Source organism: Arthrobacter sp. P1_B4 (assembly GCF_056406555.1).
Window position 1 is genome coordinate 1 of sequence record NZ_JBFTZW010000022.1, and the last position, 44,461, is coordinate 44,461.

The window sequence follows — 44,461 nt, forward strand, 5'->3', positions numbered from 1 at the left end:
AACGTACACAGCCTTGCTCGAGAGCATGACGGCCGAGGTCACCGCGGCCAGGTGCGGCAGGAGTTGCCGGGCGTCGGCGTCGGTGTAGCACACCGCGTCCACGAGGAGATCGGCACCACCGTCCATCACCCCGGCCAGTGCGGCGTCGTCACGACGTTCGGCGGCGATAAATCGGGCACCGGCGGCGGCCAGGTCAGCCGGCATCTTGGTCCGGTCCCGGCCCGTCATGTCCACGGCCCAGCCGGCACGGATCAGCCGCCACGCAATCGCGCGGCCGAGAACGCCAGTGCCTCCAAGGATCACAGCCCGTTTCATTTGTCCGACTCTAACGGACGGGTACTTTTGCGGGCGCACCGCCAAAGTAGGGTACTTCCTCAGTCGACGTTCAGCGTGGCACCTGCCCGGCTAAATATCGGAGCGGACCATCCGTATTTCAGGTGGTTCCTCCCACTAGGGCCGGCCCGCAGAAGGCCACGCCGGTAGGGAGGCGACGCCGTCACCAGCCGCCGCGCGTCGGCGTATGTCCCTTTCGGGCATCGTCGGGCATTGCCATTTCGGCCCGCAGGCCTAGGAGCCGGATCGGACGGTCTGCTTCGATTCCGGCTGCGAGGTCCAACGCCTGCGCGAGGATTTCGTCCCGGTCGAATGTCTCGGGAAGCTTCCTCGCGTGGGTCTTGGTGACGAACGGCGCGTACCGGACCTTGAGCGTCAGCCCAATCACGGGGCGACCCTCGGCCACAACATCCTCCAGGACGCGCGCTGTCAACTCCCTCACGGCGTCGTCGACCTGGGCGGGTTCGGTCAGGTCGCGCTGGAACGTCGTCTCCCTGCTATGGCCGCGGGCAACCCACGGGGTGTCGTCCACGACGCTGGCGCCGTCCCCGCGTCCGAGCTCCGCGTACCAAGGTCCCATCCTGGGGCCGAACTCCGGGACCAGGTCCTGGGGGTCGGACGCGGCTAACTCGGCCACTGTGTTGATGCCGAGTTTGGCCAGCCTGCCCGACACCTTGGTTCCGACGCCCCAGAGCTCCTTGGTGGGCCGACTGCCCATGACGTCGAGCCAGTTCGCGGCAGTGAGACGGAAGACGCCGGCCGGCTTGCCGAAACCGGTGGCTACCTTGGCTCGTACCAGGGTGTCGCCGATCCCCACGCTGCAGTGCAGCTGCGTTCGCTCCAGGACAGCGGCCTGCACCTGCCGGGCGTAGGCTTCCGGATTCTCTGTCTCGGTGCCTACGAAAGCTTCATCCCACCCGAGGACCTGCACGGTGGCGCCGGGCTGCGCGCGCAGGGTAGCCATGACCGTTTCAGACGCCGCGAGGTAAGCCTCCTGATCGACGGGCAGGATCACAGCGTCGGGCACTTTCCGGGCGGCAATGCGTAAGGGCATTCCGGAACCCACGCCAAACGCCCTCGCTTCGTAGGACGCCGTCGACACCACGGCGCGTTCCGTGGGGTCGCCCCGACCGCCGACAATGATCGGCTTGCCAGCAAGCTCCGGCCGCCGGAGCACTTCGACCGCCGCGATGAACTGGTCGAGATCGACGTGCAGCACCCAAGGGATTCCGCTCACGGCACCAGTGTGCCCTAAACATCCCTTGCAAGCATCGGCTCTCCACCAAGCCTGGCCGGACTCGCCGTGGTCGACGTGYCCCCCGTGCCCGGCGCTGCTGCGTACCGAAATGCTTGGAGACCGGGTGCGGACAGCGTTGGGCGCTAAACCGACGATCTGGAAAGCGTCGAACTCCTGGCGCTGACGCCCTACGCAGACCTCCCCGCAGCGGCGGGGAAACGTCTCCGCCTCCGCGATGGGCAGGCCAATGCACTGATACGCCTGGTGCTGCGTCCCCTCGCCCGGACCACGTCTGTGCAAGGAACCACAAGCGGACGCCATTAGGTATCAACTTTGTATCGGCCTCATATCGTTCCCGTTGCAGTTCCGGCGCCAGGGCCCAAACCCGGCTGCCGCGCCGCGCCCGTGTGCCATGCTGGAATCCGGCTGTCCCGGGATCGCCGGACCGGCCTCCGGCCGGTGAGCGATCGGGCGGCCGTCAGCGGCCGGCTACGGCTACAAACGGATCATCACCGCGGAACGCGGGGCGTAAGACGAAGGGACAGCGGCATCAGGAAGCGTGGAGTTCAGCAGCCATCGGCGGGGCGCGTCCGCCGCGTCGCGCTGGCGTTGGCGCTGCCTGCCGTGCTCGTCCTGTCCGGCTGTGTGGCGACGCCGCAGAGCGGCATCACAAATTCCAGCAGCCCATCTGAGCTCATTCCCGCCCCGGCGTCGGGCGCCCCCACCACGAGCGCACCGCTCGAGACTGCCCAGACGTCGAACAAGGCTCCGGTGTATTGGATCGGCCGGGCCAATGACAACGCATTTCTCTACCGCGAGTTCCGCGACGTTCCGGATCAGGACAATCCCGTCACCCGCGCCCTGCGGGTCATGATGTCGCAGAAGCCCTTGGACCCGGATTTTTTCACGCCCTGGCAAAATCCGAAGAAGCTGGCGACGTCGATTTCCGGCAAGAACGTCATCACGGTGGATGTCTCCGCTGATGCCTTCAACAGCAACGTGGATGCGGCCATGGCCGAGCGCGCCATCCAGCAGCTCGTCTACACGGCGACAGCTGCCGCGGCCAGCGCCGGCCTCATCGATGCCGGACAGCAGGTCCAGGTGGTTGTGCTGGTGGACGGTCACACCGACTACGTCGCCTTCAACCATGTCCGCCTGGGCGAGCCGACGTCCCGCAGCGCCGGGATGGTGGCACCAGTGTGGATCATTGATCCGCAGGAGGGCACGTCCGTGGCCGACGGTTCGGTCAAGATCAGTGGCCGCAGCACCGTCCAGGGCGGGAAGCTCCGCTGGGCGATCCTCAAGGTTGACGGCGACGGCGACAACGCCAAGACCGCGTATCTTAACGGCAGCGCGACGGCCTCCGCCGATGCAGCCCGGCCCGGGCTGTTCACCTTGTCCGTGAACCTCGGCCCGGGCAATTACGAGGTCCGGGTGTCCCAGGTGGACGCATCCGACAGCGCCAAGGAAGTATTCCAGGACACCCGCGGGTTTACGGTCAAATAGCCGTCACCTCAACAAGGCATCACGTCACCTGCGGCGACGGCTGCCGCAGGTCACCAGCGGCCGAGGATGTCGCTGGCCAGCACGGTGGCGGCGGGCCCGGCCGTGGACGAACGCAGCACATGGTGCCCCAAAAGGGCCGTAACTGCGCCGGCGCCGCAAAGCCGGGTCACCTCCCGCGGGCTGATGCCGCCTTCCGGACCCACGATCAGCAGGACCTCACGGGATCCGGCAGCGTCTGCCACAACCTCGCCGGGACCAACACTTTCCAGCCAGGCCTCGAGTACCTGCCGCAGCGGGCGCACGGCGTCTTCATGCAGGATAACGGCGAGGTCTGCCGCCGCTACCGCCGTCTGCAGCCCGGCGCCGTCGACGGCGGCCCGGACCTCGGGAATCCATGCCCGGCGCGCCTGCTTGGCAGCTGCTGTCACCACCGACTGCCACTTGGCATGCGCCTTCGCGGCCCGCTCCGCCTTCCACCGCACAATGGACCGCTCGGCCTGCCAGGGAATGACGGCGTCGATGCCCAACTCGGTCGCGGTCTCGGCCGCCAGTTCATCGCGGTCGCCCTTGGCAAGGGCCTGGACCAGGACCAGCCGTGTTCCGGGCCGTAGTTCCTCAGCCAGGCCCACGCATTCGACGGTCAGCTCCCCAGCAGCGACGGCTGTCACGGTGCCGGTCAGGCGCTTGCCGGCGCCGTCCGCGATGTCGACGGCTTCGCCGACGCCGATCCGTTTGACTGTGACGGCGTGGCGGGCCTCGGTGCCCCCGAGGACGAAGGCCGAGCCGGGGACCTGCTGGTCCAGGGTGCCTGGGGCGGTGAAGAAGACCGGGTTGCTCACCGCTACAGGTTACCGAGCCGGTCCCGCAGTTTGGCGAAGACGCCGCCGCTGGCCGCGAGCTTTCCTTCCGTGAGGTGCTCGCCGCGGTGCTTGGCCAGCTGACGGAGAAGTTCTTCCTGGACGTGATCGAGCTTGACCGGTGTTTCCACCTGCAGGTGCACCTTCAGATCACCGCGGCCGTGGCCGCGCAGGTGCGTGACGCCGAGACCGCGAAGGGTGATGATCTCGCCGGACTGGGTGCCGGCCTTGACATCGATCTCCTGCTGTCCGTCGAAGGTGTCGAGGGATATTTCGGTGCCGAGCGCGGCCGCCGTCATGGGAATGTTGAGGCTCGCGTGGAGGTCATCGCCCTCGCGCACGTAAGTGGCGTCGTTGTTGACCCGGATCTCCACGTACAGGTCCCCGGCGGGGCCGCCGGCGGGGCCTGCCTCGCCCTGGCCGGACAGCTGGATGCGGGTGCCGGTGGCCACGCCGGCCGGGACCTTGACGGTGAGGGAGCGGCGGCTGCGGATCCGGCCCTGGCCGCTGCATTCGTTGCACGGGTCCTTGATGACGGTGCCGAAGCCCTCGCAAGACCCGCAGGGGGCGGACGTCATGACCTGGCCCAGGATGGACCGCACGGCGCGCTGGACCTGACCGCTGCCGCCACAGATGTCGCAGCGGACCGGGTGGGTGCCTTCCCGGCAGCAGGACCCCTCGCAGGTGGGGCAGATGACGGCCGTGTCGACCTCGAGCTTTTTGTTCACGCCGAACACCGCATCGCGGAGGTCGATCCGGACGCTGATCAGCGCGTCCTGGCCGCGGCGGACCCGGGACGACGGGCCGCCCTGGCCGCCACCGGCGCCGAAGAAGGTCTCGAAGATGTCCTGGAAGGCGAAGCCCTGGCCCGAGTAGCTGCCGCCGCCGAACCCGTTGTCGGTACCGTTCTCGTTGCCCGTGGTGTCATAGACCCGGCGCTTCTGCGGATCGGAGAGGACCTCGTAGGCGTGCGTGACGGCCTTGAACCTGTCCGAGGCGTCCTCCCCGGGGTTCACGTCCGGGTGCAGGGTCCGGGCCAGTTTCCGGTAGGCCTTCTTGATCTCCTCCCCCGATGCGTCGCGGGAGACTCCAAGAACGTCGTAGTGGCTGCTCAAAGTGTGTATCTCTTCCTTGTTGTACTGCCTGTGGGGCACTGCCTGTGGGGCAAGAAGTCGTATTCGGTCCCGGGCCTGTCAGGGGCCCAGGATCCTCGAAAGGTAGCGGGCCACCGCTCGGACGGCGGCCATGGTGGTGGGATAGTCCATCCGGGTGGGCCCAAGCACGCCGACCTTGGCCGTGGCGTCCGGCCCGTAGGCGGTGGCCACGACCGAGGCCTCGGCGAGACCGTCGTAGGGGTTTTCCCGGCCGATGCTGACGGTCACACCGCGCGGGTCTTCGGCCATTTCGCTGAGCAGGCGGAGCATGACCACCTGTTCCTCGAGGGCCTCCAGCACGGGGCCGATGCTGAGCGGGAAGTCCACATTGGAGCGGGCCAGGTTGGCGGTGCCGGCCATGACCATGCGCTCTTCACGGCTGCTCGTGGCCAGGGCCTCAAGGCCGCGGGCCAGCGCCTGGGCTGCTCCGCGCCGCGCGGGCGGGCCGCCGGCAACGACGGCGGGCAGCAGCTGCGGCATCAGGCTCAGCGGTGTACCGGACAGGCTGGCCAGAAAGCTGGTCCGCAATTCCGCCAGCGCGTCGTCGGGAATGTCCTGCCCGACGTCGATCACGCGCTGCTCCACTTTGCCCGTGTCCGCGATCAGGACCGCCAGCACTTTCCGGGGCGCCAGCAGCACGAACTCGATGTGCCGCACCCGGGCGCGGCTGCGCAGCGGATACTGCACGACGGCGACCTGGTTGGTCAGGTGCGAGAGGAGCCTCACGGTCCGGTCAAGGATGTCGTCGAGGTCCTCGGATCCTTCCAGCAGCGCCTGGATGGCCCGGCGCTCGGCCGGCGACAACGGCTTCACCGCTGAGATCTGGTCGACGAACAGCCGGTAGCCCTTGTCGGTGGGGATCCGGCCGGCGCTCGTGTGCGGTGCCGTGATCAGGCCCTCGTCTTCCAGCGCCGCCATGTCATTTCGGATCGTGGCGCTCGAGACGCCGAGATGGTGCCGTTCAACGAGCGCTTTGGAACCAACGGGCTCACGCGAATGGACGTAGTCCTCCACGATGGCGCGCAGCACTTCGAGTTTGCGCGGTTCGCTCACGCTCCACCTCCTGTCGACTGTCCCGCAGCCGGTGCCACTCCCCTCGCCCGTCCGGGTCCACAAATGGTGCACGGACGGCCCGCCACAGGACAAGGGTTAGCACTCGACATGCCTAAGTGCTAACCAGTCTAATATGAGTCGCCGCGTTGTTAGCATTGGATTCGCTCCAGGCGTGGCCCGCGGGAACGCGATTCCCGTCACGCCGGCGCCGAGACCGTGGCAGCCGCTGCCGTTGCCGCGTCGTCGCGGTCCGGTTCCGGCCCCCGGAGAGTTCCACCGACCGCCCGTACATTCCGAGTGCAAAGTTAGCGTGTAGAGATGTCGTACCAGAACTGGGGACCCCAGGACCTGTCCGCCCCCGCCAAGACCCAGTTGCCGGAAGTCCCGGTGGAACGCGGGATGGTCCTCGAGGAGGTCCAGTCCGGTTGGGTGGGCGCCGTCACCCGGGTGGAGAAGTCCGGCGGCATGCACGTGGTGGCGCTGGAGGACCGGCGGGGCAAGTCGCGGTCCTTCCGCCTCGGCTTCGGCTTCCTCTTGGACGGCCAGCCCATCCGCCTGATGCCGCCGGCCCCGAAGAAGACGGCACCGGCCGCCGGGGCCGGCCGTACGGCGTCGGGCTCGGTGCGGGTGGCGGGGCAGCGCGCACAGGTGGCCAAGGCCAGCCGCATCTGGGTGGAAGGAAAGCACGACGCCGAGCTGGTGGAGAAAGTGTGGGGCGATGACCTCCGGGTGGAGGGCATCGTCGTCGAGCCCCTGCACGGCATTGACGACCTCGCGGCCGCCGTGGCGGACTTCGGCCCGGGCCCTGGCCGGCGCCTCGGCGTGCTGGTAGACCACCTCGTGGCCGACTCCAAGGAGTCGCGGATCGCCGACGCCGTCATGGCCTCACCGGGCGCCGCCGGCAACGTCCTGATTGTGGGGCACCCTTACGTGGACGTGTGGCAGGCCATCCGGCCCGCGGTCCTGGGGATCGAGCAGTGGCCCGTGATCCCCCGCGGCACGGACTGGAAGACCGGGATCCTGATGGCTTTCGGCTGGCCCCACTCCACAAAGGAGGACATCGGCCTCGGCTGGCAGAAACTTCTGGGGGCTGTCCGCAGCTACGCTGATCTGGAGGCGTCGTTGCTCGGCCGCGTGGAAGAGGTCATTGACTTCCTCACCGTGCCCTAGTCCGCCGCGGCGGCCGCCCCTGATCTCCATTTCCGGGCCCGAGCAAGTATTCTTGAAACGGCGGCCGCGCTTCTAGTGCGGTCCCGGCTATTTCAGGCACAACCCAGGCAGCAACGCATCACCGCAATCCGAAGGGCTACACCGTGGCAGATAACGCACGCGAACACACGGGCAATCAGGCTGGCCATGGCCAGCCCCCGTACCATGGCGTTCCGGCAAACGCGCTGCCGCTGACGGCCAGCGAGGACCGCCAGTGGGCCACGCTCGCGCACTTTGGCGGCATCCTGGGCTGCGTGCCGTCGCTGCTGATCTACCTCATCTTCAAGGACCGCGGCCCGTTCACGGCACAGGAATCCAAGGAAGCCCTCAATTTCACGCTGCCGCCGACGCTCGCCGCGGTGCTGGCCAATTTACTGGTCTTCATCCCGGTGGTGGGCAACCTCTTCGCCGTGCTCGCCACGGTGATCTGGATCGCCGTGACGTGCTTCTCGGTGGCGGCCGGCATCCACGTCAACCGCGGCCAGCCGCACCGTTACGAGTTCAACCTGCGCTGGATCAAATAGCCGGCCCGGACCCAAGCAAGAGAGCCGGCCGCCGCCCGTCAGGGGCAGCGGCCGGCTCTCTTTTGTGCGGCAGGGTGTTGTGGCCGCTGATGCGGCAGCCAACTAGTGGAGGCTTTGCCCGGCAGACTAGTCCGGCAGGATCCTGCGGACGACGGCGTCAGCCAGCAGCCGGCCCTTAAGCGTGAGAATGAGGCGGCCTTTGAAAGCCGCTGCGGGGTCCACGAGGCCGTCCGCGATCAGCCCTGCGACAGCGTGCCTGCCGGTGTCCCCCAGGCCGCCGAGGCTTGGGATGTCGAGTCCGGAATTGAGCCGGGCCTCGAGCATGACCCGTTCCACGTTGCGGGTCTCGGAGTCCAGCGTTTCGCGTCCGGCGGCGGGTGAAGCGCCGGCGCCGAGGCGGTTGGCGTAGGCGGTGGGGTGCTTGACGTTCCACCAGCGGACGCCGCCCACATGCGAGTGTGCCCCCGGCCCGATGCCCCACCAGTCGTCCCCGCGCCAGTAGGCGAGGTTGTGCCGGCAGGCCTGTTCGGGGGTGCGGGACCAGTTGCTGACCTCGTACCAGTTGAGCCCGGAGGCGGACATCAGTTCGTCGGCGAGTTCGTACTTGGCGGCGTGGTCGTCGTCGTCGATTTCCGGCACTTCGCCACGGCGGATCTGCGCGGCAAGCTTGGTGCCGTCTTCAACGATCAGGGCATAGGCGCTGATGTGGTCGGGGGCGTAGGACAGTGCGGTCTCGAGCGAGTAGCGCCAGTCCTCCAGCGACTCCCCCGGCGTCCCGTATATGAGGTCGAGGCTGACCGAGAGCCCGGCATTACGCGCCCACTGCACCACCTCGGGCACCCGGCTGGGCGTGTGGGTGCGGTCCAGGACCTTCAGGACGTGCGGCACGGCCGACTGCATGCCGAACGAAACGCGGGTGAACCCGGCGTCGGCCAGCAACTGCAGGGATGCGGGCGTGACGGAATCGGGGTTCGCCTCGGTGGTCACCTCGGCGCCGGGCTGCAGTCCCCAGGCGTCGATCGCGGCGGTGAGGATGCGCGCCAGGTCCTCCGCCGGCAGCAGCGTGGGCGTGCCGCCGCCGAAGAAGACCGTGCTGAGGGGACGGCCGGGCAGGCCGCTGCCCTTCAGGGCCGCGGCGGCGAACTCCACTTCCGCGATCGCTGTGGCGGCGTAGGCGTCCTGGGAGGCCCCGCCGCCCAGCTCGGTGGCGGTGTAGGTGTTGAAATCGCAGTACCCGCAGCGGACCGCGCAGAACGGGATGTGCACGTACAGCCCAAAAGCGCGCTGATCGGCGCCCTCGCCCGCCTGTGCGGGCAGCAGCCCGTCTGCCGGCGCCGGATCGCCGAGGGGAAGAACGCTAGGCACGGGCCCGGCCTGCCGATACTGCACCAACAGTCATTACCTGCACCGTTACTTCTTGGCCTTGTCCTTGGACTCGTCCGTTGTCAGCGCGGCGATGAAAGCCTCCTGCGGCACCTCGACGCGGCCCACCATCTTCATGCGCTTCTTGCCTTCCTTCTGCTTTTCCAGCAGCTTGCGCTTTCGGGTGATGTCACCGCCGTAGCACTTGGCAAGGACGTCCTTGCGGATGGCGCGGATGCTTTCGCGGGCGATGATCCTGGAGCCGATGGCGGCCTGGATGGGCACCTCAAACTGCTGGCGCGGGATGAGTTCACGCAGCTTGCCGGTCATCATCACGCCGTAGGCGTAGGCCTTGTCGCGGTGGGTGATGGCGGAGAACGCATCAACCTGTTCGCCCTGGAGCATGATGTCCACCTTGACCAGGTCGGCCACCTGCTCGCCGTCGGCCTTCCAGTCCAGTGACCCGTAGCCGCGGGTCTTGGATTTGAGGATGTCGAAGAAATCGAAGACGATTTCGGCCAGCGGCAGGCGGTAGCGGATTTCCACCCGGTCCTCGGAGAGGTAGTCCATGCCGCCCATGACGCCGCGGCGGCTCTGGCACAGCTCCATGATGGCGCCGACAAACTCGTTCGGCGCAAGGATGGTGGCGGACACCATCGGCTCACGGACCTCAGCGATCTTGCCGGTGGGGTATTCGCTGGGGTTGGTGACGTGGACGACCTTCTTGTCCTCCAGCGTGACCTCGTATTCCACGTTGGGCGCGGTGGAAATGAGGTCCAGGTTGTATTCGCGTTCGAGCCGCTCGCGGGTGATTTCCAGGTGCAGCAGGCCCAGGAATCCCACGCGGAAGCCGAAGCCCAGCGCGGCGGACGTTTCGGGCTCGTACACCAGTGCGGCGTCGTTGAGCATCAGCTTCTCCAGCGCATCGCGGAGCACCGGATAGTCCGTGCCGTCGAGCGGATACAGGCCGGAGAAGACCATCGGCTTGGCGTCCGCGTAGCCGGGGAGGGACTCCGTGGCGGGCTTGGCCAGGTTGGTGACGGTGTCGCCCACCTTGGACAGGCGGACGTCCTTCACACCGGTGATGAGGTAGCCGACCTCGCCGACGCCAAGGCCCTTGGAGGGGGTGGGTTCCGGGGAGCTCACACCAATCTCAAGGAGCTCGTGCGTGGCACGGGTGGACATCATCTGGATGCGTTCACGCGGGTGCAGCATGCCGTCGACGACGCGGACGTAGGTGACCACACCGCGGTAGGTGTCGTAGACCGAGTCGAAGATCATGGCCCGGGCGGGGGCGTTCGGGTCGCCCACCGGTGCCGGCAGGTCGCGGACGATCTTGTCCAGCAGGACCTCGACGCCCATGCCGGTCTTGCCGGAGACGCGGAGCACGTCGTCGGGGTCGCCGCCGATCAGGTTGGCGAGTTCCGCCGCGTATTTCTCGGGCTGGGCTGCCGGGAGGTCGATCTTGTTCAGGACCGGGATGATGGTGAGGTTGTTTTCCATCGCCAGGTAGAGGTTGGCGAGGGTCTGGGCCTCGATGCCCTGGGCCGCGTCCACCAGCAGGATCGCGCCTTCGCAGGCCGCGAGCGAGCGGGAGACCTCGTACGTGAAGTCGACGTGCCCGGGGGTGTCGATCATGTTCAGCGCGTAGCTGGTGCCGTCGAGTTCCCAGGGCATGCGGACGGCCTGGGATTTGATGGTGATGCCGCGTTCGCGCTCAATGTCCATGCGGTCCAGGTACTGGGCCTTCATGTCACGGGACTGGACAACACCGGTGAACTGGAGCATCCGGTCGGCCAGTGTGGATTTGCCGTGGTCAATGTGCGCAATGATGCAGAAGTTCCGGATGATGGCCGGATCTGTTGCGGCGGGCACCGGGGCGGTGCGGGCCATGGGAGACACGCAGGGTCCTTACTGTTGGCATTACTGTTGGCTTTTCCACGGCTCGGTGCGGATGCTCGTATGCCATCCTGCGACGTGGCGCATTTCTGTCCCTATAGTCTCCCACGTCCGGGCCAGTGGCAGTGCATCCCTGCGTTGCGTTGCGCGCTGCCCTGGGTCCGGTGGACTCTCGGCGGGATTCCGCCCGCCGATCTGGCCTCGATTCGGCTGCGGTTGGCCCCCCGGATCTGGCTGCGTGCTGCGCCGTTCCTGGGACCGCCCCCGCCTCGCCGCCGGCCGACTGTCGGCCACCCTCTGCCCCACGTCTCCCCCCGTTTCCCTGCCCCTTTCCCCGCGGGGGTTGCCGGTATGGTTTCCCCATGGCTTGGAACTTACGATCGATCAGCGTTGCGGTCCGCGATGCCCTGCGCTTCCTGGATAAACTTGGCGGCTCTGCACCGGGAACCACCCGTGAGCCGGCGGCAAAACCTGCCCGAAAGCCTGCGGCGAAGCGGCGGCCGGGCCAGGCGCGTCCCGGTACCCCGGCCCGCTCCACAGGCGGCACCCCGGCCGCCGGACTGACCGGGACATATCCCGGCGACTTCCGGGGGCGGGCCGCCGTCCGCTATGCCCCCGCACCCAACGGCCTGCCCGAGCCCGGCGAAATCGTCTGGACCTGGGTGCCCTACGAAGAGGACTACTCCCAGGGCAAGGACCGTCCGGTGCTGTTGGTGGGCGCCAGCGGCAGGTATTTGTTGGGCCTGATGCTGACGAGCAAGGACCACGACGGCGACTCCCGCCGGTCGGATGACTACGTGGACATCGGCACGGGACCCTGGGACCGTCAGTGGCGGCCCAGCGAAGCGAAGCTGGACCGGGTTCTGCAGATCAACGCGAAGGACATCCGGCGCGAAGGAGCGATCCTGGACGCAGGCCGCTTTAACCTCATCGCGGCCGCGCTGCGGCAGCGGCACGGCTGGAGCTGACCCGGCGGACACCGTGCGCGGCGGCGGATTGCCACCCGCACTCGTGCCTGCACGTTGATCTCTGCTATTATTTACAGCTGTGTGTCCGTGCAGGTCGACGGCCACAGATGGTTGGTCGCCATAGGTATCCCCACGCCGCTCAGTCAATGGCCAATCTGAAAGCCCTCTAGACCATTTTCCGCATTGAAAAAGAGAGTTCACACGTGGCTAATATCAAGTCCCAGAAGAAGCGCATCCTGACCAACGAAAAGGCTCGCCTGCGCAACAACGCAGTCAAGTCTGAGCTGAAGACGGCCATCCGCGCCGTCAACACCGCCGTTGAGTCCACCGACAAGGATGCTGCGGCTGTTGCACTGCTTTCTGCCAGCCGCAAGCTGGACAAGGCCGTCAGCAAGGGCGTTCTCCACAAGAACAACGCTGCAAACCGCAAGTCGGCCATCTCCAAGAAGGTCAACGCGCTCTAAGGTTTCCAGTTCACTTGAACTGATGATTGTGGCCGGCACCCCATGGGTGCCGGCCACATCCAGTTAAACCGGTTCCGCAATGGGCCGACTCCGGACCCGTTCTGGTACGACTCCGGTACGCCGCAGGCTGCCCGCAGCCGGGTCCGCGCCGGCAGGGCCGACACGCCGCACCTGGTCCGGCCGGACCCGCAGGGCCGACACGCCGGGCCCCTGGGTTCGAACGCGGGTGTCAGGAACTCCTGGCCGAGGTGGCAATCACCGTTACCGCATGTTCCACGGCATAGACAGGATCCCGGGAGAGGCCCTTGACCTGGGCGTCGGCCTCGGCGGTGACCTGGATGGAGCGGACCAGCCCCTCGGGCGTCCAGCGCCGGACTTCCCGCTGGGCCTGTTCGACGAGCCAAGGCTGCATACCTAGTTGCTTGGCGATCTGCGCGGACGACCCCTGCGCGCCGGCCACCTTGGCCAGGGAGCGCAACTTCGACGCCAGGGCAGCCACGATCGGCACCGGGTCCGCGCCGGTGGCCAGGGCGTGGCGAAGTGTGGAGAGGGCCAGCGGGCCGTTGCCGGCCATCGCGGCGTCGGCGACCTTGAAACCTGTTGCCTCGACCCGGCCGCCGTAGTACTTGTCCACCATGGCCGCGTCCACGCCGGTGGTGGCGTCAGCGATCAGCTGGCTGCAGGCGGCGGCGAGTTCCGCGAGCTGCGCGCCAACGGCATTAACGAGGGCGTGCACGGCGTCGGGGTCGATACGACGGGAGGCCGCCCGGAACTCGGCCGTGACGAAGGCGATCTTCTCGGCGTCTTTCTTGAGCGGCTGGCAGTCAACAACGGGCCAGCCCGCGGCCTTGATGGCGTCCAGCAGCTTCTTGCCGCGGACTCCCCCGCCGTGGCGGAGCACCAGGAAGGCCTCCGGTTCCGGCTGGACCACATACTTCAGGGCATCGGCGAGGAAGGCATCGTTCATCGCCTCGAGCCCGTCAACCTCGATGAGCTTTTGTTCGCCGAACAGCGAAGGGCTGACGTTCATGGCCAGGGACCCGGCCGTGTAGCTGCCGGCATTGAGCCGCGTAATTTCGACGTCGGGCGCCACCGCGCGGACCTGCGCGCGGATACGGTCCATGGCCCGGGCACCTATGTAGTCTTCCGGACCGCCCACCAGGACGACGGCAGCAGGTGTCACGTCACGCCAGGTGGCGGTGTTCGACGCCGAGGTCCTGGGCCGTTGGGTCTGGGCAGCAGCCACTCGTGATTCCTCCCGGAAGTTGGTTTGCGGACTCTAAGCGTCCCACGCCCGGACCGGTGCTCCAAGCCGCGGCCGACGGGCCGCCGGGCGCCTGACCGTGTCGCCGCGTGCGACCRTCCATCGAGGACGGCGACTACCCGCGAGTGTGCCGCGAGGACGCCACGGGCGACCGCGGCAGAGTGCAGGCCGAGCCACGCCGCCGCCAGCACAGCCGCGGAAAAGATTCCCATGGTGGCTGCACCGAAGACTCCTTCCGGCCATGGCAAGGCGGCGCCCGGGAGTGCCGCGAACAGCCGGGCGACCCCCGCCACCGCGCCTGCGAAGACAGCAGCTGCGGCCATGAGGAGGCCCGCGGCGGCCGGGAGAGCGGGCAGGAGCACCACGGCGGCCGTGCCGAGGAGCGTAACTGGCGCCACGAGCGCTGCAGCGGCCACATTCGCGGGCAGCGTGTAGGCGCCGAACTGCGGCTGCAACAACACGATCGCCGGGGCGCAAAAGAGCTGGGCGGACAGGGGTACGGCGACACCGGCTGCCGCCCAGCGCGGCACCGAAGGTGGCAGCCAGTCCATGATGCGGCGTCCGGCGACCACGATTCCCAGCGTGGCCAGGACCGAGAGCAGGAATCCGAAGCTGGCAGCCAGGACCGGCTGCGCCAGCAGCAGGCCGATGACGGCAACACAGAGCAGGCTGAGTCCGCGCCCCGCCCGGCCAAGAGCTACGGAAGCGAGGCCGATGCTGCCCATGAGGGCGGCCCGCAGCACACTCGGATCCGGTCCCACCATGAGGACGAACAGCGCCAGCCCCGCGAGACTGGCCGCGGCGGCTGCCGCGCGCGGAAGGCGGAGCGTGCGGGCGGCGAGCAGCAGCGTCCCGAGGATCAGGCTGCAGTTGGCCCCGCTGACGGCGGTCAGGTGCGTCATCCCGACGGTCTTCATGGCGGCTTCCAGCTCGGGGTCCAGGGCGCTGGTGTCGCCGGTGACCATGCCGGGCAGCAGGCCGCCGGCGTCGCCCCCGAACCGTGCCGCCGCGGCGGTGAAGGCGAGGCGAAGCTCCCCGGGGCCGTGCTGCCAGGGCCCTGGTCCCCGCAACAGGGTTGGGGCCGACGTCGCTGACAGGAGTCCTGCCTCCGGCTCCCCTGGCGCGGAGGGACGGAGTTTGCCCGTGGCGCGCAGGAGCTGGCCCGGAACGGCGTCTCCCCACGTGGCCCCGCCCATGACGACGAACCGCGCGTCCCCGGCGACCCTGTGGCCGCCGAAGGTCATCGCCGTCAGGATCACGGGAACTGCCCAGCGGTCCGGCAGGCCACCGGCACCGGGAATCCTGAGCCGCCGCGGGGCGCCTGCAATCTCCAGTTCCGCGACGACGGCCGCGCGGGCGGCCACAGCTTCAGCGATGGCGCCGTCGTGCCGCCGGGAGGCCTCGACGGCGGCGTGCGAGCCTGCCGCGAGGGACAGCAACAGCGCCACGGCCACCGTGGCGCGAATGCTGCGCGGAACCGTCTGCCCGGCACTGCGGCCGCGCCCGGCGCCACACCGCCCACTCCTGGCGCCCCGCTCCCTCGACGGGCGGAGCCCAGAACGGCCGAGGATGACGCGACCGGCCACGACGAGCATGCCTCCGGCCGCCGCCAGCGCCGTGCAGAGACCGGCCAGCCCTGCAGGGGACAGCCAGTTTCCGGCAACGACGGTCCCCCAGACAAGGAGTGCCGGGAGCACCAGGCGAAGGTCCGTCCGCCGTGTCCGCTCGATCGGGCGCTGACGCGCGGCGGTGTCGCGCGCGGGTTTGCCGGATCCGCGGATCCGGCCGGAGGCCACCGGGTCCCCGTGCTCGGCACGCGGCGGAGAATCGACAGCCGCATCGACGTAGCGCTGCCAGCGGCTCTGCGGGACCGCCACAGAACCCAGCGGGCCGGTCCGGCCCACGCCACGCCGTGCAGTGCCAGGCTGTGCAGCGCCGGGCTGTGCAGTGCAGGGCTTTTCGATCTCAGGATTTGCCACGTCAGATACCCACCAACGGGAGCAGGGCCTCAAGCAACTTCGGACCGATCCCGTCGACGGCGTCGAGCTCCTGCACTGACTTGAACCGCCCGTGCTGCTGGCGCCAATCCACGATCCGCTGCGCCAGCACCGGCCCGACGCGCGGGAGGGTCCCGAGTTCCTCGAGGCCGGCGGTGTTGAGGTTGACCTTCCCGCTCCCGCCGACTGGCCCCGTGCCGCCCGTACCGGAACCGGGCGCAGGTGAGCCGTCCGTGGGCGCATCGGCCTGACCGGGTTCGCCGCGAATGGGCACCAGGACCTTCTGCCCATCCTCCAGCACGGCGGCCAGGTTGAGCCGGTCCGGATCCCCGAGAACCGTGGGTCCGCCCGCCGCTGCAATTGCCTCATGCAGCCGGCTTCCCGCCGGCAGTTGAACCACCCCCGGGGTGGCCACGGCACCGGCAACGTGGACCTCGATGCTTTCCGGCTCCGCGGTGGCATCATCTCCCGGCGGGGCGGTTGACCCGCCATCCGCCGGATCGGGTGCTTCCTCGGCGGCGGGGGCGGAGTCGCTCAGAGCCACCACCTGCGCGCCGCCGGTCCCGGCCTGCCACCAGAAGCAGCCGCCCAGGACCACGGCAAGGACGCCCAGCAGGGCAGCAGCCTTAACCCCTGTCCTGGCCCGAAATCGCAAAGCCAGCGCCTGTCTCCCTGCCCGGCGGTACCCGCGGCTTTCATCAGCATGGTGTGAAGTGCCGCCACCTACGCGCCGTCCAGCAGCGGGTACCGCATCAGCTGCCCGGACCGGGACAGGGCTGCCTGGCGCCGGAACCTGCAACTCCAGCAGCCCCGTTGAGTCGCCTGGTCCCCGGCCCGGATCCGGGGATTCGCCCGGATCCGCGGCATCTTCCGCACCCCGGGCAGCCCAGCGCGTCGCTGCCAGGCGTTCACGGGCAACCCTGACGCCTGTGGCGGATTCAGTTCCCGGGTTGCGGCGCGGCATGGAACGACTCTAGGCAGTCCTCACCCCCCGCTGATACCGGAGACCGGGCGTATGTGGAAATACCTGAGTAATACGCGTAGATCCGCGGCATCAGGCAAGTATTCCCTACGCTGGTGCCCGCCCGGACCCGGTGGTAACGTCTGCATCCAATCGAGAAGACTTTGCCGGCTGGGGGCAACCCTGATCGCCTGGATGTAAATATCAGGCGTCGAAAGCTGGTGTGCAATGAAGTGGTTGTTTGGGCCCGCGGCGGTGCTGGCGCTTGGCGGCACCATGCTGCCAGCCCCGCCGGTCGTGGCAGACACAACGCAAGCCACCTCAACCCAGGTGGTCAAGTTTTCTCTGGAAAGCAGTTTCTGCCCCCAGTACGGTCTGTACGGCATAGCGCATGTTTCGGTCGACGGCACGGCGGGAATGACTGCCGACCAGAATTTCATCTGGACCACCCAAACGGCCGCCACCTCGATCCACGCAGTTCCGCCGCAGGGCGCCGTCGCCAATGTCACGATTGTCTACCACTGCAACGTGCAGGTGCTCTGGTGGCTGGAGCCCGGAAGTGCCCGCAGGGTGCAGGCCGCCCTGTGGGTCAACGGCTCAGGCCAGCAGCCCAGCTACACTATCGGGCCGAATCAGCCAGACCCCGGGCCAACGCCGCCGCCAACGACTCCGCCTCCAACGGCCCCGCCGGCCTCCCTAACGCCAACCACCCCACCAACGTCAGCGTCGCCACCCGCGCCCACGACGCCAACCGTCATACCGACCACCGTGCCAACGTCCGCGCCAGTCACCGTGCCGACGGTCCCGGAAACGCCCGCCTCGCCAACGTCCGCGCAAGTCACCGTGCCGACGGTCCCGGAAACGCCGGCCGCGCCATCGTCCGAGCCGTCCGCGCCAGTCACCGTGCCGACGGTCCCGGAAACACCCGCCCCGCCAACGTCCGAGCCGGCCGCCCCACCGACGGTCCCGGAAACGCCCGCCCCGCCAACGTCCGAGCCGGCCGCCCCACCGACGGTCCCGGAAACGCCCGCCCCGCCGACGTCCGAGCCGTCCGTCCCGCCAACCACCGCCCCACCAACCACCTTGCCAGAGACAACGCCAGAGACAACGCCAACGGAACCAGCCACACCCGCGCGTACAGCATCGCCCACACCCGGACGGACAACGCCCGTGCCTACCCCCTGAAACGCAGCTACAGTCGGGGGTTCACTTCTGATAGGTGATGTATGCCTCGTACTGCACGCGCCATTTATCCGCGGCCTTGGGATCCGGGACCGTGGTGGTGAGGAATTGAACGCTGGTCACTTGGCCTTTGAGGTATTTCAGCCACTTGGTCACCTCTTCGGCAACGTCGCGGTCTAACTGGGCTACGTGGTGCACCTGCATTGCCATGGCGGCCTCCGGGTTCGCTGGTTCTCTGGGTTCGGTGGAGTGACTTTACCGCCGCCGCCCGTTCACGGCCAGAGTCCAGCGCCCGCGCAGATAGAGCACATGGACCCGCCGCGCTAGTCGCCGGCTTCCGCCGCTTCGGCCGCCGCCCTGCCAGGGCGCGCTTCCCCGCCGTCCGGGCTGGCGACGTCCCCGGCGAAGGCATCGGGTTTCGCTGCTGCGGGTGTGCTGCCCTCCCCCACGATCACGGCGAGCACACCGAGCCCGGCGTGGGCCGCCAGGACTGCCGGGAGAGCGCTGATCTGGGCCGGCGGACATGCCGGCAATGCCACGGCCAGGCGCCGGGAAAGGTCTTCAGCCTCGGCCTGGTTGCCAAAGTGGTGCACAGCCAGCCGCGCCTGACCGGCAGGGCGGCCGGAGGCGTCCGCGGCCACGATTTCTTCCAGGCGTGCGATGGCCTTCGCCGCTGACCGGACTTTTTCCAGCGGGATGATCCGGCCGTCTTCCACCGCCAGGATGGGTTTGATGGAGAACATGGTCCCCCAGAGCGAGGCCGCCGCCCCGATCCGGCCGCCCCGGCGCAACTGTTCCAGGGTCGGGACATAGAAGTACACTTTGGTGCGGTCCAGCCGGTCCTGCGCGAAGGCCAAGACGTCGGCCGCGCTCCTGCCGTCGGCGGCCGCGACCACCGCGCCCTGCACGCCCATCCCCTGGGCCATTCCGACCGTCCGGGAGTCGAGGACCTCTACGGGTATGCCGACCCGTTGGGCTGCCAGGCGGGCGGCGTCGGCTGTCCCGGACAGCCCCGCGGAGATGTGAATGGAGACCACGGACTGGAAGCCACGCTCGCTGGCCTCCCGGTAGGCGTGTTCAAACTGCCCCGGTGACGGACGCGAAGTCTTGACGGGTTTGCCGCTGGCCAGGGCAACGGCGATGGTCTCCGCAATGTCGTCCTCACCCTCGCCGTAGATTTCGGCGCCGACCATCACGGGCATTGGGACCACGGTGAGCCGGCCGTCGGCAGCGAAAGCCCGGACCCAGTCCGCGGGCAGCGCGGCGGCAGAGTCCGTGACCACCGCAACCTGCACGACGGCGGCGGGAGCCGCTTCGGGGATGCTGTCCCGGGAACCCTGCCGCAGGCGAACAAGCCGCTCGCGCAGCCATGGCCAGCCTGACGGCTCGCGGTGTGGCACGGAGGACCTCCTGCTGTGGGGACGCGTGGACTTACTTCTCCGGCGGGGGCACTTGTGCCCGTCCCATTGTCTGCACCGGTTGTCTGCACTGGTTGTCTGCACTGGGCGCCGGGATCAGCCGGCGGCCAGTGCAGGCTGGTTCGTCCGGCTAGGCCGGGACGATGTTGACCAGTTTAGGCGCCCGCACGATCACCGTGCGAAGGCCACGGCCGTCGAGGGCGCGCTGGACATTATCCGATGCCAGCGCCAGTTCGCGCAGGTCCTCCTCGGAGATGTCCGGGGAAACCTCCAGCCGGTCCCGCACCTTGCCCTGCACCTGGACGACGGCAGTGACCGTGTCCTCCACGAGCAGTGCGTCGTCGTGCGTGGGCCAGCCTGCGTTGGCGACCGATGCAGGGTGCCCCAGGACGTTCCACAGATCCTCGGCGGTATACGGCGCAAACAGGCTCAAAATGACGGCTACGGCCTCCACGGCCTCGCGGACTGCTGGGTCCGCACCGCCGGCACCGCTGGCCGCATCTATGGTCTTGCGGGTGGCGTTGACCAGTTCCATCAGCTTCGCCACAACCACGTTGAACTTGTTGTTGTCCAACAGGGCCTGCGCATCGGCGATCGTGCGGTGGGTGACGGTGCGCAGCGCACGGTCTCCGGTGGCGGCATCGACGCCGGGTGCGCTTGTGACGTCCTGGCCGAGGCGCCAGGCCCGGGCCAGGAACTTCGCGGAGCCCGCCGGCGATACGTCCGCCCAGTCGACGTCGTCCTCCGGCGGGGAGGCGAAGATCATGGTCAGGCGGACGGCGTCCACGCCGAACTTGTCCAACTGCTCGCCGAGGTCGACGCCGTTGCCCAGGGACTTGCTCATGGCCTTGCCGCCGTTGAGCACCTGCCCCTGGTTCAGCAGTGCGCTGAACGGCTCGTCCGCCTCAATCATGCCGAGGTCGTGGATGACCTTGGTGAAGAACCGCGCATAGAGCAGGTGCAGGATGGCGTGCTCCACGCCGCCCACGTACTGACCAACCGGCATCCAGTCGTTGATCTTCTCCGGATCGAACGGACCGCCGGTGTACTGCGGAGAGACGAAGCGCAGGAAGTACCAGGAGGAATCCACGAAGGTGTCCATCGTGTCCGTGTCCCGCTTGGCCGGGCCCTGGCAATTGGGGCACTCGACATTGACCCAGCTTTCGACCGCGGCGAGCGGTGACGTGCCCTTCGGGGACAGGTCCTCGCCGCGCAGGTCCGCCGGCAGGGTCACGGGCAGCTGATCGTCCGGGACCGGGACCTCCCCGCAGGCCGGGCAGTGGATGATGGGGATCGGTGTGCCCCAGAACCGCTGCCGGCTGAGCAGCCAGTCACGCAGCCGGAAGTTCACGAACTTCTCGCCCGTGCCCAACTCGCGCAGGATTTCGATGGCCGCCGGGATGGCCTCGGCCTTCGGCAGCCCGTCGAGGCCGCCGGAGTTGATCAGGGTCCCCTCGCCGGTGGTGGCGATGCCCGTGGCAGCGGGGTCTTCCTCGCCCGTGTCCAGGACTGCCCGGACGGGCAGGTCAAAGGTCTTGGCGAAGTCGAGGTCGCGCTGGTCATGGGCCGGGACGGCCATGATGGCGCCTGTGCCATAGTCGGCCAGGACATAGTCGGCGGCCCAGACGGGCAGCTTTTCGCCGTTGAGCGGGTTGGTCGCGTAGCGCCCGGTGAAGACGCCGGTCTTTTCGCGCTCGGTGGACTGGCGCTCGATTTCGGAAAGCGCCTTGACCTGCTCCCGGTAGGCGTCCAGGGCGGCGGCGTGCTCGTCGGTGACCAGTTCGACGGCGAGCGGCGCGTCGGCGGCGACGACGAAGAACGTGGCGCCGTAGAGGGTGTCCGGGCGCGTCGTGAAGACTGTGACGTCCTTGGCGGCTTTGCCGCCGTCGGCTTCGATCACGAAGTTGACGTGGGCGCCCTCGGAACGGCCGATCCAGTTCTTCTGCATCGCGAGGACGCGTTCGGGCCAGTGCCCGCGCAGTTCGTCCATGTCATCGAGCAGCCGGTCGGCGTAGTCGGTGATCTTGAAGTACCACTGGTTCAGGGACTTCTTGGTCACGGGAGTGCCGCACCGCTCGCAGGCGCCGTTGACCACCTGTTCGTTGGCCAGCACGGTCTGGTCCTTGGGGCACCAGTTGACCGGCGAATTCTTGCGGTAGGCCAGTCCACGCTCGTAGAACCGCGTGAACAGCCACTGGGTCCAGCGGTAGTACTCCGGGTCCGAGGTGTGCAGCCGGCGGGACCAGTCCGCGGAGATTGCGTAGCGCTTGAACGACGCCGCCTGGGTGTCGATGTTGGCGTACGTCCACTCACTTGGGTGCGCGTTGCGTTTGATCGCCGCGTTTTCCGCGGGCAGGCCGAAGGAGTCCCAGCCGATCGGGTGCAGCACGTCGTAGCCCTGCTGGCGCAGGTAGCGCGCCACAACGTCGCCCATCGCGAACGCCTCGGCGTGGCCCATGTGAAGGTCACCGGACGGATACGGGAACATGTCCAGCACGTAGCGGCGTTCCTTTGAGCCGTCGTCGAGCGGCGTGAAGACCTTCAGGTCTTCCCAAACCTGCGGCCACTTGGCTTCCATTGCCGCGAAGCTGTAGGTACCTTCCTCAGGCCCCTCCGCCGCGGCTGCTGGCGATCCGGTCTGTGTTTCCGGCTGAACGCTCACTGCTGGCCTCTTCTGTTCTGTGCGGCCTGTTACCCAGGCCTGTCTACCTTCAGGCCTGCCTGCCGCCAGGCCTGTTCACCATCAAGTCTGCACTGTCACCGCCGGCTGCCCGGCCCTGACTCCATACTGTCCGTACGTGGTACTCCTGCTGTTACCTCGTGCGTTGCGGACCGGAATGTACCCCGGACACACAAAAGCCCCTCGACATGGAGGGGCCGCCGCTCGGCAATCCGGGGACTCTTCGGAATCGAGGTCTCGCCGGGATGCCGGGCGGCTAGCTAAGCAGGAGCACGGCGCGCATAGGACCACTTTAGCCCCTCGGGCTGGTTCGCGCTGAACCAACGGGCCGCTCGCGGCCCGGTAGTCGCAGTCGACTCGCGCTCCGGCGCCCTGCGCGGGCTGTTATGTCCGCAATTGTTACAAACGACATACCTATGGAATAGCGGTACTTACTGCCAATTGCCCGACGTATCTGGCACGTAACTACGACAGAAATTCGGGTAGCTCGGCGCGGAAGACAGGTAGAAAGACAACAAACACCCGGGTGGCCCGCCGCGGGCGCCCGGGCCCTTCCACGAAGTTTGTTTGGAGAGCGCATTGTGAGCCTCCAAGCTGGGAGAAACCCGTGAAAAGCCGGGACGCAGGCCTAAAATTTTGATCTTGCCAAACGATTCAAATGGGAACACTATTCGATAAAGATCAGCAAGAAATGGGATCTCTTGGGGGGATTCGCAAATGGTCTCGGGTTGAGGAGCCTGTCATGTATCACTTGCGCAATTCTTCCGTGCACTTGCCGAAATCCGCCGCCGCCCGCACCCGCGACGCCGGCTCCCTGGAACGGGGCTAGCCATGTTCGGCTGGATCACCCGTTTCAGTATGCAGTTCCGCATCCTGGTTCTCGCTGTGGCGGCCGGACTCATTGCCTTCGGGGTAGTGAATGTCCCCCACGTCGCCATCGACAGCATGCCCGAGTTCGCCCCGGCCCACGTCGAGATCCAGACCGAGGCCCTGGGCCTCTCAGCTGCCGAAGTTGAACAGCTCATCACTGCTCCGATGGAAGCCGACCTCCTTAACGGGGTGGCGTGGCTCGATGAAATCCGGTCCAAATCCGTTCCCGGCCTGTCCTCGATCGAGCTCGTGTTCGAGCCGGGCACCGACCTCCTGCGCGCGCGCCAGCTCGTGGCCGAACGCATGACCCAGGCCCACGCGCTGCCGAACGTCTCGGCGCCGCCGCTGATCATGCAGCCGTTGTCGTCCACCAGCCGCGTCCTTATGGTCCGGATGAGCTCCAAAGAGCTGTCCGGGATCGAAATGTCGGTCCTGGCCCGGTGGAAGATCAAGCCGCGGCTGATCGGCATTCCCGGGGTCGCCAACGTTTCCATTTGGGGACAGCGCGAGCAGCAGCTCCAGGTAGAGGTGACCCCCACGCAGCTGCGTGACAAGGGCATCACGCTCGAACAGGTCATCAAGACCACCGGCAACGCAGTCTGGGTGTCGCCGCTGAGCTTCCTTGAGGCGTCCACCCCCGGCACGGGCGGGTTCGTGGAGTCGCCGAGCCAACGCCTGGGCATCCAGCACGTGCTGCCCATCCGAACGCCGGAGGACCTGGCCAAGGTCAGTGTCGAAGACGCCGGATCTCCCATGCTCCTGGGTGACATTGCCCAGGTGAAGGAGGACCACCAGCCGCTGATCGGCGATGCCGTCGTCGGCCAGGATGCGGGCCTCCTGCTGGTCGTGGAGAAGTTCCCCGGAGCCAGCACGCTGCAGGTCACCAAGGACCTCGAGGCTGCGCTGAACGACATGCAGCCCGGGCTTTCCGGGATCCAGATGGACACATCCGTCTTCCGGCCCGCCTCGTTCCTGCAGGATGCCGTGGACGGACTCGGCCTGGCGCTGCTCGTGAGCCTCCTGATCGCCGTCCTGCTCTTCTGGGCCCTGTTCCGTTCCTGGCGGGTGGCCGTGATCGCCCTCGTGGCGATCAGCACCACCGTCATGGCGTCGGGAGTGGTGCTCTACTTGCTCGACTCCACACTGAACATCTCGATCCTCGCCGGCATCTTGCTGGGCGTGTCTGTGATTGTCGGAGACATTGTGGAGGATGTGCAGGCGCAGCGGCGCCGGCCGTTGCGGACCACCGAGACCGAGACAGATGCCACCATCAGGTTCCGCATGGTCCAGCTTGTCCGCAGCGTCCGCACACCGCTGTTCCACGGGTCCCTCATCATGGCCCTCGCGCTCGTACCGACGCTGTTCGTCACGGGAGTCGGCGGTGCGTTCTTCCAGCCCCTCTTCTGGTCCCTGGCGTTGGCGCTTGCCGTGTCAATGCTGGTGGGTTTGTCCGTGACACCGGTCCTGGCGTACCTCCTGCTTCCCGGTGAGAAAACCCGGCGGGCGGACTCGCCCGGTGTTGTCCGGGCCAGGTCCACCTACGACAGGGCACTCGAGGGGGCACGTTCCCGCCGCACCCTCGGCATTGTCGCTGTCGCCGTCGTTGGACTGCTGGGGCTCGCCGCGGCATCGCAGCTGGTCGGGAACCGGGCGGTCGTGCCGACGATTCCGGACCGGACACTCCTGGTGCAGTGGGACTCGATGGCAGGCACGTCCAACGACGAGGTGCGTCGGGTGGCGTCCAAAGCGTCCGACGAACTGCGGACCCTGCCGGGTGTCTCGGGAGTTGGCGGCCACATCGGCCGCGCCATTTCCTCCGACCAGGTTGTCGGGAACAGTTCCGCGGAACTCTGGGTGTCCATCACCCCGGACGCCGACTTCAGCGAAACGGAGCAGGCGGTCCGTGACGTCGTCCAGGGCTACCCCGGCATCGCCCACAACGTGGTGAACTACTCCCAGCAGCAGATCGGCCAGGAGCGCAGCAGCATGGATCCCGGATTCGCCGTCCGCGTCTACGGAACAGACTTGCCCGTCCTGCGCGAGAAGGCTGAAGAGGTCCGCCGGGCCATCGAAAAGGTCGACGGCGTGAAGAACCCGACGATCAACGCCAGCGCCATGACGCCCATCGTCGAAGTCGAGGTCAACCTCGAAGCGGCGCAGAAGGTCGGTATCAAACCCGGCGACGCACGCCGCGCCGCTGCCGCCCTGATGCAAGGCATCGTCGTCGGCAACCTCTTCGAACAGCAGAAGGTCTTCGAAGTGGTGGTGCGCGGCGCGGTGGACGTCCGGGATGACCTGACCAGCATCCGTGAGCTCCTGCTGGACACGCCCAGCGGCGGCCAGGTCCAGCTGGGCCAAATCGCCGACATCCGGCTCGTTCCCAATGAAGTCGTGATCCTGCACGATGACACCTCACGCCGGATCGACGTGGTGGCCGAGGTCAGCGGACGTCCGCTCGCGGATATCCAGCGCGACATCAACGCGGCGATCGAGCAGATCCAGTTCCCGCTGGAATACCACGCCGAAATCCCCATGAAGTACAGTGAACAGCTCGCCGGGGACGCCATGGTTCTGTGGATCGGCGCGGCTGCCCTCCTGGGAATCCTGCTCCTTCTCCAGACAGCGGTGCGGAGCTGGAAGCTGGCGCTTGCCATCTTCCTGTCCCTGCCGGCCGCGCTGGCCGGGGCCGCCGTGGCAGCTTGGATCGCGGGAGGCGCCATCAGTGTGCTGGCGCTCACGGCCTTTGCCGCGGTGCTGGCCGTTGCCGCCCGCAACGCGGCGCTGCTCTCCGCCCGGACGGATGAACTGTGGCGGGCCGCCCCGCACGAATCCCCTGACAAGGTCATCATGATGGCGGCCCGGGACCGGGTCTCACCCATTCTGAAGGCAGCCCTGATCACGGTGGCGATCCTGATCCCGCCGGGACTCTTCGGCGGCGCCGTCGGCGGGTCCTTCCTGGGCCCGATGGCCCTGATCATCGTCTGCGGACTCATCACGACAACTCTCATCGGGATCTTCGTACTCCCCCTGCTCGCACTCTGGTTCGGACCCGGTTCCGCCCCGGAAGAGTGGGCCGAAGTGTACGAGGCCGAAGTTCCCGTCCAGCCCGTTACGCAGGAAAAGGTGGAAGCAAAATGACCAGCCAACAGCCCTCGCGGCGCCTGCCCCTGGCGGCCGCTGTATGCGCAGCACTTCTGTTCGCGTTGCCCGCATGTGCCCAGACGACGGCGGCGGCCCCCGCCGCCGTTTCGGCCAACGAACCCGCCAAGGTGGAGAAGAATGCCGCAACGGGCATCGCGAAACTGACGTTGACGGAGAAGGGAATCGAGCGCCTCGACCTGAAGACCGACACCGTCAAGGCCGGAAAGGGTAAGGACGTCGTCGTGCCCTACTCAGCCCTGCTCTACGACGCGAGCGGAAAAACCTGGGTGTACACCAACCCGGCCCCGCGGGTCTACCAGCGGCAGCCGGTCACGGTAGCCAAGGTGGAGGACGGAGTGGTCACGGCCTCGGCCGGGCCCGCGGTCGGCACCGCAATCGTGACCGTCGGCGCGGCTGAACTCTTCGGCGCTGAATTCGATACGGCGCACTGACATGCGCCGGATTGTCGCTGCAAGCCTGAGGTTCCGGTCGATCATCATTGCGATGGCGGCCGCCCTCATGATCGTGGGCGGCGCGCAACTCAGCAGCGCTTCGGTGGATGTTTTCCCGGAGTTTGCACCGCCGCGTGTCGAGGTCCAGACGGCATGTCTGGGTCTCACTGCCTCCGAAGTCGAGGAACTCGTAACGGTTCCGATGGAGCAGGCCTTCAACGGCATAGACGGCCTGGACCAGATGCGGTCGAAGTCTGTGTCGCAGTTGTCCGCCATCGTGATGGAGTTCAAGCCGGGGACCGATCTGCTCACCGCCCGGCAGCTGGTGTCGGAGCGGATGGCAACGGTCATACCGACCCTGCCGACCTGGGCCGCGCCGCCGGTGATGCTCCAGCCGCTGTCCTCCACCAGCCGTGTCATGAAGATCGGACTCTCCTCCGAGACCCGCTCCCTGATCGAAATGTCCATGGTTTCCTACTGGAACATCCGGGCACACCTGCTGCGGGTGCCGGGCGTGGCGAACGTGGCGATCTGGGGCGAACGCCTCCAGATGCTCCAGGTCCAGGTTGATCCGACCAAACTGGCAGCCAACAACGTGACGCTGGAAAACGTCATGAACTCCACGTCCGACGCCTTGGACGCCGGCCTGCTCAAGTACTCCCCCGGTGCCTTGATCGGCACCGGAGGGGCGCTGGAAACACCCAGCCAGAGCATGTCCATCAGGCACGTACAACCCATCACGTCTCCGGCGGACCTTGCCCAGGTGCCACTGGAGGAACGCGAAGGACTGCCTCCCCTGAAGCTCGCCGACGTGGCAACCGTCGTGGAGGACCACCAGCAACTGATCGGTGACGCGGTCATCAATGGCGGCCCCGGACTGATGCTGATCGTCGAAAAGCTGCCGTGGGGCAACACCCTCGAAGTCACCCGCGGGGTCGAGGAAGCGCTCAAGGAACTGCAGCCCGGCCTGACCGGAATCGCAGTCGACACCACCCTGTTCCGGCCCGCCTCGTTCATCGAGGAATCGCTCGGCAACCTGAGCCTCGCGCTGCTGCTGGGCTGCTTCCTGGTGGTCCTGGTGCTGAGCGTCTTCCTGTTCCAATGGCGGACAGCCCTGGTGAGCGTGACGGCGATCCCGTTGTCGCTGATGGCAGCGGCCCTGGTGCTGTACTGGACCGGGGGCACGATTAATACGATGGTGCTTGCGGGGCTGGTGATTGCCGTCGGGGTCGTGGTGGACGATGCCATCATCGACGTCGAGAACATCGTCAGGCGGCTCCGGCACCACCGCGCCAGCGGCGGGACCGAAAGCACCGCCCGCGTGGTCGTCAACGCCTCTCTGGAAGTCCGCGGCCCCATCGTCTACGCCACACTGATTATCGTTGCCGCCACGGTGCCGATCTTCTTCCTGGACGGCCTGACGGGCGCCTTCTTCCGGCCCCTGGCGACCGCCTACACCCTGGCGGTGATGGCGTCCATGCTGGTGGCCCTCACGGTCACGCCGGCCATGGCGTACATCTTCCTGCGCAATGCCAAACTCGAAGACCGCGATCCGCCGGTGGTCCGGGTCCTCAAGCGCTGGTACGGCGCCGCCCTGCGTCCCATTGTGAAACGCCCGCTCCCGGGCTACCTCGCGGTGGCGGCACTCGGCGTCGTCGGAATCATAGCGGCCCCGCTCCTGGGCCAGTCACTGTTGCCCTCGTTCAAGGAACGTGACTTCCTCATGCACTGGGTCACGCAACCCGGCACCTCCAACGCCGAGGAAGTGCGCGTCAGCCAACTGGCCTGCCAGGAGCTGATGACCATTCCAGGCGTCAACAACTGCGGGTCCCACATCGGTCAGGCCTTCGCCGCCGATGAGGTGGTGGGAGTCAACTTTGGCGAGAACTGGATCAGCGTTGACCCCTCGGTCGACTACGACAAGACCCTGGCCTCCATCCAGCAGGTCGTGGACGGGTATCCCGGCATTCACCGGGACGTCCAGACCTACCTCAAGGAACGTGTCCGCGAGGTGCTCACCGGTACGGGCTACTCGATCGTGGTCCGCGTGTACGGCGATGACCTGGACACGCTGAAGAAGCAGGCGGACAAGGTCAAGACTGCCCTGGCCGGCATCGAGGGTGCCATCGGAGCCAAAGTCGCACTCCAGGTCAACGTTCCGCAGGTGGACGTCGAGGTGAACCTGGACGCCGCCAACCGCTACGGCCTGAAGCCCGGTGACGTCCGCCGTGCCGCAGCCACCCTGGTATCCGGCGAGGAGGTCGGCGACGTCTACCGGGACGGCAAGGCCTTTGACGTCCAGGTCTGGAGTCCTCCGGCGATCCGGACCAGCGTCACAAGCATCGAGAACCTGCCGCTGGACACTCCCAGCGGGCAGAAGATCCGGGTGGCCGATGTCGCCAAGATCACGGTAAAGCCCACTCCCAACGTCATTGAGCGTTCGGAAGGGTCCCGCCGCCTCGATGTCAGCGCCAACGTCAAGGAAGGCGATCTGGCCAAAGTCGTCGAAAAACTCGAATCCGATCTCAAGTCCGTGGAGTTCCCCACCGGATACAGCGCCGAGATTCTGGGCGAATACGCGGAGCGGCAGGCCGCCTCGCAGCGGCTTCTCCTCTTCGCGATGGGCGCCCTGGTTGTGGTGTTCCTCCTGCTCCAGGCGGCATTCCGGAGCTGGCGGCTTGCCGTTCTGGGCATCCTGACGCTGCCGGTGGCACTGGTGGGCGGGGTGATCGCCGCGCACATGAGCGGCGGAATCCTGTCCCTCGGGTCGCTGGTCGGGTTCCTGACAGTGATGGGCATCGCCGCCCGCAACGGCATCCTGCTCATCAACCACTGCCAGCACCTGGAGCAGTTCGAAGGCGTGCCGTTCGGCCGGGACCTGGTCCTGCGGGGCGCAGCCGAACGCCTGTCACCAATCCTGATGACCACGCTCGCCACCGCACTCGCCCTGGTCCCGCTGGTGGTGATGGGCAACCGCCCCGGCCATGAGATCGAGCACCCTATGGCCGTGGTGATCCTGGGTGGACTGGTGACATCGACACTGGTCAACCTGTTCATCGTTCCATCGCTCTACTTGCGGTTCGCCAAGAAGGGTCCGGCACGTCATGACCGTCAGCCCCGCGAGCCGGAACCTGTATCAGCCGTATAGCAAAAACTACCAACAATGAGAGGCCAGTCAGATGACTCCACTATCTAAGAGATTTACCGCTTACGGCTCCGCGGTCTTGCTGGTGGTGGCGTCGCTGACGGCGGCGACGGCGGCCGCGGCGACGGCAGTCACCGCGCCGGCGGTCGCCCGTTCCCAGGAACTGTGCGGCCCCGGCTCGGCGATCAAATTCAACCGCGGCGCCTTCCCGTCCAGGCCGGAGATTGACAACAAGTGGTTCCCCCTCGAACCCGGCATGCAGTACACCACCACCGGTAAAGTAGTCTCCCCGGACGGGACAACCACCCGCAAGGTTGTCAGCACGGTCACGGGGCTGACCAAGGTGATCGACGGGGTGAAGACCATCGCGATTTGGGACCGGGACTACTCCGACGGTGAGCTCGCGGAATCGGAACTTGCCTTCTTCGCCGAGACACGGAAGGGAGACGTGTGGCTCTTCGGCGAATATCCGGAGGAGTACGAGAACGGGAAGCTTGTGGGCGCGCCAAGTACGTTCATCAGCGGCATCGACAAGGCCCAGGCGGGCATCGCCATGCAGAGCCACCCGCGCCTGAAGACCCCCGCCTACCCCCAGGCCTACGCACCCAGCGTGGACTTCCTGGACTGCGGTGATGTGTTCGCGAAGGACCAACGCGTCTGCGTCGCCACTGGTTGCTACAGCGATGTGCTGGTCATCGATGAGTTCAACCCGCTGGACCCGCCAAGCGCCGGCCACCAGCGAAAGTTCTATTCCAAGCACACGGGTCTGATCAAGGTCACGGCCGTGGGCGGAGAGGACCAGGAGTTCCTGAATCTCGTCAAGATCAAGAAGCTCAGCCGCTCCGAACTGAAGAGCGTCAACGAGCAGGCACTGCAGATCGACCGCCGGGGCTACACGGTCAGCAAGGACGTCTACGCGAAGACGCCGCGCGCTGAGGTGGCACGTGGCTACGACGGCCACCACTACCACTAACGGCCCTGCCGCTCCCGTGCAATAGACAAAGGAGCCCCGGCCGGGATCTTCCCGGCCGGGGCTCCTTTGTGGGCGCCTACTTCACGTCGTCGTCAACCCAGTCCATCGACTTGGTGACGGCCTTCTTCCAGAGACGCATCTGGCGTTCCCGCTCGCCCTGGTCCATTTGCGGCTCCCACCGCTTGTCCTCGGCCCAGTTGGCCGAGCACTCGCCCAGGTCCTTCCAGAATCCGACCGCCAGGCCGGCCGCGTAGGCTGCTCCCAGAGCCGTCGTCTCGACCACCTTCGGACGGATGACCGGCACGCCGAGGATGTCCGCCTGGAACTGCATCAGGGCGTCGTTGGCGACCATGCCGCCGTCGACCTTCAGCTCCGTCAGCGGCACGCCGGAGTCGGCGTTGACGGCGTCCAGCACCTCACGGGTCTGGAAGGCGGTGGCCTCCAGCGCCGCGCGGGCGATATGGGCCTTGGTAACAAAGCGGGTCAGGCCCACAATGGCGCCACGGGCGTCCGAGCGCCAGTACGGCGCGAAGAGGCCGGAGAACGCCGGCACAATGTACACGCCGCCGTTGTCCTCCACCGAGGCCGCGAGGGTCTCGACCTCCGGGGCGCTGCCGATCATGCCGAGGTTGTCCCGCAACCACTGGATCAAGGAACCGGTGACGGCAATGGAGCCCTCCAGCGCGTAGTGCGGCGCCGCGTCGCCGAGCTTGTAACCGACGGTGGTCAGCAGCCCGTTCTTGGAATGGATAATCTCCTCGGCCGTGTTGAAGATCAGGAAACAGCCCGTGCCGTAGGTGTTCTTGGCTTCCCCGGCATCGAACGCCGCCTGCCCGAACGTGGCCGCCTGTTGGTCGCCCAGGATGCCGGCCACAGGAACCTCGCGCAGCAGCTGCGAGGTGTGGACTGTGCCGTAGACCTCGGAGGAGGACTTGATGGTCGGCATCATGGAGGCCGGGACGCCGAACGCGTCCAGAATCTCCTGGTCCCACGACAGCGTCTCAAGGTCCATGAACATGGTCCGTGAGGCGTTGGTCACGTCGGTGACGTGCACTCCGCCGTCGGTCCCGCCGGTCAGGTTCCAGAGCACCCAGCAGTCGGTGTTGCCGAAGACGAGGTCGCCGGCCTCCGCCTTGGCCCGGGCGCCCTCGACGTTGTCCAGGATCCACTTGATCTTGGTGCCCGAGAAGTAGGTCGCCAGCGGCAGGCCCACCTTCTGCTTGAAGCGTTCTACGCCGCCGTCCTTGGCGAGTTCGTCCACGATCGGCTGGGTACGGGTGTCCTGCCACACGATGGCGTTGTAGATCGCCTCGCCGGTGGTCTTGTCCCACACCACCGCTGTTTCGCGCTGGTTGGTGATGCCGACGGCGGCGATGTCGTGCCGGGTCAGGTTCGCCTTGGACAGGGCCGAGCCGATCACTTCGCGGGTGTTGTTCCAGATTTCAGCGGGGTTGTGCTCCACCCAGCCGGGCTGGGGGAAGATCTGCTCATGCTCCATCTGGCCGGAGGAGACGATGCTGCCGCTGTGGTCAAACACGATGGCTCGGGTGCTCGTGGTGCCCTGGTCGATTGCAACTACGTACTGGTTCATATTGACGTCCTTGTCTGTTTGGCGTGGCAGTTGTACTGACGGTTGAACGGGCGGTTAGTGAGGGATGACGGGGATGATGATCGGCACGACAGCTGCCACGAGGCCGCCCAGGGCGCCGCCGATGAGGGGACCGACGACCGGGATCCAGGAGTAGCTCCAGTCGCTGGAGCCCTTGCCCTTGATGGGGAGCAATGCGTGCGCGATGCGGGGGCCCAGGTCACGGGCGGGGTTGATGGCGTAGCCGGTGGGGCCGCCGAGCGAAACACCGATGCCGACGACCAGCAGGGCCACAGACAGCGGGCCGAGTCCGGATGGCGTCCCGCCGAAGGTCAGGATGACGAACACGAGGACAAAGGTGCCGATGATCTCGGTGATCAGGTTCCACTGGTTGGAGCGGATCGCCGGGCCGGTGGAGAAGACGGCCAGCTGGCTGGCGGGCTCCTGCTCGAGATCAAAGTGCTGCTTGTGGGCCAGCCACATCACGACGGCGCCGAGGAAGGCGCCGGTCAGTTCCCCACCGAAGTAGGTCAGGGTTGAGGCGAAGTCGACCGGAACGCCGGGAGCGTACAACTTCTTGCCGTTGACCAGCAGGCCAAAAGTCACGGCAGGGTTCAGGTGCGCACCTGAGATGGCGGCAACATAGACACCGGAGAAGACGGCAATGCCCCATCCCCAGGTCACCATCAGGAACCCGCCGTTGTTGCCCTTGGTGCCTTTGAGCGCAACGTTGGCCACCACGCCGCAACCCAGCAGGGTCAGCATGGCGGTACCGAATAATTCGGATAGGAAAACTATTCCAAGAGACATCTTTGACTCCTCTATTTTCTGTTGTCGGCGTCCGCGAGTTTGGAAGCCGTGGGGCCGGCAGCATGTTCGTGCTGCCGGCCAGCCACTGCGCCGGCCGCCAGGGCGGACCGCGCAGTGCTTGCACCCGGGCTTCCCTGCCCGGGCACGCAAGCAATATCAGGCGACCAGGCTGTGGACCCGGACACCGTGGAACCGCTGTAGCACCTCCTGTGCGTGGCTGATCTCTGAGGCCCGGCGCGCCGCGTCCCAGCCGAGCGGTCCGGAAAGGATGTCCGCGATTTCGTTGAGCAGTTCCCCGGTCACCAGGCCGCGAAAGGCCAGGGACGTGCGGCGGATGAGGACGTCCACGAGGTGCCCGATCTGCTCATGGGCGGCCATGAACTCCAGTTCCCGGGTGCTCAGCTCGCGGGTGGAATGCAGCAGCCTGTCCGGCTCGCCGGCCGCGGCCCCGTCCAGGAAGCGGATGACTTCTTCGGCGCGGGTCCCGTAGCGGGTCAGCAGCCCGGTGACGCGGGCGGCGTCGCGGCCGGCCGACATGTGGGCCTTGATCCAGCGCTGGACGCCGTCCTCGCTGTCCGGGAAGCCGGCGCCGCCGCCGATGGCGAGCTTCGCCGTCGAAACCTTCCGTTCCATACCGAGTTCGGCCAGGACGTCGTTGCTTAGGTGCTCGGCAAGGGCGCGGAACGTGGTCCACTTGCCGCCGACGAGGCTGAGGACGGCGCCGCCCGCCTCCGCACGGCGTTCGATCCGGTAGTCCCTGCTGACGAAGCCGGGCTGGGTCGCGTCGTGCTTCGGAAGCGGGCGAACACCGGAGAACGAGTAGACAATCTGGTCGCGGCCCACCGGGATGTCCGGGAACACGTGGCCGATCAGGTCAAAGAAGTAGTCGATTTCCGCCTCGGTGCACACGGCGTCCTGGGCCATGTCGGCGTCGACGTCGGTGGTGCCGACCAGGACGCGGTCCCCCATCGGGTAGATCAGCACGATCCGGCCGTCGGTGTGCTCGAAGAAGATTTCGCGGCCGTTGCACGCCGCGAGCAGCTCCGGATGGTCCAGCACGATGTGCGAACCCTTGGTTCCGCCCATGAACGACGACGCCGCCCCCATGGCCTCGTTGGTCAGGTCGACCCAGGCGCCGGTGGTGTTCACGACGACGTCGGCAGTGAAGTCGAACACCTCGCCGGTCAGTTCATCCCGCAGCTGGACAGTAGTTCCTGGAGTGCCGGGGGTGCCGGGGGTGCCGGGGGTTCCGGAGCCGCCCAGCGAGACCAGGGAGACGTAATTGCTGGCGCGGGCGTGGCTGTCCGCGCCGCCGGCCTTCTCGCCGTCCTGGAGCACGTCGAGGGTGAGGCGCTCGGGGTTGTGGACGGAGGCGTCGAAGTAAGTGGCCGCGTACTTGATCCCGGGGTGCAGGCGGGGCAGCTCGGCCAGAGCGCGCTTGCGTCCGCGGAACTGGTGGCGCGGAACCGTGCCGCCGTCGCGGGAGAAGAAGTCGTACATGCTCAGGCCGAGCTTGATCAGGAACGCCCCGCGTTCGGTGTGCTTGCCCTGCTTGTGGGTCAGGAAGCGCATGGGGGCGGCCAGGACCCCGGAGAAGGTGCTGAAGATCGGGATCGTGGTCTGCAGCGGCTTAACGTAGTGCGGCGCGATCCGCAGAAGCCTGTTGCGTTCGGTCACCGACTCCTGGACAAGGCGGAACTCGCCGTTTTCGAGGTACCGGATGCCGCCGTGGATCATGTGGGAAGAGGCGCCGCTGGCACCCTGGCAGTAATCGCCGCGCTCAACGAGCGCCACATCCACGCCCTGCAGCGCAAGGTCACGGAACGTTCCGACCCCGTTGATTCCGCCTCCGATGATCAGAACCTGCGCGTGCCGCCGCGTCCGCAGCTTCTGCACCGAGGCGCGATCGTTCGCCGGTGTGCCGACTGAGTCCTTCTGTCCCAAAATTGCTCCCTTGGGTTTGATTCTGTGCGGCGCGCCCGTGGCGCGGCGCCGTTCAACACTATTCTTTGGACTAATGGAAAATGGAGTCAAGCACTATGCACAAACGTGCAGATGGGAAATGTCATGATGCAATCACGCCAGTCCGACGCCCTCCGCGCGGCCCAGCTGTATTACCTGCAGGACCTGACCATGGACGCCATCGCCCGCGAGCTCCGGACGTCCCGGTCCACGGTTTCCCGGCTGTTGTCCGCGGCGCGCGATTCGGGTCTGGTGCAGATCCAGATCCGCAGCCCGCTGGACACCGGGCCCGAACTCGAGGGCATGATCCGCGCCGAATACAAGGTGGATGTCCATGTCGTTCCGGTGGTGGACACCCTCAATGAGGCGGAAACACTGGACCGCGTGGCCATGCAGGCCGCCCGGACGATCGGACCGCTGGTGGACTCCAACGCCATCATCGGCGTCGCATGGGGCTCCACCCTGAGCGCCGTGAGCCGGCACCTGACGCGCAAGATCACCCACGACAGCGTGATCGTCCAGCTCAACGGCGCCGGGAATATGCAGACCACCGGTATCACCTATGCCTCGGACATCATGCGGCGGTTCGGCAGCGCCTACGGAGCACGGGTGGAACAGTTTCCCGTGCCGGCCTTCTTCGACCACGCCGCGACCAAAAAGGCCATGTGGAATGAGCGGAGTGTTCAGCGGATCCTGGAGCTGCAGGCCCGGATGAGCATCGCGATCTTTGGTGTCGGATCGGTCGACGCCGACTACCCCAGCCACGTCTACGCCGGCGGCTACCTCGATGAAGACGACTTGAACGTCCTGGCGAACTCCGATGTGGTGGGCGATGTTGCCACGGTGTTCTTCCGCGCCGACGGGTCCTCGGACGGCATCACTCTCAACGCGCGCTCCACCGGCCCGGACCTGGCCCAGCTCCGCCAGGTCCGGCGCCGCATCTGCGTGGTGTCCGGTGCTTCCAAAATCAACGGGCTCAGGGGCGCGCTGGCGGCAGGACTGGCCACCGACCTGATCCTGGACGAGGCCAGCGCCCGCAGGCTCGTCCGGTTCGACGGACTGGGCTGAGCGGCTGCGGGGCAGCATGACCGGTGCGGCTGGCGGCAACGGCGGTCCGGCACTCTCCAGCGCCAGTGGGTAAAGTCTTTGTCATGAGACTCTCCCCCCGGCTGACCCTGAACAACGGAGTATTGATCGACCGGCTGGGGTTCGGGCTGTACAAGGTCCCCCCGGGCGACGCCGCCAGCCTGGTGACCATGGCGGTCGAGACCGGCTACCGGCACTTCGACACCGCCGCCATGTACGGCAACGAGACCGGCGTCGGCAAGGGAATCGGTGCCCTGTCCGGATTTGAGGGCACCGGAGGCGGGCCCGGGGAAACCGCACCCTACGTCTCCCGCGAGGACCTCTTCATCACCACCAAGGTCTGGAATGACGACCACGGCTACGACGCCACCATGCGTGCGTTCGACACCTCCATGTCCAACCTCGGCCTGGAATACATCGACCTCTACCTGATCCATTGGCCGTGCGCGCGCCGTGGCCTGTTCCCGGAAACGTACCGGGCCTTGGAGACGCTGTACCGCGAGGGCAAGGTCCGCGCAATCGGCGTCTCCAACTTCCAGCCGCAGCACCTGGACCGGCTCCTGGAAACGGCGGAGGTGGTGCCCGCCGTGAACCAGATCGAACTTCATCCCTGGCTGCAGCAGGATGAACTGCGGGAAAAGCATGAGCTGCTGGGCATCCGCACCGAGGCGTGGAGTCCTTTGGGCCGCGGCCAGGTCCTGAAGGACCCGGTGATCCTGGCCCTGGCGGCCGAACACGACCGCACACCGGCACAGATCATCCTGCGCTGGCACCTCCAGCTGGGCAATATCGCCATCCCCAAGGCCAGCTCGTCCGGCCGGATCCGCGAGAACTTCGAGGTCTTCGACTTTGAGCTCTCCCCGCTGGATATGACGGAGGTCGGCGGCCTCGAACGCGGCTTCCGGACCGGCTCCCACCCCGACAACGTCGCATAGGATTCGAACAAATGGAACAAGTGGATACCGGGTCCTCACGCACGCCCCTCTTCAGCGGCGGACTCGACGCCCGCACCCGGGCCGCGTCCGTTGAGGTTGACGGGGCCCGGATCGCGTACTGGGTCTACGAACCCGCCGAGGTCACCACCGAAACGCGCACCATCCTGGTGGTGCACGGGTTCCGCGGCGACCACCACGGCCTGCTCCGGGTAGCCGACCAGCTGACGGACATGCGCCTGATCATGCCGGACCTGCCGGGCTTCGGCAGCTCGGCCGCCTTCGCGGGAACCGGGCACAGCGTTGCCGGCTACAGCCAGTTCCTTGGCGGTTTCATGGCTGCTCTGGGACTGGGCGCGGACACGGTCCTGCTGGGGCATTCGTTCGGTTCGATCATCGCCAGCCATTTCGTGGCGGCCAACCCGGGTGCCGTGGCCGAGCTGATCCTGGTCAATCCCATCGCGGCGCCCGCCCTCGAAGGGCCCAAGGGCCTGATGACGAAGCTTGCGGTGCTCTACTACGAGGCCGCCGCACGCCTTCCCCAGCGGCTCGGGCTGGCTCTGCTGCGCAGCCAGGCGATCGTGCGGGTGATGAGCGTAACCATGGCCAAGACCGGGGACAAGGACATCCGCCGGTTCGTGCACGCCCAGCACAGTGCCTATTTTTCCTCCTTCGCGGACCGGGAGAGCCTGCTTCAGGCCTTCAAGGCCTCGGTGGGCAGCAACGTCACCGAGGTGGCCGGCGACCTGACGCTGCCGGTGCTGCTGATCGCGGGAGAGAAGGACGAGATCGCCATGCTGGCGGACCAGTACAAACTCGCGGCGCGGCTGCCGGACGGGAAGCTGGAGGTCATTCCCGGCGTCGGGCACCTGATCCACTACGAAACCCCCGAGCCCGCTGCCCGCTACATCCGACGCTTCCTAAAGGACCACGCCGCGTGAAAATTCTCATTGATGCCCGCTTCACCCGGCTGGACCACCACGACGGCATCAGCCGCTACGGCGCCAGCCTGATCGCGGCGGCCGCCAGGATCGCCGACGTCTCGATGCTGATCAGCGACACCCGCCAGCTCGCGCTCCTGCCCGACGTTCCGTACACCCTGATCAACAGCCCGCTCTCCCCGGCCGAACTCTTCGTGGCGGCCAAGGTCAACAAGCTGGGCGCCGACGTGGTGGTATGCCCCATGCAGACCATGGGCAGCTGGGGCCGGAAGTACGCCCTTGTGCTGACCCTGCACGACCTCATCTACTACGAGCACCCCACCCCTCCCGGATTCCTGCCGGCCCCCGTCAGGGTCCTGTGGCGCCTGTACCACAAGGCCTTCTGGCCCCAGCGGCTCCTGCTGAACCGGGCGGACATCGTGGCGACGATCAGCTCCACCACGGCGGCCCTGATGGCGAAGTACCGGCTCACCCGGCGTCCGGTCAGGATTGTCGGCAACGCCCCCCAGCACGGCCACACCCCGCGCGATCCCGGGGCGGGGGCCGACAAGACGCTGCTCTACATGGGTTCATTCATGCCCTACAAGAACGTGGAGACCATGGTCCGCGGCATGGCGGAACTCCCCGACATGACCCTGCATCTGCTCAGCCGCATCACGCCCGAGCGGCGGGCCGAACTCGAGGCCCTGGCTCCGGAGGGCGCAAGCATCGTTTTCCACAACGGGGTGACCGACGCCGAGTATGAGGCCCTTTTGGCACGCACCACCGCCCTGGTCAGCCTGTCCCGGGCCGAGGGCTACGGACTGCCGCTCGTCGAGGCCATGTCCCACGGCACGCCGGTGATTGCCAGCGACATCCCGATCTTCCGGGAGGTTGGTGACGACGCCGTCAGCTACGTGCATCCGGACTCCCCGGCGGAGTTTGCCGAGGCGGTGCGCACGCTCGAGGACCCCGCCCTGTGGAAGGCACGGTCCCGCCGTTCAGTGGAGCGGGCCGCAGACTTCAGCTGGGATGAGTCGGCGCGGCGGCTCGTGGCCGTCGCCGAAGAGGCCGTCGCGCTCCGGAACCGGCCCCGCGACCGGAAATAGCCGGAACGGCTGTAAGTGGCCGTCGCGGAGATCCACTCCGCGCCCCACCCGCAGCGAGGCCGGGATGACGCCGGTGTTGCGGGCCCCGACCACCCATTTGCCGCAGAGGGCCGCAATACGGACCCTCATTCCGGCCGTCTGTGGCGAATGGCCGCCGGCATGCGCGCCCGTTGTACAGAGGGACCGCCGTGCCGGTGGGGCCACGTGAGCCGCGGGGACGCAATGGAATGTCCTACAGGACGTCGACGCCGTCCAGGCGCAGTTGCACTGGGTCGTCGCTGCGCTTGGCTGCGGCCGCCGCCTTGACGGCCCGCATGACTGCCGTGGCAGCCGCGGCCTGGGCGTAGGGGATGAAAAGCAGGGTCCGGACCTCCTCGCCGGAGTCCCGGGGCACAGCATCCCGGGGCACAGCATCCCGCGGCGGCGTGCGGCCTGCCCCCGCGGCCGCCGGCAGAATGACGGGCGCGGGCCCGGCGGTCCTGAGGACGGTTCCCTGCGCCGCCAGCCGCTGCTGAATGGCATCGGTGAAATGGCCGACGGCGGTCCTGCCGCCGGTGACGGAGGCGACCCGCACGGCGGGCGGCAGCTGCAGCTCCTGCCGCAGTGCCAGTTCCCGGCTGGCGTATCCGGCGGGATCCCAGCGCAGCAGGGCGCCAACCCCGGCGGCGTCGTCGGCCGTGATGACTACCAGGCCGCCCTCGGAAGCGGGCCGCACCAGGGCCGCGGCGTTGAACCAGCGGCGGACCGCGTCCTCCCCCGCCCTCAGGTTTTCCCGGCGCAGCAGCGAGTCGCCGTCGAGCAGCAGGGCTGCGGCGTACCCGCCGAAGGCCACCGGTTCGGCACCGACGGTGGCCACCACGAGAGCCGCGGTCCCCGCAACAGTGGCCTTGATCTGGTCCCCGGAGGAGGTGATGACCGGTTTCCCCGGAAACGCACGGCCCAGCTCCTCCGCGGTGCGGAGGGCTCCCGTGGCGCCGCGCCTTAGCCTGGCGCCGTTGCACGTGCCGCAGCGCCAGGCCGGGGCAGGGGCCGAGCACCAGCGGCATTGCGGCACGGCGCTGCTCCCGGCCGGGCCGGCGATCGCCAGGGGGCCGCTGCAGGCGGTGCAGCGGGCCGGTTCACGACAGGTGTCGCACACCAGCGAGGGGGCGTAGCCGGCGCGGGCCACCTGGACCAGGACCGGACCCCGTTCCAGGCCCTCCTTGGCGGCCCGCCAGGCCGCACCGGGGAGCCTGGCGATCCGGGCGAGCGGGTCATGCTCCAGTTCGTAGCTGTCGGCTGTGTTCAGGACCCGCGGGACCGTCCGCCGCACGACGGCCCGGTCAGCTTCCACGGCCTGGGCCCAGCCGGAGGCGACCAGCCGCTCCGTTTCGGTGCTGCGCGAATGGGCCGCGAGCAGGCACGCGGCCCCTTCCTGGCCGGCCCGGAGCAGGAGGACTTCGCGGGTGTGCGCGTACGGGGAGCGCTGCTCGATGTGGAGGTCGTCGCCGTCGTCCCAGCAGATGACGAGCCCGAGGTTCGGCACCGGTGCGTAGGCCGCGGACCGCGTGCCCACGGCGACCCCGGCGGCGCCGCTGAGCACGCGCAGGAAGCTGCGGTAGCGCGGCGTCTGGCCGTCGTCCGCGGTGAGCCGGGCGACGTCGCCGGCGGGAAGCAGTTCCAGCAGGGCAGATTCCACGCGGTCAAGGTCCCGGTAGTCCGGCACCACCACGACGGCGCCGCGGCCGGAGATCCGTACCGCGGCCACCGCTTCGGCGATCATCCGCGGCCAGCCGGCGGGCCCGTACCCCTGCAGGGCGGTCAGCACGGCCCGGGGCGACTCCCCCGCGGCGAGGTGGGCGAGGAATGCCGCACCGTTGCGGTACCGGGTCCAGACGCTGCCGGCAGCCGGCGACGGAAGCGACACGTCGGTCGCCAGACCGAACGTTTCGGTGCCGAACAGCGCGGGATCGAGCCGGCTGTCCGGGGCGAATTCCTTTTCCAGCTTGGCCATGCGCGGCGGCACGGCAACGCGCAGGACATCGCTGACCGTTCCGGCGTAGCGCGAGGCGATCCGGCCGGCGAGCTCGGCTACAGCGGGGGTCAGGACCGGGACAGCGGAGAGCACCTTGTGCAGCGGCACCAGGGGGTGGCCGACGTCGGATCCGGCGGTGCGCTCCAGCAGGTATCCGGCCAGTTCCTGCCCGTTGAATTTGACCTTGACCCGGACTCCGGGCATGGCGTCGGCATCGAGGGCGGCGGGGACGCTGTAGTCGAAAGGCCTGTCCAGGTGGGGCAGCGAGGACTCGATCAGCACCCGCGCCACCGGCAGGTGGGCCGCAAGGGCAGGCCCGGACGCTTCCGCGGCGGAGGCGGGAAAACCCTGGAGCAGGGACAGCTGCTGGGGTTCACCGGGCGCGCCGCCGGCAGGATTGGGACTCACGGCTCGCACCTCCCCTCCGGATTGTTTCGACAACGACCTACTGACCGGGTACTCAAATTCAGGCCCTAAAAGCAGTGCACTCAAAAAGCGTGTAGCCAGGCCACCGGGAGGCGGCCTGGCTACAGCAGATCACGAGGCACTGACAAAACGCCCCAGAACGCCGGTGCGGTCCCGGGCCTTAGGCGTTAAAGAACGCCTTCAGCTCGTCCACCCGGTCCAGGCGTTCCCACGTGAAGTCCGGGTCTTCGCGGCCGAAGTGTCCGTGGGCGGCGGTCTTGGCGTAGATCGGGCGCTTGAGGTCGAGGGCGTCGATGATGGCCCGCGGGCGCAGGTCGAAGATCTCGGCGATCGCGGCGCTGATGCGGGCCGGGTCCACGGTTTCGGTTCCGAACGTCTCAACGTAGGTTCCCACCGGGCGGGCCTGGCCGATCGCGTAGGCGATCTGGATTTCGGCACGCTTGGCGAGGCCGGCGGCCACCACGTTCTTGGCGACCCAGCGCATTGCGTAGGCGGCCGAGCGGTCCACCTTCGACGGGTCCTTGCCGGAGAACGCGCCGCCGCCGTGGCGGGCCATGCCGCCGTAGGTGTCGACGATGATCTTGCGGCCGGTGAGGCCGGCGTCCCCCACCGGGCCGCCAATCACAAAGGCGCCTGCGGGGTTGAGGATGTTGCGGGTCCGTGAGGTGTCCAGGTTGGACAGTGCCATGACCGGTCCCACCACGAGCTCGGCGAGGTCGGCCCGGAGCTGGTCCAGGCTGGTGCCTTCGGCGTGCTGGCTGGAGATGACGACGGTTTCGACCGAGACCGGGCGGTCGCCGTCGTAGCCTACGGTGACCTGGGTCTTGCCGTCCGGGCGCAGGTAGGCGAGTTCGCCGTTCTTGCGGACCTCGGTCAGGCGCTCGGAGAGACGGTGCGCGAGCCAGATCGGCACGGGCATGTAGGACGGCGTTTCGTCGCTGGCGTAGCCGAACATGAGTCCCTGGTCGCCGGCGCCCTGGAGGTCGTAGTCGTCCTCCTGGCGGCCCTCACGCGCTTCGAGGGAGTTGAACACGCCGCCGGCGATGTCGTTGGACTGCTGGCCGATGGATACCGAGACGCCGCACCGGGCGCCGTCGAAGCCGTTGGCCGAAGAATCGTACCCGATGCCCAGGATGGTCTCCCGGACAATCTGGGGGATCTCGACGTAGGCGTCTGTGGTGACCTCGCCCGCGACGTGGACCAGCCCGGTGGTGGCCAGCGTCTCCACGGCTACCCGGGACTCGGGGTCTTTGTCGAGCAGGGCGTCGAGGATCGCATCGCTGATCTGGTCACAGATCTTATCGGGGTGGCCCTCCGTCACAGACTCGGACGTGAAGAGCCGGAGCGCGGCGGGCGTGGACCCGTGGAAGGCGGGGATGTGCAGCGGTAAAGTCACTCAACTACCTTACTGGTTGGATAACGGACGTCCGGCGGCGTGTGTCCCCGTGCTAAGGAGATGTTGGTTACGCCGGGCTACGCCGGCGGTACAGCCCGGCTCAGCTCGGCGCTGATCCGGTCGATCACGGCAGCCGCGACGTCGGATTTGGAACCCGACGCCTCTTGGGGTTCGGAGCCGTCACGGGAAAGGATGACTACTGTGTTCGTGTCCTCGCCAAAGACCAAGTCCCGGCCCACCTGGTTGACGACCAGCAGGTCGCAGGCTTTCCGGTGCAGCTTGGCCCGGGCATAGTCCAGGACATCACCGTCGGCATCGCCCGTCTCGGCGGCGAAGCCGACGATCAGCTGATTCCGGGACGCGGCGTCGCGGACCTCGACGAGTTCGCGCAGGATGTCGGGGTTGCGCACCAGGTTGATCACGGGATCGGCGACGTCGTCGCGTTTCTTGATCTTGGTCCCGGCGACGTCCGCCGGCCGGAAGTCCGCGACCGCGGCAGCCATGATGACGACGTCGGAGTCGGCGGCCGCGTGCAGCGCCGCCTCCCGCAGTTCCAGGGCAGTTTCGACCGGGACGAGTTCGACGCCGGCGGGCGCCGGGACTTCCATGTGGGCGGCCAGCAGGCGGACGCGGGCGCCGGCTGCGCGGGCGGCCGCGGCCAGGGCCACGCCCTGCTTGCCGGAGGAGCGGTTGCCGAGGAACCGTACGGGGTCCAGCGGTTCCCGGGTGCCGCCGGCACTGATGGTCACCGTCAGTCCGGCCAACGGCGTCACCGCCGACTGCGCCGCTGCCGGCGCGGCGGCCAGGTCAGTGGTCGCGTCCGAGTCAACGGCCGGCATCGCCTCAGAAGCGGCAGCCGTGCCGGCGCCGGCGAGGGCCATGGCGGCGGTGAAGATCGCCTCGGGCTCGGGCAGGCGGCCGGGCCCGGAGTCGGCGCCGGTCAGCCGCCCGCTCGCGGGTTCCAGCACCGTGACGCCGCGGCTGCGCAGGGTTTCGACGTTGGCTTCGGTGGCGGGGTGTTGCCACATTTCGGTGTGCATGGCCGGGGCCATGAGCACAGGGCAGTCGCCGGCCATCAGCAGGGTATTGGTGAGGAGGTCATCGGCCTGGCCGCTGGCCGCACGGGCCAGGAGATCGGCCGTGGCCGGGGCAACGACGATCAGTTCGGCCTCGTGGCCGAGCCGGACATGATTGACCGTGTGGACGGCGTCGAACACGCTGTTGCTCACCGGGTGCCCGGACAGGGCCTCCCACGTGGCGACGCCGACGAAGCGGGTGGCCGCCTCGGTGGGGATGACCGTGACGTCATGCCCGGCTTCAGTAAAAAGCCGGAGGAGCGATGCCACCTTGTAGGCGGCAATCCCTCCCCCGACTCCGAGGACTATGCGCACGTGATCTCCGTCAACAGGCAGTCTGTTTACTTGGCTCTTCCCGCGGGGGGAATTACTCTGCGGTTTCGATCGGCGTGGAGACGAGCTTGCCTTCGTTGATCTCGCGCAGGGCGATCGACAGGGACTTCTCGTTCAGCTTGGTGTCGACCAGCGGGCCAACGTACTCAAACAGGCCCTC

At 67.5% G+C, this 44,461-nt stretch carries 34 protein-coding genes; 14 read left to right on the forward strand and 20 right to left on the reverse strand.

The window, feature by feature from the left end; genetic code table 11:
- Both AC1D1W_RS10240 and AC1D1W_RS10245 read right to left on the reverse strand, forming a co-directional pair.
- Nucleotides 1-315, reverse strand: a 315-nt coding sequence (locus AC1D1W_RS10240; protein WP_476943601.1) for an NAD-dependent epimerase/dehydratase family protein, incomplete at its 3' end; no start/stop codon positions are given.
- A 181-nt stretch (nt 316-496) separates the two neighbouring features.
- Nucleotides 497-1,570, reverse strand: coding sequence for a DNA polymerase IV (locus AC1D1W_RS10245; protein WP_439954073.1), 1,074 nt, complete (start codon nt 1,568-1,570; stop codon nt 497-499).
- 624 nt (nt 1,571-2,194) lie between these two features.
- On the opposite strand from AC1D1W_RS10245, the gene AC1D1W_RS10250 reads away from it, so the two are divergent.
- A complete protein-coding gene (locus AC1D1W_RS10250) occupies nt 2,195-3,076 on the forward strand; it encodes a GerMN domain-containing protein (protein WP_243177402.1) in 882 nt (293 codons plus the stop codon).
- Between the two features lie 50 nt (nt 3,077-3,126).
- On the opposite strand, the gene AC1D1W_RS10255 is transcribed toward AC1D1W_RS10250, so the two are convergent.
- From AC1D1W_RS10255 to hrcA, 3 genes are all read right to left on the reverse strand, one after another.
- The gene (locus tag AC1D1W_RS10255; protein ID WP_476943602.1) at nt 3,127-3,915 is read right to left on the reverse strand and encodes a 16S rRNA (uracil(1498)-N(3))-methyltransferase; all 789 of its coding nucleotides are present in this window, start codon (nt 3,913-3,915) and stop codon (nt 3,127-3,129) included.
- A gap of 2 nt (nt 3,916-3,917) precedes the next feature.
- Nucleotides 3,918-5,048 carry a molecular chaperone DnaJ gene (dnaJ, locus tag AC1D1W_RS10260; protein WP_243177400.1) on the reverse strand — a complete coding sequence of 377 codons (1,131 nt, stop codon included), beginning with the start codon at nt 5,046-5,048 and terminating at the stop codon, nt 3,918-3,920.
- Between the two features lie 78 nt (nt 5,049-5,126).
- Nucleotides 5,127-6,140: a heat-inducible transcriptional repressor HrcA gene (hrcA, locus tag AC1D1W_RS10265; RefSeq protein WP_476943603.1), complete on the reverse strand. Its 1,014-nt coding sequence runs from the start codon at nt 6,138-6,140 to the stop codon at nt 5,127-5,129.
- Between the two features lie 318 nt (nt 6,141-6,458).
- Between hrcA and AC1D1W_RS10270 the strand changes: the two genes are divergently transcribed.
- On the forward strand, nt 6,459-7,310 hold the full coding sequence (locus tag AC1D1W_RS10270; RefSeq protein WP_028276698.1) for a DUF3097 domain-containing protein: 852 nt from the start codon (nt 6,459-6,461) through the stop codon (nt 7,308-7,310).
- A gap of 143 nt (nt 7,311-7,453) precedes the next feature.
- The gene (locus AC1D1W_RS10275; protein WP_026537291.1) at nt 7,454-7,873 is read left to right on the forward strand and encodes a DUF4870 domain-containing protein; all 420 of its coding nucleotides are present in this window, start codon (nt 7,454-7,456) and stop codon (nt 7,871-7,873) included.
- Between the two features lie 126 nt (nt 7,874-7,999).
- Here the strand turns inward: AC1D1W_RS10275 and hemW are convergent, their stop codons facing one another.
- Both hemW and lepA read right to left on the reverse strand, forming a co-directional pair.
- Nucleotides 8,000-9,238 carry a radical SAM family heme chaperone HemW gene (hemW, locus tag AC1D1W_RS10280; protein WP_476943604.1) on the reverse strand — a complete coding sequence of 413 codons (1,239 nt, stop codon included), beginning with the start codon at nt 9,236-9,238 and terminating at the stop codon, nt 8,000-8,002.
- Nucleotides 9,239-9,283: 45 nt separating this feature from the next.
- Nucleotides 9,284-11,137 carry a translation elongation factor 4 gene (gene lepA / locus AC1D1W_RS10285; protein WP_026266375.1) on the reverse strand — a complete coding sequence of 618 codons (1,854 nt, stop codon included), beginning with the start codon at nt 11,135-11,137 and terminating at the stop codon, nt 9,284-9,286.
- 359 nt (nt 11,138-11,496) lie between these two features.
- Here lepA and AC1D1W_RS10290 point away from each other — a divergent pair, with 359 nt between their 5' ends.
- Both AC1D1W_RS10290 and rpsT read left to right on the forward strand, forming a co-directional pair.
- Nucleotides 11,497-12,102, forward strand: coding sequence for a type II toxin-antitoxin system PemK/MazF family toxin (locus AC1D1W_RS10290; RefSeq protein ID WP_476943605.1), 606 nt, complete (start codon nt 11,497-11,499; stop codon nt 12,100-12,102).
- Nucleotides 12,103-12,305: 203 nt separating this feature from the next.
- Nucleotides 12,306-12,566 (forward strand): 30S ribosomal protein S20, encoded by a 261-nt coding sequence (rpsT, locus tag AC1D1W_RS10295; RefSeq protein WP_018773112.1) that lies wholly within the window; start codon nt 12,306-12,308, stop codon nt 12,564-12,566.
- Nucleotides 12,567-12,795: 229 nt separating this feature from the next.
- Here the strand turns inward: rpsT and holA are convergent, their stop codons facing one another.
- From holA to AC1D1W_RS10310, 3 genes are read right to left on the reverse strand one after another with little or no spacing between them, the layout of a single operon-like run.
- Nucleotides 12,796-13,812: a DNA polymerase III subunit delta gene (holA, locus tag AC1D1W_RS10300; RefSeq protein ID WP_476943606.1), complete on the reverse strand. Its 1,017-nt coding sequence runs from the start codon at nt 13,810-13,812 to the stop codon at nt 12,796-12,798.
- Entirely contained in the window at nt 13,746-15,809 is a 2,064-nt protein-coding gene (locus AC1D1W_RS10305) for a ComEC/Rec2 family competence protein (RefSeq protein WP_476943607.1), read from the reverse strand. Before AC1D1W_RS10305 ends, holA begins: the two co-directional genes overlap by 67 nt.
- A 1-nt stretch (nt 15,810) precedes the next feature.
- The gene (locus AC1D1W_RS10310) at nt 15,811-16,482 is read right to left on the reverse strand and encodes a ComEA family DNA-binding protein (RefSeq protein ID WP_476943608.1); all 672 of its coding nucleotides are present in this window, start codon (nt 16,480-16,482) and stop codon (nt 15,811-15,813) included.
- Between the two features lie 890 nt (nt 16,483-17,372).
- On the opposite strand from AC1D1W_RS10310, the gene AC1D1W_RS10315 reads away from it, so the two are divergent.
- On the forward strand, nt 17,373-18,011 hold the full coding sequence (locus AC1D1W_RS10315; protein WP_476943609.1) for a hypothetical protein: 639 nt from the start codon (nt 17,373-17,375) through the stop codon (nt 18,009-18,011).
- Here AC1D1W_RS10315 and AC1D1W_RS10320 read toward each other — a convergent pair.
- The 3 genes from AC1D1W_RS10320 to leuS form a co-directional block, all read right to left on the reverse strand.
- A complete protein-coding gene (locus AC1D1W_RS10320) occupies nt 17,995-18,174 on the reverse strand; it encodes a hypothetical protein (protein ID WP_476943619.1) in 180 nt (59 codons plus the stop codon). The two genes, AC1D1W_RS10315 and AC1D1W_RS10320, sit on opposite strands and share 17 nt — an antisense overlap.
- A 119-nt stretch (nt 18,175-18,293) precedes the next feature.
- Nucleotides 18,294-19,370 (reverse strand): DegV family protein, encoded by a 1,077-nt coding sequence (locus tag AC1D1W_RS10325; protein ID WP_476943610.1) that lies wholly within the window; start codon nt 19,368-19,370, stop codon nt 18,294-18,296.
- A gap of 148 nt (nt 19,371-19,518) precedes the next feature.
- Complete coding sequence (leuS, locus tag AC1D1W_RS10330; RefSeq protein ID WP_476943611.1) at nt 19,519-22,050, reverse strand: leucine--tRNA ligase; 2,532 nt, start codon at nt 22,048-22,050, stop codon at nt 19,519-19,521.
- Between the two features lie 876 nt (nt 22,051-22,926).
- Here leuS and AC1D1W_RS10335 point away from each other — a divergent pair.
- From AC1D1W_RS10335 to AC1D1W_RS10350, 4 genes are read left to right on the forward strand one after another with little or no spacing between them, the layout of a single operon-like run.
- Nucleotides 22,927-26,076: an efflux RND transporter permease subunit gene (locus AC1D1W_RS10335; protein ID WP_476943612.1), complete on the forward strand. Its 3,150-nt coding sequence runs from the start codon at nt 22,927-22,929 to the stop codon at nt 26,074-26,076.
- Nucleotides 26,073-26,531: a hypothetical protein gene (locus AC1D1W_RS10340; protein WP_028276449.1), complete on the forward strand. Its 459-nt coding sequence runs from the start codon at nt 26,073-26,075 to the stop codon at nt 26,529-26,531. The genes AC1D1W_RS10335 and AC1D1W_RS10340 overlap by 4 nt, the downstream gene beginning before the upstream one ends.
- Before the next feature lies 1 nt (nt 26,532).
- The gene (locus AC1D1W_RS10345; protein ID WP_476943613.1) at nt 26,533-29,679 is read left to right on the forward strand and encodes an efflux RND transporter permease subunit; all 3,147 of its coding nucleotides are present in this window, start codon (nt 26,533-26,535) and stop codon (nt 29,677-29,679) included.
- 31 nt (nt 29,680-29,710) lie between these two features.
- Entirely contained in the window at nt 29,711-30,649 is a 939-nt protein-coding gene (locus AC1D1W_RS10350; RefSeq protein WP_476943614.1) for a hypothetical protein, read from the forward strand.
- A 76-nt stretch (nt 30,650-30,725) separates the two neighbouring features.
- On the opposite strand, the gene glpK is transcribed toward AC1D1W_RS10350, so the two are convergent.
- From glpK to AC1D1W_RS10365, 3 genes are all read right to left on the reverse strand, one after another.
- A complete protein-coding gene (gene glpK / locus AC1D1W_RS10355) occupies nt 30,726-32,240 on the reverse strand; it encodes a glycerol kinase GlpK (protein ID WP_459384928.1) in 1,515 nt (504 codons plus the stop codon).
- Nucleotides 32,241-32,294: 54 nt separating this feature from the next.
- Nucleotides 32,295-33,047 (reverse strand): MIP/aquaporin family protein, encoded by a 753-nt coding sequence (locus AC1D1W_RS10360; RefSeq protein WP_028276452.1) that lies wholly within the window; start codon nt 33,045-33,047, stop codon nt 32,295-32,297.
- A gap of 156 nt (nt 33,048-33,203) precedes the next feature.
- Nucleotides 33,204-34,991 (reverse strand): glycerol-3-phosphate dehydrogenase/oxidase, encoded by a 1,788-nt coding sequence (locus tag AC1D1W_RS10365; protein ID WP_476943615.1) that lies wholly within the window; start codon nt 34,989-34,991, stop codon nt 33,204-33,206.
- Between the two features lie 123 nt (nt 34,992-35,114).
- Between AC1D1W_RS10365 and AC1D1W_RS10370 the strand changes: the two genes are divergently transcribed.
- The 4 genes from AC1D1W_RS10370 to AC1D1W_RS10385 all read left to right on the forward strand — a co-directional run bounded on the left by AC1D1W_RS10370 (nt 35,115) and on the right by AC1D1W_RS10385 (nt 39,056).
- Nucleotides 35,115-36,077: a sugar-binding transcriptional regulator gene (locus AC1D1W_RS10370; RefSeq protein WP_028276454.1), complete on the forward strand. Its 963-nt coding sequence runs from the start codon at nt 35,115-35,117 to the stop codon at nt 36,075-36,077.
- Nucleotides 36,078-36,160: 83 nt separating this feature from the next.
- Complete coding sequence (locus AC1D1W_RS10375) at nt 36,161-37,030, forward strand: aldo/keto reductase (RefSeq protein WP_243177385.1); 870 nt, start codon at nt 36,161-36,163, stop codon at nt 37,028-37,030.
- 11 nt (nt 37,031-37,041) lie between these two features.
- Entirely contained in the window at nt 37,042-37,968 is a 927-nt protein-coding gene (locus AC1D1W_RS10380; RefSeq protein WP_476943616.1) for an alpha/beta fold hydrolase, read from the forward strand.
- The gene (locus tag AC1D1W_RS10385; protein WP_243177383.1) at nt 37,965-39,056 is read left to right on the forward strand and encodes a glycosyltransferase family 4 protein; all 1,092 of its coding nucleotides are present in this window, start codon (nt 37,965-37,967) and stop codon (nt 39,054-39,056) included. Before AC1D1W_RS10380 ends, AC1D1W_RS10385 begins: the two co-directional genes overlap by 4 nt.
- Before the next feature lie 232 nt (nt 39,057-39,288).
- Here the strand turns inward: AC1D1W_RS10385 and AC1D1W_RS10390 are convergent, their stop codons facing one another.
- The 4 genes from AC1D1W_RS10390 to rpoZ form a co-directional block, all read right to left on the reverse strand.
- Nucleotides 39,289-41,478 (reverse strand): primosomal protein N', encoded by a 2,190-nt coding sequence (locus AC1D1W_RS10390; RefSeq protein ID WP_476943617.1) that lies wholly within the window; start codon nt 41,476-41,478, stop codon nt 39,289-39,291.
- 178 nt (nt 41,479-41,656) lie between these two features.
- Entirely contained in the window at nt 41,657-42,892 is a 1,236-nt protein-coding gene (metK, locus tag AC1D1W_RS10395; protein WP_243177381.1) for a methionine adenosyltransferase, read from the reverse strand.
- A gap of 77 nt (nt 42,893-42,969) precedes the next feature.
- A complete protein-coding gene (locus AC1D1W_RS10400; RefSeq protein ID WP_476943618.1) occupies nt 42,970-44,283 on the reverse strand; it encodes a bifunctional phosphopantothenoylcysteine decarboxylase/phosphopantothenate synthase in 1,314 nt (437 codons plus the stop codon).
- A gap of 52 nt (nt 44,284-44,335) precedes the next feature.
- Nucleotides 44,336-44,461: DNA-directed RNA polymerase subunit omega (gene rpoZ, locus AC1D1W_RS10405; RefSeq protein WP_476943620.1), on the reverse strand; the 126-nt coding region annotated here is incomplete at its 5' end.

What these genes read in the sequence shown, in the direction of transcription:
- AC1D1W_RS10270 (WP_028276698.1), top strand. Translation starts at nt 6,459, where the DNA reads ATGTCGTACCAGAACTGGGGACCCCAGGACCTGTCCGCCCCCGCCAAG.
- AC1D1W_RS10370 (WP_028276454.1), top strand. Translation starts at nt 35,115, where the DNA reads ATGATGCAATCACGCCAGTCCGACGCCCTCCGCGCGGCCCAGCTGTAT.
- AC1D1W_RS10340 (WP_028276449.1), top strand. Translation starts at nt 26,073, where the DNA reads ATGACCAGCCAACAGCCCTCGCGGCGCCTGCCCCTGGCGGCCGCTGTA.
- AC1D1W_RS10290 (WP_476943605.1), top strand. Translation starts at nt 11,497, where the DNA reads ATGGCTTGGAACTTACGATCGATCAGCGTTGCGGTCCGCGATGCCCTG.
- AC1D1W_RS10360 (WP_028276452.1), bottom strand. Translation starts at nt 33,047, where the DNA reads ATGTCTCTTGGAATAGTTTTCCTATCCGAATTATTCGGTACCGCCATG.
- AC1D1W_RS10380 (WP_476943616.1), top strand. Translation starts at nt 37,042, where the DNA reads ATGGAACAAGTGGATACCGGGTCCTCACGCACGCCCCTCTTCAGCGGC.
- AC1D1W_RS10320 (WP_476943619.1), bottom strand. Translation starts at nt 18,174, where the DNA reads ATGCAGGTGCACCACGTAGCCCAGTTAGACCGCGACGTTGCCGAAGAG.
- AC1D1W_RS10335 (WP_476943612.1), top strand. Translation starts at nt 22,927, where the DNA reads ATGCAGTTCCGCATCCTGGTTCTCGCTGTGGCGGCCGGACTCATTGCC.
- glpK (WP_459384928.1), bottom strand. Translation starts at nt 32,240, where the DNA reads ATGAACCAGTACGTAGTTGCAATCGACCAGGGCACCACGAGCACCCGA.
- AC1D1W_RS10350 (WP_476943614.1), top strand. Translation starts at nt 29,711, where the DNA reads ATGACTCCACTATCTAAGAGATTTACCGCTTACGGCTCCGCGGTCTTG.
- AC1D1W_RS10375 (WP_243177385.1), top strand. Translation starts at nt 36,161, where the DNA reads ATGAGACTCTCCCCCCGGCTGACCCTGAACAACGGAGTATTGATCGAC.
- AC1D1W_RS10345 (WP_476943613.1), top strand. Translation starts at nt 26,533, where the DNA reads ATGCGCCGGATTGTCGCTGCAAGCCTGAGGTTCCGGTCGATCATCATT.